The organism is Nonomuraea cypriaca (genome assembly GCF_015645445.1).
In the GTDB taxonomy this organism is placed as follows: domain Bacteria; phylum Actinomycetota; class Actinomycetes; order Streptosporangiales; family Streptosporangiaceae; genus Nonomuraea; species Nonomuraea cypriaca.
On record NZ_JADOGI010000044.1, the window covers coordinates 1 to 56948 of the forward strand.

General features: G+C 70.3%; 48 protein-coding genes (1 of these 48 running past the window's edge). 27 read left to right on the top strand and 21 right to left on the bottom strand.

What is annotated here, in order from left to right; translation table 11 throughout:
• A partial coding sequence (locus ITP53_RS16805; protein WP_328814773.1) for a bifunctional acetate--CoA ligase family protein/GNAT family N-acetyltransferase occupies positions 1–1873 on the bottom strand: 1873 nt, incomplete at its 3' end.
• A 169-nt stretch (positions 1874–2042) separates the two neighbouring features.
• Between ITP53_RS16805 and ITP53_RS16810 the strand changes: the two genes are divergently transcribed.
• Positions 2043–2936 (top strand): carbohydrate kinase family protein, encoded by an 894-nt coding sequence (locus tag ITP53_RS16810; RefSeq protein WP_195896332.1) that lies wholly within the window; start codon positions 2043–2045, stop codon positions 2934–2936.
• 99 nt (positions 2937–3035) lie between these two features.
• Here ITP53_RS16810 and ITP53_RS16815 read toward each other — a convergent pair whose 3' ends face one another.
• The gene (locus ITP53_RS16815; protein ID WP_236050880.1) at positions 3036–5174 is read right to left on the bottom strand and encodes a RecQ family ATP-dependent DNA helicase; all 2139 of its coding nucleotides are present in this window, start codon (positions 5172–5174) and stop codon (positions 3036–3038) included.
• Between the two features lie 136 nt (positions 5175–5310).
• Between ITP53_RS16815 and ITP53_RS16820 the strand changes: the two genes are divergently transcribed.
• A complete protein-coding gene (locus ITP53_RS16820) occupies positions 5311–7818 on the top strand; it encodes a DNA gyrase/topoisomerase IV subunit A (RefSeq protein ID WP_207756040.1) in 2508 nt (835 codons plus the stop codon).
• Positions 7819–8307: 489 nt separating this feature from the next.
• On the opposite strand, the gene ITP53_RS16825 is transcribed toward ITP53_RS16820, so the two are convergent.
• Positions 8308–8679, bottom strand: coding sequence for a VOC family protein (locus ITP53_RS16825; protein WP_195896376.1), 372 nt, complete (start codon positions 8677–8679; stop codon positions 8308–8310).
• Between the two features lie 54 nt (positions 8680–8733).
• Here ITP53_RS16825 and ITP53_RS16830 point away from each other — a divergent pair, with 54 nt between their 5' ends.
• Positions 8734–9297, top strand: a complete 564-nt coding sequence (locus tag ITP53_RS16830; protein ID WP_195896334.1) for a thioredoxin family protein — start codon at positions 8734–8736, stop codon at positions 9295–9297.
• A 100-nt stretch (positions 9298–9397) separates the two neighbouring features.
• On the opposite strand, the gene ITP53_RS16835 is transcribed toward ITP53_RS16830, so the two are convergent.
• A complete protein-coding gene (locus ITP53_RS16835; protein ID WP_195896335.1) occupies positions 9398–9712 on the bottom strand; it encodes a hypothetical protein in 315 nt (104 codons plus the stop codon).
• A 139-nt stretch (positions 9713–9851) separates the two neighbouring features.
• Between ITP53_RS16835 and ITP53_RS16840 the strand changes: the two genes are divergently transcribed.
• Positions 9852–10346 (top strand): beta-class carbonic anhydrase, encoded by a 495-nt coding sequence (locus ITP53_RS16840; RefSeq protein ID WP_195896336.1) that lies wholly within the window; start codon positions 9852–9854, stop codon positions 10344–10346.
• A 304-nt stretch (positions 10347–10650) separates the two neighbouring features.
• Here the strand turns inward: ITP53_RS16840 and ITP53_RS16845 are convergent, their stop codons facing one another.
• Positions 10651–12705: a DNA gyrase/topoisomerase IV subunit B gene (locus ITP53_RS16845; RefSeq protein WP_195896337.1), complete on the bottom strand. Its 2055-nt coding sequence runs from the start codon at positions 12703–12705 to the stop codon at positions 10651–10653.
• A 245-nt stretch (positions 12706–12950) separates the two neighbouring features.
• On the opposite strand from ITP53_RS16845, the gene ITP53_RS16850 reads away from it, so the two are divergent.
• Positions 12951–13181 (top strand): DUF7455 domain-containing protein, encoded by a 231-nt coding sequence (locus ITP53_RS16850; protein WP_195896338.1) that lies wholly within the window; start codon positions 12951–12953, stop codon positions 13179–13181.
• Positions 13182–13661: 480 nt separating this feature from the next.
• Here the strand turns inward: ITP53_RS16850 and ITP53_RS60285 are convergent, their stop codons facing one another.
• Positions 13662–14357 carry a GNAT family N-acetyltransferase gene (locus ITP53_RS60285; protein WP_195896339.1) on the bottom strand — a complete coding sequence of 232 codons (696 nt, stop codon included), beginning with the start codon at positions 14355–14357 and terminating at the stop codon, positions 13662–13664.
• Positions 14358–14410: 53 nt separating this feature from the next.
• On the opposite strand from ITP53_RS60285, the gene ITP53_RS16860 reads away from it, so the two are divergent.
• Complete coding sequence (locus ITP53_RS16860) at positions 14411–15157, top strand: YaaA family protein (protein ID WP_195896340.1); 747 nt, start codon at positions 14411–14413, stop codon at positions 15155–15157.
• A 207-nt stretch (positions 15158–15364) separates the two neighbouring features.
• On the opposite strand, the gene ITP53_RS16865 is transcribed toward ITP53_RS16860, so the two are convergent.
• From ITP53_RS16865 to ITP53_RS16875, 3 genes are all read right to left on the bottom strand, one after another.
• The gene (locus ITP53_RS16865) at positions 15365–17014 is read right to left on the bottom strand and encodes an RNA polymerase sigma factor (RefSeq protein ID WP_195896341.1); all 1650 of its coding nucleotides are present in this window, start codon (positions 17012–17014) and stop codon (positions 15365–15367) included.
• A gap of 242 nt (positions 17015–17256) precedes the next feature.
• On the bottom strand, positions 17257–19350 hold the full coding sequence (locus ITP53_RS16870) for a SpoIIE family protein phosphatase (RefSeq protein ID WP_195896342.1): 2094 nt from the start codon (positions 19348–19350) through the stop codon (positions 17257–17259).
• Between the two features lie 214 nt (positions 19351–19564).
• On the bottom strand, positions 19565–20134 hold the full coding sequence (locus ITP53_RS16875; protein ID WP_195896343.1) for an HhH-GPD-type base excision DNA repair protein: 570 nt from the start codon (positions 20132–20134) through the stop codon (positions 19565–19567).
• Positions 20135–20288: 154 nt separating this feature from the next.
• Between ITP53_RS16875 and ITP53_RS16880 the strand changes: the two genes are divergently transcribed.
• The 5 genes from ITP53_RS16880 to ITP53_RS16900 all read left to right on the top strand — a co-directional run bounded on the left by ITP53_RS16880 (position 20289) and on the right by ITP53_RS16900 (position 24447).
• The gene (locus ITP53_RS16880; protein ID WP_195896344.1) at positions 20289–20513 is read left to right on the top strand and encodes a hypothetical protein; all 225 of its coding nucleotides are present in this window, start codon (positions 20289–20291) and stop codon (positions 20511–20513) included.
• Between the two features lie 164 nt (positions 20514–20677).
• Entirely contained in the window at positions 20678–22168 is a 1491-nt protein-coding gene (locus ITP53_RS16885) for a hypothetical protein (RefSeq protein ID WP_207756048.1), read from the top strand.
• 79 nt (positions 22169–22247) lie between these two features.
• Entirely contained in the window at positions 22248–23003 is a 756-nt protein-coding gene (locus tag ITP53_RS16890) for a LamB/YcsF family protein (protein ID WP_195896345.1), read from the top strand.
• Positions 23000–23614 (top strand): 5-oxoprolinase subunit B family protein, encoded by a 615-nt coding sequence (locus ITP53_RS16895; protein WP_195896346.1) that lies wholly within the window; start codon positions 23000–23002, stop codon positions 23612–23614. Before ITP53_RS16890 ends, ITP53_RS16895 begins: the two co-directional genes overlap by 4 nt.
• The gene (locus ITP53_RS16900) at positions 23611–24447 is read left to right on the top strand and encodes a 5-oxoprolinase subunit C family protein (protein ID WP_195896347.1); all 837 of its coding nucleotides are present in this window, start codon (positions 23611–23613) and stop codon (positions 24445–24447) included. The genes ITP53_RS16895 and ITP53_RS16900 overlap by 4 nt, the downstream gene beginning before the upstream one ends.
• Here ITP53_RS16900 and ITP53_RS16905 read toward each other — a convergent pair.
• The gene (locus ITP53_RS16905; protein ID WP_195896348.1) at positions 24425–25252 is read right to left on the bottom strand and encodes a PhzF family phenazine biosynthesis protein; all 828 of its coding nucleotides are present in this window, start codon (positions 25250–25252) and stop codon (positions 24425–24427) included. The genes ITP53_RS16900 and ITP53_RS16905 overlap by 23 nt on opposite strands.
• A gap of 60 nt (positions 25253–25312) precedes the next feature.
• On the opposite strand from ITP53_RS16905, the gene sthA reads away from it, so the two are divergent.
• Positions 25313–26728: a Si-specific NAD(P)(+) transhydrogenase gene (sthA, locus tag ITP53_RS16910; protein WP_195896349.1), complete on the top strand. Its 1416-nt coding sequence runs from the start codon at positions 25313–25315 to the stop codon at positions 26726–26728.
• A gap of 15 nt (positions 26729–26743) precedes the next feature.
• Here sthA and ITP53_RS16915 read toward each other — a convergent pair whose 3' ends face one another.
• From ITP53_RS16915 to ITP53_RS16930, 4 genes are all read right to left on the bottom strand, one after another.
• On the bottom strand, positions 26744–28600 hold the full coding sequence (locus tag ITP53_RS16915; protein WP_195896350.1) for a ricin-type beta-trefoil lectin domain protein: 1857 nt from the start codon (positions 28598–28600) through the stop codon (positions 26744–26746).
• 139 nt (positions 28601–28739) lie between these two features.
• Positions 28740–29768 carry a LacI family DNA-binding transcriptional regulator gene (locus tag ITP53_RS16920; RefSeq protein WP_195896351.1) on the bottom strand — a complete coding sequence of 343 codons (1029 nt, stop codon included), beginning with the start codon at positions 29766–29768 and terminating at the stop codon, positions 28740–28742.
• A 211-nt stretch (positions 29769–29979) separates the two neighbouring features.
• On the bottom strand, positions 29980–30657 hold the full coding sequence (locus ITP53_RS16925; RefSeq protein ID WP_195896352.1) for a DoxX family protein: 678 nt from the start codon (positions 30655–30657) through the stop codon (positions 29980–29982).
• Positions 30658–30692: 35 nt separating this feature from the next.
• Positions 30693–32222, bottom strand: a complete 1530-nt coding sequence (locus ITP53_RS16930; protein ID WP_195896353.1) for an MFS transporter — start codon at positions 32220–32222, stop codon at positions 30693–30695.
• A gap of 254 nt (positions 32223–32476) precedes the next feature.
• On the opposite strand from ITP53_RS16930, the gene ITP53_RS16935 reads away from it, so the two are divergent.
• The 7 genes from ITP53_RS16935 (at position 32477) to ITP53_RS16965 (ending at position 43363) form a co-directional block, all read left to right on the top strand.
• A complete protein-coding gene (locus ITP53_RS16935; RefSeq protein ID WP_207756041.1) occupies positions 32477–34222 on the top strand; it encodes a tetratricopeptide repeat protein in 1746 nt (581 codons plus the stop codon).
• Positions 34223–34237: 15 nt separating this feature from the next.
• Positions 34238–35134, top strand: a complete 897-nt coding sequence (locus ITP53_RS16940) for a haloalkane dehalogenase (protein WP_195896355.1) — start codon at positions 34238–34240, stop codon at positions 35132–35134.
• A gap of 64 nt (positions 35135–35198) precedes the next feature.
• The gene (locus tag ITP53_RS16945; RefSeq protein WP_195896356.1) at positions 35199–37547 is read left to right on the top strand and encodes an AAA family ATPase; all 2349 of its coding nucleotides are present in this window, start codon (positions 35199–35201) and stop codon (positions 37545–37547) included.
• A 182-nt stretch (positions 37548–37729) separates the two neighbouring features.
• Positions 37730–38716 (top strand): ABC transporter permease, encoded by a 987-nt coding sequence (locus ITP53_RS16950; RefSeq protein ID WP_195896357.1) that lies wholly within the window; start codon positions 37730–37732, stop codon positions 38714–38716.
• The gene (locus ITP53_RS16955; RefSeq protein WP_195896358.1) at positions 38713–39621 is read left to right on the top strand and encodes an ABC transporter permease; all 909 of its coding nucleotides are present in this window, start codon (positions 38713–38715) and stop codon (positions 39619–39621) included. Before ITP53_RS16950 ends, ITP53_RS16955 begins: the two co-directional genes overlap by 4 nt.
• Positions 39618–41639, top strand: a complete 2022-nt coding sequence (locus ITP53_RS16960; protein WP_195896359.1) for a dipeptide ABC transporter ATP-binding protein — start codon at positions 39618–39620, stop codon at positions 41637–41639. The genes ITP53_RS16955 and ITP53_RS16960 overlap by 4 nt, the downstream gene beginning before the upstream one ends.
• A gap of 29 nt (positions 41640–41668) precedes the next feature.
• The gene (locus tag ITP53_RS16965; RefSeq protein ID WP_207756042.1) at positions 41669–43363 is read left to right on the top strand and encodes an ABC transporter family substrate-binding protein; all 1695 of its coding nucleotides are present in this window, start codon (positions 41669–41671) and stop codon (positions 43361–43363) included.
• 41 nt (positions 43364–43404) lie between these two features.
• Here the strand turns inward: ITP53_RS16965 and ITP53_RS16970 are convergent, their stop codons facing one another.
• Positions 43405–43656, bottom strand: coding sequence for a hypothetical protein (locus ITP53_RS16970; protein ID WP_195896360.1), 252 nt, complete (start codon positions 43654–43656; stop codon positions 43405–43407).
• Between the two features lie 87 nt (positions 43657–43743).
• Positions 43744–44838, bottom strand: a complete 1095-nt coding sequence (locus tag ITP53_RS16975) for an MFS transporter (protein ID WP_195896361.1) — start codon at positions 44836–44838, stop codon at positions 43744–43746.
• A gap of 138 nt (positions 44839–44976) precedes the next feature.
• On the opposite strand from ITP53_RS16975, the gene ITP53_RS16980 reads away from it, so the two are divergent.
• Together ITP53_RS16980 and ITP53_RS16985 are read left to right on the top strand one after the other, a co-directional pair.
• Positions 44977–45420 (top strand): carboxymuconolactone decarboxylase family protein, encoded by a 444-nt coding sequence (locus ITP53_RS16980; protein ID WP_195896362.1) that lies wholly within the window; start codon positions 44977–44979, stop codon positions 45418–45420.
• A 345-nt stretch (positions 45421–45765) separates the two neighbouring features.
• Positions 45766–45930, top strand: coding sequence for a hypothetical protein (locus ITP53_RS16985; protein ID WP_195896363.1), 165 nt, complete (start codon positions 45766–45768; stop codon positions 45928–45930).
• 17 nt (positions 45931–45947) lie between these two features.
• Here the strand turns inward: ITP53_RS16985 and ITP53_RS16990 are convergent, their stop codons facing one another.
• Positions 45948–46568, bottom strand: a complete 621-nt coding sequence (locus ITP53_RS16990) for a pyridoxamine 5'-phosphate oxidase family protein (RefSeq protein ID WP_195896364.1) — start codon at positions 46566–46568, stop codon at positions 45948–45950.
• A gap of 32 nt (positions 46569–46600) precedes the next feature.
• The gene (locus ITP53_RS16995) at positions 46601–47119 is read right to left on the bottom strand and encodes a winged helix-turn-helix transcriptional regulator (protein ID WP_195896365.1); all 519 of its coding nucleotides are present in this window, start codon (positions 47117–47119) and stop codon (positions 46601–46603) included.
• Positions 47120–47174: 55 nt separating this feature from the next.
• Here ITP53_RS16995 and ITP53_RS17000 point away from each other — a divergent pair, with 55 nt between their 5' ends.
• A complete protein-coding gene (locus tag ITP53_RS17000; protein WP_195896366.1) occupies positions 47175–48506 on the top strand; it encodes an MFS transporter in 1332 nt (443 codons plus the stop codon).
• A gap of 93 nt (positions 48507–48599) precedes the next feature.
• Here the strand turns inward: ITP53_RS17000 and ITP53_RS17005 are convergent, their stop codons facing one another.
• Both ITP53_RS17005 and ITP53_RS17010 read right to left on the bottom strand, forming a co-directional pair.
• Positions 48600–49685, bottom strand: a complete 1086-nt coding sequence (locus ITP53_RS17005) for a PrsW family intramembrane metalloprotease (protein WP_195896367.1) — start codon at positions 49683–49685, stop codon at positions 48600–48602.
• Positions 49686–49743: 58 nt separating this feature from the next.
• Positions 49744–50955, bottom strand: coding sequence for an amidohydrolase (locus tag ITP53_RS17010; protein ID WP_195896368.1), 1212 nt, complete (start codon positions 50953–50955; stop codon positions 49744–49746).
• 20 nt (positions 50956–50975) lie between these two features.
• On the opposite strand from ITP53_RS17010, the gene ITP53_RS17015 reads away from it, so the two are divergent.
• The 5 genes from ITP53_RS17015 (at position 50976) to ITP53_RS17035 (ending at position 53389) form a co-directional block, all read left to right on the top strand.
• A complete protein-coding gene (locus tag ITP53_RS17015; RefSeq protein WP_195896369.1) occupies positions 50976–51383 on the top strand; it encodes an ester cyclase in 408 nt (135 codons plus the stop codon).
• Between the two features lie 25 nt (positions 51384–51408).
• Complete coding sequence (locus ITP53_RS17020) at positions 51409–51867, top strand: PPOX class F420-dependent oxidoreductase (protein ID WP_328814767.1); 459 nt, start codon at positions 51409–51411, stop codon at positions 51865–51867.
• A gap of 31 nt (positions 51868–51898) precedes the next feature.
• A complete protein-coding gene (locus ITP53_RS17025) occupies positions 51899–52102 on the top strand; it encodes a glycosyl hydrolase family 18 protein (RefSeq protein ID WP_195896370.1) in 204 nt (67 codons plus the stop codon).
• A gap of 177 nt (positions 52103–52279) precedes the next feature.
• Positions 52280–53104 (top strand): glycerophosphodiester phosphodiesterase, encoded by an 825-nt coding sequence (locus ITP53_RS17030; RefSeq protein WP_195896371.1) that lies wholly within the window; start codon positions 52280–52282, stop codon positions 53102–53104.
• Between the two features lie 57 nt (positions 53105–53161).
• Positions 53162–53389 carry a hypothetical protein gene (locus ITP53_RS17035; RefSeq protein ID WP_195896372.1) on the top strand — a complete coding sequence of 76 codons (228 nt, stop codon included), beginning with the start codon at positions 53162–53164 and terminating at the stop codon, positions 53387–53389.
• An 81-nt stretch (positions 53390–53470) separates the two neighbouring features.
• Here the strand turns inward: ITP53_RS17035 and ITP53_RS17040 are convergent, their stop codons facing one another.
• Positions 53471–56948, bottom strand: the 3' portion of a protein-coding gene (locus tag ITP53_RS17040) for a vitamin B12-dependent ribonucleotide reductase (RefSeq protein ID WP_195896373.1). It continues 623 nt past the right edge of the window; only the last 3478 of its 4101 coding nucleotides appear in the window; its start codon lies beyond the right edge, outside the window — the gene reads right to left on this strand; its stop codon occupies positions 53471–53473.

The following is a 56948-nucleotide window of genomic DNA, read 5'->3' on the forward strand; positions in this document are numbered from 1 at the left end:
GGGCTCGCCATGTGGCGTAGCGGACGACGTGGGCCAGGGCTCGTACCGCTTCCTCGGGTGCCGCGTACGACGGGATCGAGCCGCGCGCGGGCGTCGCCGGGGCGTCCGCCGCGACCTGGAGCGACGGATGCATGCCCAGATGCCCGCAGAACGTCGTCAGCACCGGCTTGGCGATGTCCTTCGAGACGCGCAGCAACTCGGCCGCCACCTCGTCGGCGTTCCCAGGGATGGGCGGCATGTAGATCACGACCGCGGCGTCCACGTCGGGGGAGGCGAGTTCGCCGGCGAGGGCCGTACCGAACTCGGGGGCTTCTGCGGCGGGACCGAGGTTGACCGGCGGGCGAGGCTCGAGACCGGCGGAGATGCAGGCGTCGGCGGCCAGCAGGCCGAGGGCGTCGGAGTTGGTCACGAGGGCCACCCTCGGCCCCGAGGGCAGCGGCTGGTACGCCAGCAGCTGCCCCACGTCGAACAGCTGGATGAGGTCGTCGACCCTGATCAGGCCGGCCTGCTCGAACAGCGAGCTGATCGCCGAGTCCGGCAGCCTCAGCTCCTCCGCCGAGTGCCCGGTGGGAGTGCCGCCGCTCTTGACCACCACGATCGGCTTGCGCCGGGCGATGCGCCTGGCCAGCCGGGTGAACTTGCGCGGATTGCCCAGAGACTCCAGGTAGAGCAGGATCACTTCGGTCGAGTCGTCCTCGTCCCAGTACTGGAGCAGGTCGTTGCCCGAGACGTCGGCTCGGTTGCCCGCGGAGACGAACGACGAGATGCCCATCCCGCGCTGCGCCACCCGCTGCAGCAGGGCGGTGCCGAGCGCGCCCGACTGGCTGAAGAACCCGACCCGGCCCCGCCCCGGAACGGTGGCGGCCAGGGTGGCGTTGAGCCGGACGGCGGGGTCGGTGTTGGCGATGCCCAGGCAGTTGGGGCCGACCACGCGCAGGCCGTAGGAGCGGGCGAGGCGTGCCAGTTCGTCCTGCCTGGCCCGCCCCCGCGCCCCCGACTCGCCGAACCCCGACGAGACCACGACCAGCCCGTGCACGCCCTTCTCCGCGCATTCCTTGACGACGTCGACCACGCTCTCGGCGGGCACCGCCACCACGGCCAGGTCCACCTCGTCGTCGATGGCGCCCACGCTCGGGTAGGCCCGCACGCCCGCCACCGCCCGAGCCTCCCGGTGCACGGGGTAGACGGGCCCGGTGAAGTCGGCGGCGAGCAGGTTGCGCAGGACGGTCTGACCGACCCCGCCGGGCGCACGGGAGACGCCGATGACCGCGACCGAGCCCGGGGTGAGGAGCCGGGCGATGGACCTGGACTCGGCCCGGTGCTCGCGCGCCACCGTCACCTCGGCGGAGGTCTCGGTCGGCGTGAGGTCGAGCGTCATGCGTACGACGCCGTCGGCGAACTGGCTCTGGGCCGTGTAGCCGGCCTGGCGCAGCACGCCCATCATGCGCATGTTGGCGGGCAGGACGTCGGCGACGAAGTGTTCGATGCCGCGTTCGCGGGCGGTGGCGGCCAGGTGCTCCAGCAGCACGGAGGCCACTCCCCTGCCCTGGTGCGCGTCCTCCACGAGGAAGGCGACCTCGGCCTCACCGGGACCGGTGCGGTCGTAGCGGATGACGGCCACCATCTCGGTGCCGATGGTGGCGATCAGTGCGACCCGGTTGACGTAGTCGACGTTGGTGAAGCGCTCCACCTCTTTGTCGGACAGCCGGGGCCGGGGGCCGAAGAACCGGAAATAGATCGACTCGTCGGACAACCGGGAGTAGAAGGAGCGAAGGCGGTCGGCGTCGGCGGGCCTGATCGGGCGGACGTGCGCCGTCCCGCCGTCGGCCAGGACGACATCGGCCTCCCAGTGGGCCGGATAGTGTGCCTCCACAGTCACGAGCGTAAACCTGCATCCCACATGGCAAGACCGGGGGCTCCAGTTGGGCAACGCTTGTGCATCGACTGCGACCTGGTGTCCTGGGTCCGCCCCACGGGCAGCCCGGAAGCTGTTAGTTTTGCCGTGGCCAGGCTCGTTCTGAAGGCAGCAAGGTGGTGGCATCATGACGCGGGTCGTCGTGGTGGGCGATCTCATGACCGACGCGGTCGCGCGCGCCCGTTATGCGCTCGCCAGGGCGAGCGACACCCCGGCGATCGTGACCATGCATGGCGGCGGCTCGGGGGCCAACATCGCCTCGTGGCTGGCCGTCGAGGGTGCCGAGGTGGCCTACATCGGCCGCAGGGGCGCCGACATCACCGGGCGAAACCGCGACATGGAGCTGATGGGCTACGGCGTCGACGCCCGGCTCGTCATGGACCCGGAGCGGCCCACCGGCACCTGCGTGGTGCTCGTCACCCACAAGGGCGAGCGGACCATGCTGTCCGACCCGGGTGCCAACGCCGCCCTGTCCCCCGAGGACCTGCCGCGCGACCTGTTCGGGTCGGGCACGCACCTGCACCTGTCGGGCTACACGCTGATCAACGAGGGTTCGCGCGACGCCGGGCTCGCGGCGCTCGACCTGGCCCGCCGCGCCGGGATGTCGATCTCGGTCGACTGCGCCTCGTCGGCTCCGCTGGAGCGCACCGGGGCGGAGCCGTTCCTGGAGTGGACCAACGGGGTCAAGCTGCTGTTCGCCAACACCGACCAGGCCAAGGTGCTGACCGGCCGCGACGACCCGGAGGCCGCCGCCAAGGTGCTGACGGCGTGGTTCCCGCAGGTCGTGATCAAGATGAACGCCGAGGGCGCGTTGTGGTTCAGCAACGGCCGCCCCGACCCCGTACATGTGGCGGCCGACCCGGTCGACAAGATCGTGGACGGGACGGGGGCGGGCGACGCGTTCTCCGCCGGGTTCCTGCCGCCGTGGCTGGAGGGCAAGCCGCCGGCGGAGGCGCTGGCCTCGGGCTGCCGGCTGGCGGCCAAGGCGATCATGCACCTGGGCGCCCGCCCGCCGTTCTGATCTCCGCATCCCCCAGGCCAACGACCGGCCTGCTCCCTTTTCGACGATCCTTCCCGGGCGCGTACGCTCAGAAAAACGATCCCTCGCGGGCGCGTACGCTCAGGAGGTGGTGGCGAGGGCCAGCGGGAGGACCGCCGGAGCGCCCGCGTGGCGCACCAGCGCCGCCCCCAGCGTCATCGTCCACCCCGTGTCGACCCGGTCGTCCACCAGCAGGACGGGCCCGCCGCACTGAGCGATCGAGGCGCTCAGCTCCTTGGGCATGGCCAGTGTGTTCCTGATCGCCTGCACCCGCTTGGCGCTGTTGAACTGCTGTCCTGGCGTCCCCGCCCGGTAGCCCAGCTCCCCCAGGTAGGTCAGCCGCCCCACCTGCGCCAGCCGCTCCGCGAACGCGCGCACCAGCAGGGGCCGCGTCGCGGAAGGAACGTTGACCACGGCGACCGGGCGCTCGCGCCAGTCCCAGGCGGACAGGACCTGGACCACGGCCTTGAACATGTCGTCGGCCATCGGCCCGTCCGCGCCGTTGAGCAGGTCCCGCAGCCGGTTGCCCCACCCGATGTCGGTCAGCCGGCCCAGCGCCCTGCCCGGCTCCGCGCCCAGATCGGCCTTGATCCGCCCGGACAGGTCGGGCAGGCCCGTCGGCCACTGCTTGCGGGCCTCGATCTCGACTCCTGGCCGGCTCAACCGTTCGCGGGCGCTCTCGACGGCCCGCGCGCTGATCTCGGGTGAGCGGTGCCGGCCGGTGCAGTTGTCGCAGCGGCCGCACGGCGTGGCGCTGTCGTCGTCGAGGTGCCCGCGCAGGTACTGCTCACGGCACTCGGTCGTCGTCAGGTAGTCGAGCATGGCCTGCTGCTCGGCCCGGCGCTCGGCGGCGATGCGGGTGTAACGCTCGGTGTCGTACGCCCACGACTCGCCGGTCGCCTCCCAGCCGCCCTTGACGCGGCGTACGGCGCCGTCCACGTCGAGGACCTTCAGCATCATCTCCAGGCGGCTGCGGCTGAGGTCGACGGCCGTCTCCAGCGCGGGAGTGGACATGACGCCGCGCTCTTCGAGGGTGCGGAGCGTGGTGCGTACGACGGGCTCCGGCGGGAACGCCAGCGAGGCGAAATAGGCCCAGATATCGCGATCCTCGGTGCCCGGAAGCAGGATCACCTCGGCCCGCTCCACCCCGCGCCCGGCCCGGCCGACCTGCTGGTAGTAGGCCACGGGCGACTGCGGCGCCCCGACGTGCACGACGAAGCCGAGATCGGGCTTGTCGAACCCCATCCCGAGCGCGCTCGTCGCCACCAGCGCCTTGATCTTGTTGTTGAGCAGCGCGTCCTCGGCCGCCAGCCGCTCCGCCGGATCGGTCTGCCCGGAGTAGGCGGCCACCTCCAGCCCCTGCTCGCGCAGGTGGCCGGCGATCTCGTGGGCGGCGGCCACGGTGAGGGTGTAGACGATGCCGGAGCCGGGCAGCTCGTGCAACGTCTGGGCCAGCCAGGCCAGCCGCTGCTCGGCGGTGGGCAGCCGGACGACGCTGAGGTGGAGGCTCTCCCGCTCCAGCGGCCCCCGCAGGACGAGCGTGTCCGCGCCACCGGACTCGGCCGGCCCCGTACCGTCAGGGAGCAGCTCGGCGGGCAGGCGCAGCTGCTCGGCCACGTCACGGGTGACGCGCGCGTTGGCGGTGGCGGTGGTGGCCAGCACCGGGATGCCGGGCGGCAGCTGTGCGAACAGCGTCGCCAGCCTGCGGTAGTCGGGCCTGAAGTCGTGGCCCCAGTCGGAGATGCAGTGCGCCTCGTCCACCACCACGAGCCCGGCGCTCTCGGCCAGCTCGGGCAGGACGTTGTCGCGGAAGTCGGGGTTGTTCAGCCGCTCGGGGCTGACCAGCAGCACGTCCACCATGCCTTCGGCGACCTGGGCGTAGATATCGTCCCACGCCTCGGGATTGGCGGAGTTGATGGTGACGGCCGTGATCCCGGCGCGCTCGGCGGCGGCGATCTGGTTGCGCATGAGGGCCAGCAGCGGCGAGACGATGACCGTGGGCCCCTCCCCCAGCTCACGCAGCAGGGCGGTGGCCACGAAGTAGACGGCGGACTTGCCCCAGCCGGTGCGCTGCACGACGAGCACCCTGCGCCGGTCCACGACGAGTGCCTCTATCGCGGCCCACTGGTCGTCACGGAGCCTGGCGTGGTCGCCCGCCAGCGCCCGCAGGCGCTCCTCGGCCTCTTCCCTCAGCATCGCGGCATCCGGCGCTTCAATCATGTCTCTTTGTTACCAGCTTCCCCCGACACTGTGCGCGGCTCCGCGGCATAGGTCCTGCGAATACCCGGCCGTACGGGGCCCGCAGACGGAACGGAGTTCGGCGTCGAGTCGCGGGCACCCGAATACCTTCGGCACAATGTTCGACATGGCCCGACGCACGACTGCACCCCCGCCCGAGGATTTCGAGGAGCGGATCGTCGACATCGACGTCTCCTCAGAGATGCGCACGAGCTACCTCGAGTACGCCTACTCGGTGATCTACCAGCGCGCCCTGCCTGACGCTCGTGACGGCCTCAAGCCGGTGCAGCGGCGCATCCTCTACTCGATGAGCGAGATGGGCCTGCGCCCCGAGCGCGGCCACGTCAAGTCCTCGCGCGTCGTCGGCGACGTCATGGGCAAGCTGCACCCCCACGGTGACAGCGCGATCTACGACGCCCTCGTACGCCTCGCGCAGCCGTTCTCCATGCGTCTGCCGCTCGTGGACGGCCACGGCAACTTCGGCTCCCCCGACGACTCGCCCGCCGCCATGCGATACACCGAGGCCAGGCTGGCCCCGGCGGCGATGCTCATGGTCGAGTCGCTCGACGAGGACACCGTGGGCTTCAAGCCCAACTACGACGGCCAGGAGACCGAGCCCACGGTCATGCCGGCGGCGTTCCCCAACCTGCTGGTCAACGGCACGACCGGGATCGCGGTCGGCATGGCCACCAACATGGCCCCGCACAACCTCACCGAGGTCGTCGCCGCCGCCCGCCACCTGATCAAGAAGCCGGACGCGACGCTGGACGAGCTGATGAGGTTCGTGCCGGGTCCTGACCTGCCGACCGGCGGCTCGATCATCGGCCTGCAGGGCGTGCGCGACGCGTACGAGACCGGGCGTGGCACGTTCCGCATGCGGGCCAAATGCGCGGTCGAGCAGATCACGCCCCGCCGCAAGGGCATCATCGTCACCGAACTGCCCTACAGCGTCGGCCCCGAGCGCGTGGTCACCAAGATCAAGGAGCTGGTGACCAGCAAGAAGCTGCAGGGCATCGCCGATCTCAAGGACCTCACCGACCGGCACAAGGGCCTGCGGCTGGTCATCGAGATCAAGAACGGCTTCATCCCCGAGGCCGTCCTCGAGGAGCTCTACCGGCTGACGCCGATGGAGGAGACGTTCGGCATCAACAACGTCGCCCTCGTCGACGGCGAGCCCCGCACGCTCGGGCTGCGCGAGCTGCTCCAGGTCTATGTCGGCCACCGGATCGAGGTCGTGCGCCGCAGGTCCGAGTTCCGGCGCCGCAAGCGCGAGGAGCGCCTCCACCTGGTCGACGGCCTGGTCATCGCGCTGCTCAACATCGACGAGGTCATCCAGGTCATCCGCTCCTCCGACGACTCCGCAGCGGCGCGGACGCGCCTGATGGAGGTCTTCGACCTGACCGAGATCCAGTCCGCGTACATCCTGGACACCCCGCTTCGGCGGCTGACCAGGTACGACAAGCTGGAGCTCGACCGGGAGAAGGAGACGCTGACCGACGAGATCGCCAAGCTGACGGAGATCCTCTCCTCCGACACCAAGCTGCGTCAGGTGGTCTCGGGCGAGCTGGCCGACGTGGCGAAGAAGTACGGCACGCCGCGCCGCACCGTCCTGCTGGAGGCGCCGGGCGTCGCCCGTACCCCCATGGCGTCGCTCCAGGTGGCCGACGACCCGTGCCTGGCGCTGCTGTCCTCGACCGGCCTGCTGGCCCGCACCTCCGACGCCGAGCCGCTGCCGGGCGAGGGCGAGCGGTCGGCGCACGACGTGCTGATCTCGGTCGTACGCACCTCCGTACGCGGCGAGGTCGGGGTGGTGACGTCCCTCGGCCGGCTGTTCCGCGTCCAGGTCGTGGACCTGCCGACGCTGCCGCCCGCCGCCAACCCGCCGTCCCTGTCGGGTGGCCATCCGGTGTCCGAATACGTGTCGCTGGAGCCCGACGAGAAGGTGGTCGGCCTGGGCTCACTCGACCCGGACGGGCCCGGCCTTGCGCTGGGCACCGCGCAGGGCGTGGTCAAACGGGTCGTACCCGACTATCCGCCCAACCGCGACGACTTCGAAGTGATCACCCTGAAGGACGGCGACAGCGTGGTGGGCGCCGTGGAGCTGGTGTCGGAGTCGCACGACCTGGTGTTCATCTCCTCCGACGCCCAGCTCCTGCGCTTCTCCGCCGCGCTGGTGCGGCCGCAGGGACGGCCGGCGGGCGGCATGGCCGGGATCCGGCTGGAGGACGGGGCCAGGGTGATCTGGTTCGGCGTGGTCGATCCTGAACAGCCCGCGCATGTGGTGACGATCGCCGGCTCCTCCACGGCGCTGCCGGGCACGCAGGTGGGCGGCGGCAAGCTGTCCGACTACGCGGAGTTCCCAGCCAAGGGGCGGGCGACGGGCGGCGTGCGGGCTCAGCGGTTCCTGAAGGGCGAGGACGAGTTGCTCCTGGCCTGGGCCGGGCCCGCGCCTGCCAAGGCGGTGTCCGCGGTGGGCAAGCCGGTGTCGCTGCCTGAGGAGATCGGGCGCCGCGACGGGTCGGGCGTACGCCTCACCCACACCATCGGCGCCGTCGGCGGGGCCCTCGCCTCCACTCCTGAAGCCGTGGGCTCAGGCGCCGACCCCGCAACTTCCCTGGAGGACTGACCACCACTCACACGCCCGGCCGGAAGCCGGCCGGGCGTTGAGCGGTCTGGCCTGGACCGGCCGGGTCTTGGACGAACTGGCGTGGTGCTGGACCGGCCGGGCGTTGGACGGACTGGCCTGGCCTGAACCGGCCGGGGGTTGGACGGCCTGGCCTGGACCGGCTGGGGCCTGGGACTGCCGGGCGTTCGACCACCCTGGACGACCTCAAGGCGCTCATCGACCGCTTCGTCGACGCCTACAACCACCACCGCCCGCGGATCGGCTGGGCCTGGGACCGGCGAGGCCTGGACGTGTGTGATCCCCGGCGGAACCCGCACATGTGGTGGGCCGGCCCCGCGCTCGTCGGGACCAGCCCTCACTTGTCAGTTATGCCCGCGGCACCATTCATGCCCGTCGGGCCGTTATGCCGACGTTCTGCCGATTTATACCCCTCGCGCCCAGGACGGTCCCCTCGATCCTGGGCGCGAGAGCTCGCCCGGCGGCGCCGGATCAGGCGCGGCAAAGACAGAACGGGTGACCGGCCGGATCCAGGAACACCCGGAAACTGTCATCCTCGCTGGGCTGGTGTCGATGCTTGGTGGCCCCGATCTCGAGCGTCCGCTTCTCCGCCTCCTCCAGGTCCTCGACCTGGAGATCCAGGTGGAACTGCTGCGGCCGCTCGGGCTCCGGCCAGGTCGGTGGCCGGAAGTCGGTCGCGAGCTGGAACGCCAGCCGCCTGGGCGGCCCGCCATCGGTCACCACCACCCAGTCGTCCTCGACCGACGTGACGGGCCATCCGAGCAACCGCGAGTAGAACTCCGCCAGCCCCTTCGGGTCCGGGCAGTCCAGCACGACGCTCCGGAACTCCGCGATGCCACCCATCATTCACCTCTGACTCTCGTTTCGCCTGCCTGCTCGCGGACAAGAATGAATGCCATGGCTGCCAACTCGTTCATGGTCCCGCTCGGCACTCCCGCGCCCGCCTTCGACCTCACCGCGATCAACGGCGGCAGCGTCTCGCTCGGCGACCTCAAGGGCTCACCCGCCACCCTCGTGGTCTTCCTGTCCAACCACTGCCCGTACGTACGGCACATCGAGCGCGGCCTCGGGACCCTGGCCGCCGATTACGGCGCCAGGCTGTCGATCGTGGCCATCTGCAGCAACGACAGCGTGAACTACCCCGATGATGATCCCACACACCTCGCGGAACAGGCCGCCAGGGCCGGGTTCACGTTTCCGTACCTGCTGGACGAAACCCAGGACGTCGCCAAGGCGTACCGGGCGGCCTGCACACCGGACTTCTTCCTGTACGACGCGCAGCTCCGGCTCGCCTACCGCGGAGAGTTCGACGGCGCCAGGCCGGGCAACTCCGTGCCGGTCACCGGCTCGTCCCTGCGCGCGGCCATCGACGCCATACTGGAGGGCGACCCGGCACCCGAGGAACAGCACCCATCACTCGGCTGCGGCATCAAATGGAAGCCAGGCAACGAACCCACCTGACCCACCCCACAGGCCGGACATGCGGGGGCGCATCACTTCCCTCCGCCCTTCGCAGAACCCCCTGCGAAGCCCTCACCGCGCCCGGGACGGGTGACGGTGATCAGGCGGAGGTGGTGGCGGCGGACGGCAGGGCGAGCAGCAACTCGTGCGGCTCACCGCCCTGCCAGTGCCGGATCAGCCGGGTACCGCCCTCCCCCGGGTCGAAGCCCTCGCATCCCAGCGGCCCGAAGCACCCCGCGTCATCCAGCCGGAGAATGAGCGGATCATCCTCGGGGAGGCTGGCCGCGTAGGCGGCGGTGTCGAGGAGGGCCAGGGCGCACTTGGCGTTGCGGCCGTCGTCATTGGACTCCACCCGGTCGAGGCGGCGCCGGGCTTGGGCGCGGAGATACGCGGCGAGCGATTCGGACCTGGTCACGACTAACCTTCTTCGATCACGTACGTACGGTTACGACATCATCACGCAAGGTGAGTCATCTCCGTGGGACGTTTACCAAGTCCTGCCATTCGCCACCCCGAAGGCGACCAGCTTCAGGCTGTACAGGATCATTTGTGGCATGAGTGCGTTCGACGACCTATATGCCGCCAACGTGAAATTCGCCAAGAGATTCGGACACTCGGGTCTCACTGGCCGGGCAGTTCGCGGACTGGCCGTCGTGACCTGCATGGATTCCCGCATCGACCCGCTGGGGATGCTCGGTCTGAAGGCGGGCGACGCCAAGATCCTCCGCAACGCGGGCGCCCGGGTGACGGACGACGTACTGCGTACGCTGGTGCTGGCCGTCTACCTGCTGGGCGTCGAGCGGATCCTCGTGGTGCCCCACACCGACTGCGGCATGGCCAAGGCGACGGACTCCGACGTACACGCGCTCACGCTGGAACGCGGGGTGGACACCCGCAGCCTGGAGTTCCACACGGTGCCCGACCAGAACGAGGCGCTCCGTCACGACCTCATCCGCATCCGCTCCACACCATTCCTCCCGGAGGGAATCCCGATATCCGGCGCCATCTACGACGTCCACACCGGCCGCCTGACCCCCTCCCCGCACTGAGCCCACCTCACCACCCAGACGGCCATGCCCGGCCCGTTGCGGAGGCGCGCCGGGGAGGCTGGTGAGCGTCACCCTGGAGGGCCGGTCACCAACGACGGCGGGTGGAGCCTGTTCGGCTCCGCCGTAAAAGAACAAAGCAGTCACTGAACGGTGGCAGCACGAGCCGGCCGAACCCGCAGCCACCAGACGAGCGCATGGCTGGAGCGTCACCCTGGAGGGCCGGCTCCGCCGTACAGAACAAGACAGCCACGAGCGTGGCAGAACGGCTGACCGGTGTCGGGCGGGTTCGGTCTGATGTGCCCCGTCAGGCGTCGATGTGGTCGCGGTCGACTTCGGCGGCGCTGCTGACGATGAACTCGCGCCGAGGTGCCACCTCGCTGCCCATCAGCAGGTTGAAGATGCCCTCGGCCCCCTCGGCGTCCTCGATCCTGACCCGGCGCAGGATTCGGTGGCGCGGGTCCATCGTGGTCTCGGCCAACTGGTCGGCGTCCATCTCACCGAGGCCCTTGTAACGCTGCACCGGGTCCTTCCACCGCTTGCCGCGCCGCTCCAGGTCGCGCAGCACCTTCTGCAGCTCGGCGTCGGAGTAGCAGTAGATGTACTTCTCCTTGCCGCGCCCGGGGTTGGTCAACTCGATGCGGTGCAGCGGCGGCACGGCGGCGAACACGCGCCCCGCCTCCACCATCGGCCGCATGTAGCGGTGGAAGAGGGTCAGCAGCAGGCAGCGGATGTGGGCGCCGTCCACGTCGGCGTCGGCCATGAGGATGACCTTGCCGTAGCGGGCGGCCTCGATGTCGAACGAGCGCCCGGAGCCGGCCCCGACCACCTGGATGATGGCGGCGCACTCGGCGTTTTTGAGCATGTCGCTCACGGACGCCTTCTGCACGTTGAGGATCTTGCCGCGAATCGGCAGCAGCGCCTGGAACTCCGAGTCGCGGGCCAGCTTGGCCGTACCCAGCGCCGAGTCTCCCTCGACGATGAACAGCTCGCTGCGGTCGACGGCGTCGTTGCGGCAGTCGACCAGCTTGGCGGGCAGCGCGGAGTTTTCCAGCACGCTCTTGCGGCGCTGGTTGTCGCGGTGCTCGCGGGCCGCGATGCGGGCCTTGGCGGCTGCGACGATCTTCTCCAGAACGGCCCGCAGCGGCTGCTTGAACCCGCGCGGCGGGTTGGCGAACAGCTCCTTGAGCTCGCGGGAGACCACGTGGGAGACGATGCGGGTGGCCGCCGAGGTGCCGAGCACCTCCTTGGTCTGCCCCTCGAACTGCGGCTCCGGCACCCGCACCGTGACCACGCCGGTGAGCCCCTCGGAGATGTCGTCCTTGGTGACGGGGTCGTCGCCGTTCTTCAGCAGGCGGGTCTCGCGCAGCAGCTCGTTGATCGTGCGGACGAGACCGCGCTCGAAGCCGGTGAGGTGGGTGCCGCCCTTGGGGGTGGAGATCACGTTGACGAACGAGCGCACGGTCGACTCGTAACCCTTGCCCCAGCGGACCGCCACGTCCACGGTGAGCTCGCGCTGCACCTCGGTGGGCGTCATGTGGCCCTGGTCGTCGAGGACCGGCACGGTCTCGTGGAAGTGGCCCATGCCCTGCAGGCGCAGCACGTCACAGACGGGCTCGTCGCGGGCCAGGAACTCGGTGAACTCGGAGATGCCGCCGTCGAAGCGGAACTCCTCCTCGACGCGCTCCTCGTGCCTGCTGTCGGTGACGGCCAGGGTCAGCCCGGGGATCAGGAACGCGGTCTGGCGCAGCCGCACGTGGATCTCGTCGAGCGAGACCTCGGCGTCGGGCAGGAAGATCTGCTTGTCGGCCCAGAAGCGCACGCGGGTGCCGGTGACGTTTTTGGGGAGCTTGCCGCCCTCGCGCAGCCCGGACTTCTTCTTGAACTTGGCCGTCGGCCCCTCGCCGTCGAAGATGCCGGTGACGCCGCGGCGAAAGCTGATCTCCTGTCCGCGCGTCTCGACGTCGAGGCGCGCGGACAGGGCGTTGACCACGGAGGCGCCGACCCCGTGCAGACCGCCGGAGGCGCTGTAGGAGCCGCCGCCGAACTTGCCGCCCGCGTGCAGCTTGGTGTAAACGAGCTCGACGCCGGCCAGGCCGCTCTTGGGCTCGACGTCGACGGGGATGCCGCGGCCGTTGTCGCGGACCTCGACGGAGCCGTCGGGATGGAGCTCGACCTCGATCCGGTCGCAGTGACCGGCCAGCGCCTCGTCGACGCCGTTGTCCACGATCTCCCAGAGGCAGTGCATGAGCCCGCGGCTGTCGGTGGACCCGATATACATACCCGGGCGCTTGCGAACGGCCTCGAGGCCCTCAAGCACCGAGAGGTGACGAGCCGTGTAACCCGCCTCCACTAGCGTCACTCCAGCTCCCCTGGTTAGGCATCGAACAGGTGTGCGTAGCCTACCGTCCTTCCCGTAGGCGCGCGTACAAGCTTGCCATGGCCGCACGTTTGCCGTTACCAACCGGCTGATCATCATTACTTTGGGGCACATTCCGCTCTGGGCGTAGAGAGGGGGCGGTTGGGAACGTCCACGTCCGGTTAGATGTTGTCCAAGTGACTGACGCCAGATCCTCGCTTCGGCGGGGGTGACCCGAAAGGCGATACGTGACTGGAGCTCTCGCCCCCGTTAAGCCGCTGACGGCCCTCGACCGCTGCGACCGCTGCGGTGCCCAGGCCTACATTCGCGCGACCCTGCCTGTGGGTGGGGAGCTGCTGTTCTGCGCCCATCATGGGCGTCAGCACGTCGCAGCACTGCGTGAAAAGGGCGCCGACATCCTGGACGAGTCGGCTCGACTCAGCGAAACCAATTCGATTACCCCCAACGACGAGCGTTGACCTAGCGCTGGTCGTGCTGAGATAACCACATATTGTGGACGGCGGTTCTGGTAGACCCAGGACCGCCGTTTCCCATTTCCAAAGAACGCTCGCATGGACATCCCAAGGATCTCCAGACGGACACCGTCCCTCGTGACGAATGGACTCGCGACAGGCCTCCGGATCAGTTCCCCTGCCGGACAGTCGGATTCACGCCCGAGGCCGTCCATGACCCATGCGCCCGCAGGCCAGGCCCGCGGTTCGCCGCGCCAAGGGGAACTTCGCGTGATCCCCATGGACCCCGGGCGTCCGGCAATGGAATCCGGGGCCGGTGGGACAACTTTCAACCGCGACGACCATGGGTCCCAGGTCAGCCGCCAGCCGGTCAAGGATGCGCGGCGTAACGGCGCCCGGCCATGTGGCGGTCAGCGGCCGTCTTCCTGGAGGCCATGGCCACGTGCGGCGGGTGGCGCAGGCCCACTCGGCCCGCCGTAAAAAAATTCACCGGATCCGATAGTGGTACCCGCCCACCACGTCGAACCCCTCCGCGCGATACAGCGCCTGTGCGGCCGTGTTACCGGCCGTGGTGACCAGATAGCCGGTGCCGCCGCCACAGCGGCGCAGCAGGGCTCTCAGGACGTCTCTGGCCAGTCCCTGACGGCGCGCCTCCGGCCGTGTGGCCATGCAGTAGATCCCCACAGCCTCCCCCTGGGGCACCGCCCGCCCCACGGCGACCGCCACGCCGTCCCGCTCGACCGCCCCGTACCAGGCGGGCACTCCCGTGCAGATGCGTTCGGCGGCCTCGTAGCCGGTGCCGTAGCGTCCGTCCACCGCCCACCAAGTGTCCAGCCAGGCCTTCCAGGGACGTTCCTCGACCCGCACCTCGCCCGCGGGCGGCAGCGACGGCGCACCCGCCATGATCACTGTCGGGTCGGTCAGCTCGTATCCCCGGCGCGCCAGCTCCTCGTCGAGCCCGGGTACGACGCCCGCCCCCATCGAGAACACGCACCGTTCCCCGCGCTCGGCGTAGAACTTCTCGGCCACCTCGATCGCCGCGTCGAGATCGCCGGGCTCGTCCAGCGCCAGCACCGAGTTGGCCCGCTTGGTCACGCCGCCGGCGTAACGCAGCACCCAGCCGTCGTGGACGCGCTGCTCGTACGCGGGCCAGGCGGCATGGACAAGAAGGTCATAATTCACGAACGCAGCCTACTGTCCGTCCCCGCTGGCCTGGGCTTATAGGGTATGTGGTCGTGCTGATCCTGCTGCCGCCGTCCGAAGGCAAGGCGTCCAAGGGGAACGGTCCGCCCCTCGGCGAGTTGTCGTTCCCCGGGCTCGACAAGGCCCGCAAGCGAGTGACGAACGCGCTAATCCGGGCTTCCAAGCGGCGTGACGCGCCGGACGTGCTCGGGCTGACGCCGGGCCTGGCGGGTGAGGCGGCCAAGAACGTCGTGCTCAAGAGCGCCGCCACCCTGCCCGCCGCCGAGCTCTACACCGGCGTGCTCTACGACAAGCTCGGCCTCGGCAGCCTCGACGGAGACGCGCGGCGACGGGCGGAGGAGTCGGTGCTGATCTTCTCCGGGCTCTGGGGCGTGCTGCGGATCATCGACAGCATCCCGCCCTACCGGCTGTCGATGGGCGTCTCGCTGCCTCCGCTGGGCGGGCTGGCGGCGTTCTGGCGGCCGCTGGTGTCGAAGGAGCTGGATCGGCGGCCCGGTCTGGTGGTGGATCTGCGTTCGGCCACGTACGCCGGCGCGTGGCGGCCGGGCGGGCGTTCGGTGGCGGTACGCGTGTTCAGCGGCGGCAAGGTCGTCAGCCACATGGCCAAGGCCACCAGGGGCGAGATCGCCCGCACGCTGCTCCTCCATGACGCCGATCCCGCCACGCCCGGCGAGCTGGCCAAAATCCTCGCCGGCCTCGGTCACGCGGTCGACCTGACACCACCCGCACGCCCGGCACTCCCCTGGACCCTGGACGTGCACCTCACACCGCACGCCTGAACCCAGAAAAACCGGGACGCGTATCTCACACCGCACGCCTGAACCCCAAAGACACCAGAACGTACGACTCACACCACACACCCGAGCCCTCAGATAAACCGGGACGTACACCTCACACCCAATCCCAGAAACCGAGATGTGCACCTGGACCCGGACACGCCGAAGCCCCGCACAAACGATGTGCGGGGCTTCGGCGTGTCGGTCTGGTCAGTCCAGGTAATCCCTGAGGACCTGGGAACGCGACGGGTGGCGCAGCTTGGACATGGTCTTCGACTCGATCTGGCGGATGCGCTCACGGGTCACCCCGTAAACCTTGCCGATCTCGTCGAGCGTCTTCGGCTGACCGTCGGTGAGGCCGAACCGCATCGACACGACGCCCGCCTCCCGCTCCGACAACGTGTCGAGAACGGAGTGCAGCTGCTCCTGGAGCAGCGTGAAGCTGACGGCGTCGGCCGGGACGATGGCCTCGGAGTCCTCGATGAGGTCACCGAACTCACTGTCGCCCTCCTCACCCAGCGGGGTGTGGAGGGAGATGGGCTCGCGGCCGTACTTCTGGACCTCGACGACCTTCTCGGGCGTCATGTCCAGCTCTCGGGCCAGCTCCTCCGGGGTGGGCTCACGGCCCAGGTCCTGCAGCATCTGCCGCTGGACACGGGCCAGCTTGTTGATCACTTCGACCATGTGGACCGGGATGCGGATGGTCCGCGCCTGGTCGGCCATGGCACGGGTGATCGCCTGCCGGATCCACCACGTGGCGTACGTGGAGAACTTGTAGCCCTTGGTGTAGTCGAACTTCTCGACGGCCCTGATCAGACCCAGGTTGCCTTCCTGGATCAGGTCGAGGAACAGCATGCCGCGGCCGGTGTAGCGCTTGGCCAGCGAGACCACGAGCCGGAGGTTGGCCTCCAGCAGGTGGTTCTTGGCGCGGCGCCCGTCCTCGGCGATCCACTCCAGCTCGGCGCGGACGTCGACCGGCAGGCCCTCGACCTCGCCGCCGCCCAGCTGCTCCTCGGCGAACAGTCCCGCCTCGATGCGCTTGGCCAGCTCGACCTCCTGCTCGGCGTTGAGCAGGGGGACCTTGCCGATCTGCTTGAGATAGTCCTTGACCGGGTCGGCGGTGGCGCCGGCGGCGGCGACCTGCGCGACCGGGGCGTCATCGTCGTCGTCGGTGAGGATGAGGACCTCGTCCTCGGTCTTCTGCACGGCGACGATCTCGCTGGGCTTGGGCTCCTCTTCGGAGTCGTCGTCCGAATCGGACTCGGACTCGGGCTCGGCGACGATCTCCTCGTCCTCGACTTCGATGTCCTCGAGATCCTCTAGCTCCACGTCGCCGTCGAGCTCGATGTCCTCGTCGTCCGAGTCGGCCTTGGCACCCTCGGGCGCCTTCTGCTTGCTCTCGGCAGGCCCACCGTTCTTCGGCTCGGCCTTCTTGGCGGCGGCGGGGGCCGCGGCCTTCTTCGCCGCCGGAGCGGCCTTCTTGACAGGGGCCGCCTTCTTGGCGGCCGGCTCGGCTTCGGCGGTGCCCACGACCGCGGTCACGGTCTCGGGCTGCTGCTCTTTGGCGGCCGCCGCCGTCTTGGTCTTGACGGGCGCGGCGGTCTGGCGCTTTGCTGGACCTCGAGACTTCTTCTTCGGCGCAGCCGAATCCGCGGCGGTCACCACCACGGTCACGCCCTCTTTACTGAGGTTCCGCAAGAACGCGGCGGCGTGCGACATGGGGATGTCCGCCTCCTCGAAGGCCTGACGGACATCCTCAGACTCGAGGAAACCCTGCGAGCGCCCACGCTCGAGCAGTCGCTGAATGACGGGCTCGTTCAGCTCTTGTGGCTTCGAGCGAGTCGAACTTGCAGGCGACACGAACACCTCTCGAACGAACGCGTGGCGACAATGGACCCAGATGCCCGCTGGGGGGCTGTTGCCTCTCTCGGAGATCGGTGAGGCCGTGCGGACCGCGACGGACCTGCACAGCATTGTGGCATGACCCCGCACTCCATACGGCCACCTCCCGGCGGTTGACCTCCACCCTAGGCCGACCCAGACAGTAGTGCGTACGTAAGGGCGGCACTGATACCCGAAAGCAACCCTTATGACTGTTTCATTCAGTCACTCTTCGTGGCGGGCGGCACGTGAATGGCGAGCGCGGTAACGTCATCATCCTGTTCATATCCAGACAACATCCGGTCAACCAGGAAGTCCAGCAACATGTGCGGACTACTCACGACCTCAGGCGGCGCTTCGGTCACAACACTGCAAATCTCGGCGAGACCGGCATCCAGCCCGCGCTTCCTGTTCTCCACGAGTCCGTCGGAGTAGAGCACGGCGGTATGGCCGGGCGGCACCACGAACCGGAACTGCCTGCGGCTGGTCGGCCAGCCTAGCGGAGTGCCCGGCTCGGCGTCGCACAGGATCGCCGTGCCCTGCGGAGAAACCAGAACGGGTGGCGGGTGCCCGGCCAGGGCCAGCGTGCCCTCACCGGTGACCGGCTCGACGACCATGTAGGCCAGGGTGGTGACCTGCTCCTCTTCCTCCGTGGCCTCGAAGACGCGGTCGAGCCCGGTGAGCACGGCCGCGGGCGGCGGGTTGGTCAGCGCCAGCGCCCGCATGGCGTTGCGGATGCGGCCCATGCCCGCCGCGGCCTTGACGCCCTTGCCCATGACGTCGCCGACGACGGCCGCGACACGCCCGTCCTGCAGCACGAACGCGTCGTACCAGTCGCCGCCGACCTGGACGTGGCGGCTGCCCGAGCGGAAGCGCTGGGCCAGCACCAGGCCCTTGACCACGGGCAGGCGGTCGGGCAGCAGGCTGCGCTGCAACGTCTCGGCCGTGCGGTGCTCGCGCTCGAACAGGGTGGCCCGCTCGACCGCCAGCGCGCACTGGCCGGCCAGCGCCTCCAGGAAGACGCCGTCCTCCTGGGAGATCTTCTGCGGCCGGGTGAAGGAGAATCGCAGCGCGCCGAGCGCCCGGCCGGCCGCGAGCAGCGGCAACCCGACCCAGGCCCGCTCGTCGCTGCTGGCGAGGTAGTTGGCCAGGACCTCCTCGTCGCCGCCCGCCTCGAGCAGCTGCGCCTTCAGGCTGTCGGTCGACTCGGCGAACACCGGCCTGCGGCTGTTGACGGCCATGGTCATCACGCTGGAGTGGGACAGCGGGATCTCCTCGCCCGCCGCGCCGGAGGCCTCCGGGATGCCCTCGCCGTTGATCAGCTTGAGCGCCGCCCGGTCGGTGTCGAGCAGCGCGACCGCCGAACGGTCCGCGGCCAGGGCGGTGCGGCCCACGTCGATGATGACCTGCACCACCTGCTCGACCGTCAGGGCCTCGGCGAGCATGGCGGTGGCGCCCTGCAGCCTGGCGGTGCGCAGGGCGGCGGCGCCGAGCTGGTCGGTCAGCCTGCCGCGCATCTCCTCGGCCTCGCGCTGCGGGGTCACGTCGGTGTTGGCGCCCACCCACTCGACGACCCGGCCGTGCCTGATGATCGGCACGGCCCGCACCTCGAAGTGGCGGTAGCCGCTGGCGCGGGTGCGTACGCGGTAGTTCCACTCGAACATGGTGCGCCCGCGCAGCGCCTCCTTCCAGGCCTCCTCGGTCTGCTGGCGCTCCTCCGGGTGCACCACCTCCAGCCACCCGTTGGCGAGGTATTCCTCCAGCCCCTGGCCGGTGATGGCGCGCCACTGCGGCGCGTCCTCGACCACGGCGCCGGTGGGCGAGGTGATCCAGACGAGCTGCGACTGCGCCTCGACCAGCGAGCGGTAGCGCTCCTCGCTGCGCCGCAGCGCCTCCTCGGTCTGGCGGCTCTCGGTCACGTCGAGTCCGATCAGCGCGATCGCGCGCAGTTCGCCCGCCTCGTCGTGGACCGGCGAGAACGACAGCGACCAGTGCCTGGTGTCGCCCTCCGCGGACCGCACGCGTACGCGGCCCTCGGTGACGGGCGCGTCGGTCTCGATCACGGCCTGCACGGCGTGCGTGATGATCTGGCTGAGGTCGGCGGCCAGCGCCTCGACCGGCGGCCTGCCGATCATGCGCTCGGCGGGCACGTTGACGACATCGCTGAACACGTCGTTGACCCGCTGAACGCGGCCATCGCCGTCGAAGAACGCGAAGGCGAACTCGGCCTCCGACAGCATGCCCTTGAAGAGGGCGGAGTCTGAGATGTCCACATCCGACTCCCGGGGACGGGGAACGGAGGTCTCGGCGCTCATGGTCGGCACCTCCGTCGCGTGCCAGGGTCTCCCACGCGGCACATCTCCATAACTGTGTATCGGCGTAGCGCAGCTCCGGGCGACCGGATTCTGCAGTACATCATCGGCGATGGGCAGGTGCGGACGGAAGCCCCCACCGCCCGGTCGCTTCTAAGGTCAACGCATCCTGTCAAAGTCGCTCCACGTCGCGCAGCAAGATCAGGTTATAGCGCAGCTATTGGGCCTCGGGCGCGCGCTTGGCCTCCTGCTTGGCGGCGCGTACGCGGACCAGGCTCTCGGCGTCGACCACGTCGGCGACCGATCGGTGTGACCCCTCCTCACCGTAGAGTCCCGCTGCCTCACGCCAGCCTGATGGCTGGACCCCCAGCTGCTTGCCCAGCAATGCCAAAAAAATCTGGGCCTTCTGCTTCCCGTATCCCGGAAGGGCCATGAGTCGTTTCAACAACGCTTTGCCGTCACCGGCGTCCGCCCAGATCTTCTCAGGCCGGCCGTCGTAGTGCTCGACGAGGTAGGCGGCGAGTTGCTGGATCCTGGCCGCCATGGACTTGGGGTAGCGGTGCACGGCCGGCTTCTCGGCCAGCAGCGCGGCGAACGCCTCGGGCTCGAAGGAGGCGATCTCCGCGGCGGTGAGGTCGTGCCCGAGCCGCTGGGAGATGGTGTATGGCCCCGTGAACGCCCATTCCATGGGGATCTGCTGGTCGAGCAGCATGCCGACGAGCAGGGCGAGCGGGCTGCGGCCGAGGAGCTCGTCTGCCTCGTCCCGCTGGGCGAGCTGGATGCGCATGGAGACAGCTTCGCACGAATGAGCACCTCGTGAAGTGAACACAGGCGTCGTGGAGGCTTGACACCTGCCCGAGAAAAGGTGAAATGAGAGCGCAAGTCGCCCAGCAGACATTCCTGGGGGTTTGCCCCTAGGTCTCCAGAGGAATCTCACTTCTATGCTCGCTCTGGCTACACGGTTCCTGCGGGAGCCGGTCAGTCTCAGGCTGGCCGAAGAGTTCCTGACCGTACCCGTGGACACGATCGACCGCTGTGTCGCGGACGTGTGCGCGTGCGCGCAGCACCTCGGCGTCTCGGCGACCCCGGAGGTCGTCGAACGCATCGCCCGCGAGCACCTGCTCGCGATCGTGAACTCGGCGCCCCCGCCCCGGGGCGACCGATAGCGCCACTCGGATGAGCGCCTCCGGCACGACCTGCCCGATAACATCGGGGTCACCAGGCCGAGTTCTCCGCACCGTTTGCGCCTGGAATACGAGAGAGTGAGGGCGTGCGCCGACACCGACGAGATCCCCGGGAGAGCACCCCGCCAGACGACGTGTTCAAGGAGATGGTGCAGGCGGCTCGAGAGCTGCTCGCCGTACGCACTCCTCTCGACGCGGAGCTGATGGTCTCCGACATGATCGGTGCCTGGTGGGGCAGGCGGGTCAGGGGCGGCGACGTGGAGCAGGTGCTCGGTGAGGGGCTGGTCGACTACGCCGCCAAGGCCGGCACGCCCGCCTCGCTGACCTTGCTGATCTGCCTGGCCTATCTCGGCACCGCCCGTCAGGGCGCCAAGGCGGAGGGCGCCGCGCTGGCGATGATGGAGTCAGGCGTGGCCAGGCCGGGCTGGGCCGACCACGTGGGCGCGGTGAAGCCGGCCGGCTGCTACGTCTCCCGCGACGCGTACGGCGACCAGGACACGGTGATCTGCACGTTCGCCTACCGGTGGAAGGACGGCGCGCTGCCGATGGACCGGCACGCGCTCGTCATGGTCGTCGACTACAACATGAGCGGCATGGCCCGCGACGCCTGGGTGTCCTCGCAGGTCGACAAGCTGCTGGAGCAGGCCAGGGCCGAGGCCGCGGGCAACCCGATGCTGCTGTTCGAGGAGATCCAGCCCGAGCAGGCCAGGGCGCTGCTGGAGTCGGCGATGAAGGCCACCGGTGAGCCGAAGACGCCGCCCCCGGTGAGCGACAGCTACAGCGCCTACCACGCCTTCGCCCGCGCCAGGCTGAAGGCGCTGCCGCCCGGGCGCAAGCGGCCCGCGCCGCTGCACATCGAGGCGCCCTACAGCAGGGAGCGGCGGGCCATGCTGGCGGCGGAGTTCCTCGCCTCGGACGCGGCCGAGCACCTGTCGGACCCCTCGGCGGCCTCGCGGTGCGCCGACCACATCATCGACTACGGCTGCGAGCAGGACTTCAACCGGCCGATGCGGGTCAGCCCGACCAAGTGCGAGACGTTCCTGCTCGACTGGCTGCCGCGCAAGGTGATGCTGAGCGGGGCCGAGCAGGAGGCGATGCCGCACGTGCTGGCGGCGTGGGTGCGCTTCGCCGCGCACCGCACCGGGCTGCCGGAGCAGGGGCTCAAGGCCACGCTCGACGCGGTGTGGGAGGCGATCGGCAAGTTCCCCGAGGCGTACCGGGATCCGACGTCGTTCGGGCTTGACGGGCCGCTGCTGGCGCGGCTGCTGCCGGACGGCGACCTGTCGGCGCTGGCGCGGCGGGTCTTCGCGTTCCCGTTCCTGCAGGGCACGCACGCCGGCATCGAGCTCGACCACCTCAACCCGGCCGACGAGGGCGACCGGCGTACGTTACTCCAGATCGACCACGGCGGCACGATCGACCAGGAGCACCTGGCCTGGCACGAGGAGATCGCCACCCGGTTGTGGGACGGCGACCCGCCACAGCTCTGGGAGGCCGCGCAGCGGCTGCTCGACCTCGGGCACGACCGCCACGACGTGCTGCACGTGCTGATCGAGATCGCCGAGCGGATCGGCGGCGACCCCGACGAGCTGGCGGCGGCCCTCGACGACATCGCGGACATCCCGGACGAGATCTGAAGTCCCTGTTCCATGGCGATGTACGTGACTCGGACACTCCTCGTCGCGCCGAGGTAGCCGGTAGCGCCATGATGGTGCCATGGTGATCGACCTGAACGCGGACCTGGGTGAGGGTTTCGGCATCTGGCGCCTCGGCGACGACCTGGCGCTGCTCGACATCGTCACGAGTGCCAACGTGGCCTGCGGCTTCCACGCCGGCGATCCGGTGACGATCAGGCGCACCTGCGCGGCGGCCGTCGACCGCGGCGTGGCGATCGGGGCGCAGGTATCCTACCGGGACCTGGCGCACTTCGGGCGCAGGGAGATGGACATGGAGCCGGAGGAGCTGTGCGCCGAGGTGCTCTACCAGCTCGCGGCCGTCGACGGCATCGCCAGGGCCATGGGCGGCCGGGCCTCCTACGTCAAGCCGCACGGCGCGCTGTACAACCGGATCTGCCGCGACGAGGTCCAGGCGGCGGCGGTGATCGACGCGGTGGCCGACTACGACCCCTCGCTGCCGGTGCTCACGCTGCCCGGGTCGGTGGTACACGCGGTGGCGGCGGCCGAGGGCGTGCCGACGGTGAGCGAGGCGTTCGCCGACCGCGCCTACACGCCCGCGGGGATGCTGGTCTCGCGCAGGGAGCCAGGCGCGGTCATCCACGACGCCGCCGCGGTGTCGGCCAGGGCGCGCCGGATGGCCGTGGAAGGCTCTGTGACGGCCTCTGACGGTAGTTCCGTACCTGTCTCCGCCCGGTCCATCTGCGTCCACGGCGACACGCCTGACGCCGTCAGGCTGGCGCGCGGGGTGCGGGACGAGTTGCTGGCGGCCGGAGTGGTCCTGCAGGCGTTCGCGTGATCCGGACGGCCGGGGAGCACGGGCTGCTGGTGGAGACCGGCTCGCTGGAGCTGTCGCACCGGCTGGACGCGGCGCTGCGGGCCGAGCGGCCCGAGGGGGTCGTGGAGATCGTGCCAGGACCGGAAACCGTGCTCGTGGTGGCGCCGGGGGCGGATCAGGCCCGGCTGCGCGCGCGGCTGGCTGAGGTGACCGCGCGGGAGCGGGACCGGGGCGGGGCAGGGACCGCCGAGGGGCCCGTGGTGACGATCCCCGTGGTCTACGACGGCGCGGACCTCGATTCGGCGGCGGCGCTGGCGGGGATCTCCGTGGCCGAGGTGATCTCCCGGCACACCGGGCGTGAGCTGGTGGTGGGGTGGCTGGGATTCGCGCCGGGGTTCGCGTATCTCACCGGGCTCGATCCCATGCTGGAGCTGCCCAGGCTGGACACGCCGCGGACCTCGGTGCCCGCCGGTTCTGTGGCGGTCGCGGGGCCGTACTCCGCGGTCTATCCGACGGCGTCGCCGGGCGGGTGGCGGTTGCTCGGGCGCACGTCCGTGCGGGTGTGGGACGTGGCGGCCGACCCGCCGTCGCTGTTCAGGCCGGGGATGCGCGTGCGGTTCGAAGCCTCATGATCGAGGTGCTGGCGCCGGGCCCGTACGCGACCGTCCAGGACCTCGGCCGGCCGGGGCTCGCGCACCTGGGGGTGCCGCGTTCGGGAGCGGCCGACGTGGAGAGCATGAAGCTGGCCAACAGGCTCGTGGGCAACGCCGAGGGGCTGGCGGCGATCGAGGTGACGTTCGGCCTGGCCAGGCTGCTGTTCCTGGACGCGGCGTGGATCGCGCTCGCGGGCGCGCCCGTGGCGGCGGTGGCCGGGATGGGGGCGCCGTTCTGGGTGCCCGCGGGCACGGAGCTGCGCCTGGGCGCGCCCTCCCACGGGTTGCGCACCTATCTGGCGGTACGCGGCGGGATCGCGGTGGAGCCGGTGCTCGGGAGCCGGTCCACCGACTCGTTGTCCGGGCTGGGTCCCGAGCCGCTGCGGGCCGGCACGCTGCTGCCCGTGGGGCCGCCGGAAGGCGTCATCTCGGCGGACTTCGCGCCGCTGCCCGAGCCGCGGCCGGCCGTGTTGCGGGTGCTGCCGGGGCCGCGCGACGACTGGTTCGTCCCCGGGGCGCTGGCCGGGCTGTGCGCGGGGCCGTACACCGTGAGTCAGGACAGCAACCGCGTGGGGGTGCGCCTGCACGGGCCCGAGGTGGGGCGGGCCAGGGAGGGCGAGCTGCCGAGCGAGGGCATGGTGACCGGGGCGATCCAGGTGCCGCCTAGCGGGCAGCCGATCGTGTTCCTCGCCGACCATCCGCCGACGGGGGGCTATCCGGTCATCGGCGTCGTACGCGCCGCGGACCTGCCGGTCACCGCCCAGCTCAGGCCGGGGGACGAAGTACGCTTCACAGTTCGGCCCGGCCGCTGACACAGGTGACGACGGAGCCGCCCACCCACACGCCGCCGTCCTCCTCGGTCACGCGCACCCGGCCCGAGCGGCCGAGCACGGTGCCCTGGCTCGCGACGTACGGTGCCTTGGCCCGGCCCGTGCGCAGCAGCCACTGGGCCAGGGAGGCGTTGAGGCTGCCCGTCACGGGGTCCTCGACGGTGGTGCCGTGCACGGGCGTGAACGCCCGCACCTCGAACGCGCAGGGCGACCCCTCCGGGTACGGCCCCGCCACGCCCACGTCGTGCGGCACCGGCCCCGGCCGCAGGGCGAGTACCGCCTCGGCGTCCGCCAGCAGCACCGCGACCCAGCCGGGACCGTTGTCGGCCCACTCGGCGTCCACGATCTCATCCCGCCCGATTCCCAGGGACTCGGCGATCCGCTCGACGAGCGGCTCCTCCACCGGCCCCGACCGCAGTAGCGGCGGCGCCTCGAATGCCGGTCCTTCGCCGGTCTCGCGCACCCGTACCAGCCCGGCCGCGCACTGCTGGACGACCTCACCGGCCGTGCGCGGCACTCCCCCGGCCTCCAGCCAGGCGTGGCAGCTGCCCAGCGTCGGGTGCCCGGCGAAGGGCAACTCGACGGTGGGGGTGAAGATCCGTACCCGGTAGTCGGCGGCGGGGTCGTCAGGTGGCAGCAGGAAAGTGGTCTCCGCCAGGTTCGTCCACGCGGCGAACCGCTGCATCTCCTCAGTCGTCAGGCCGGCGCCGTCAAGCACCACGGCGAGCGCGTTGCCGCCGTAGGGGGTGGAGGTAAATACATCAACCTGGACAAATGGGCGCGACATACGGCTCAGTCTCTCAGAGGGGGCTTTTCCCGTTAACATGCGGCCTTCAGACTGAGCCGTGTGGCGGATTTCGATTTAGTGGTCCTGGGTTCCGGACCAGGTGGACAGAAGGCCGCGATCGCGGCGGCCAAACTCGGCCGGCGCGTGGCGGTGGTCGAGAAGCGGCACATGATGGGCGGTGTCTGCATCAACACGGGAACGATCCCGTCCAAGACCCTCCGCGAGGCCGTCCTCTACCTCACCGGCCTCAACCAGAGAGAACTGTACGGCGCCAGCTACCGGGTCAAGGACGACATCACGGTGACGGACCTGGGGATGCGGACCCAGCACGTGATCGGCCGGGAGATCCAGGTGATCCGCAGCCAGCTCTCACGCAACCACGTATCGGTGCTGCAGGGCACCGGCAGGTTCCTGGACCCGCACACGATCGGTATCACCGACGAGGAGGCCATGACCGAGGAGACGAAGGTCACCGCGGACAAGATCGTCATAGCCACGGGCACGTCACCCGCCCGGCCGGCCAGCGTGGAGTTCGACGGCAAGACGGTCATCGACTCCGACGCGATCCTGCACCTCGACCGGGTGCCCGAGACGCTGGTCGTCGTGGGCGCCGGGGTGATCGGCATCGAGTACGCCTCCATGTTCGCCGCGCTCGGCACCAAGGTCACGGTGGTGGAGCGGCGCGACCGCATGCTGGAGTTCTGCGACCTGGAGATCGTCGAGGCGCTGAAGTACCACCTGCGCGACCTGGCGGTGACCTTCAGGTTCGGGGAGAGCGTCGCAGGGGTCGAGCGCCGCCCGCGCGGCGCGCTGACGCTGCTGGAGAGCGGCAAGAAGATCCCGGCCGACTGCGTCATGTACTCGGCGGGCCGGCAGGGCAAGACCGCCGAGCTGTGCCTGGACGCCGCCGGCCTGACCGCCGACGACCGGGGCAGGATCTCGGTCGACTCCAACTACGCCACGACCGTCCCGCACATCTACGCGGTCGGCGACGTGATCGGCTTCCCCGCGCTGGCGGCCACGTCGATGGAGCAGGGCCGGCTGGCCGCCCAGCACGCGTTCGGCGAGCCGGCGGGCGGCATGCACGAGTTGTCGCCCATCGGGATCTACACCATTCCCGAGATCAGCTTCGTCGGGAAGTCGGAGGACGAGCTGACCCGGGACAAGGTGCCGTTCGAGGTGGGCATCTCGCGCTACCGCGAGCTGGCCAGAGGGCAGATCATCGGCGACTCGTACGGGATGCTGAAGCTGCTGGTGTCCTCGCTCGACCGGCGGCTGCTCGGCGTGCACGTGTTCGGGACGGGGGCCACGGAGCTGCTGCACATCGGGCAGACGCTGATGGGCTGCGGCGGCACGGTCGACTACCTGGTCAACGCCGTGTTCAACTACCCGACGCTGTCGGAGTCGTACAAGGTGGCGGCGCTGGACGCCATGAACAAGATGCGGACGGTCGCCCGGCTCGCCTCGGACAGGTGAGCCGGACGGCCTTCGTCAGGACAGCGTCCACTTCTGGTTGGCGGCACCCGTGCAGGTCCAGATCTGCAGGCGGGTGCCGTCGGCACTGGTGTTGCCTGTGACGTCGGCGCACTTGTCAGCGGCGGGGTTGACCAGGTCCCTGCCCGCCGTGTGGGTCCACTGCTGGTTGGCGGCGCCCGTACACGACCAGAGTTGCAGCCTGCTGCCGTCGGCGGTGCCGTGGTCGGCGACGTCGAGGCACTTGCCGAGCGCGCGCAGCGTGCCGTCGCCTGGCCGGGTCCACCGCTGCGCGGCGCTGCCGTTGCAGGTGTGGAGCTGCACGGCCGTGCCGTCCGCGCTGCTGCCTCCGGCCACGTCGACGCACTTGCCCGCCAGGCCGGTGATCGTGCCGCCAGAGGCGCCCGACGGCGTGCCCGACCAGGTGAACGTGGCGGTGGTGCGAGCGGGCAGCGTGTAGACGAACGACTGGCCGCCCCAGTCGACCCTGATCGACTGCGCCGACGTGCCGCCGTTGTGGGCGATCAGCGCCTTGGAGCCGTCGGGGTTGCGCCAGGCGACGTTCTGGACCGTGCCGTTCGCGGTCGAGTCGATCCGGTACGCCCCCGGCTTGACGAACTTGGTGAGGTGGCCGGTCGTGTAGTACTCGATCGTGTAGTCCACCTGGCCCGCGCGGGCGCCGCCCTCCTGGACGGTGATCAGGCCGGTGCAGGTGCCGCAGCCGCCGTTGTGCGGGCCCATGTTCTGGTTCAGCGCGAGACTCCACTTGACCAGGCTGCTGCTCCAGTTGCGGGCGTAGGTGACGATGTCGGCCATGTCCTCGTTGTGCTGGTTGCCGATCCAGGTGCCGCCCGAGTGCTCGGTGCTGAACTGCGGCACCGACGGATACTGGCCGTGCACCTGCGTGCCGACCGCCGGGTCACCGTAGTAGCCGTGCCAGGCGATGCCGCCGAACAACGGGTCGTTCCTGATCGCGGCGTCCGCCAGGATCGGGCTGCCGATCTGGCCGTAGTCGCCGTAGTTCCAGTCGTGTACGAGCACCTTCGTGGTGATGCCGGCCGCACGGAACGCCGGGAAGACGAAGTTCTTGGTCAGCTCGATCAGGCCGGAGGCGTTCCAGGACATGCCCGGGTAGTTCATGGCGGTCGGGTTGGACGCCTGGCAGCAGTTGGGCTCGTTCTGGAGCGAGACGTAGTTCACCGGGACTCCGGCGGCCTGGTAGCTCTGGATGTACTTGACCAGGTACTGGGCGTACGTGCCGTAGTGCTCCCACTTCAGCCAGCCCATCTGGTCCATCCGGCCGTTGTCCTTCATCCAGCCGGGGGCGCTCCACGGGACGCCCTTGACCCGCAGCGCCGGGTTGAGCTGCTTGGCCTGGGCGGTCAGGAGCCGCACATTGGTGTCGTAGCCGTTGGCGCCGAAGTCGTTCAGGTCGCAGCAGGTGTCGTCGAGCGAGACCATGCCGGGGCGGGACAGGTCGGAGGCGCCGATCGGGTTGCGTACGAACGACAGCCCGATCCCCTCGGACGGCGAGAACAGCTTGCGCATCGCGGCGTCCCGGGTGGCCGCGCTGACCGGCCCGCCGCGCAGCAGGTACGCGGTCGTGTCGGTGATCGACGCGCCCCCGCCCTCGAACTGCTGGTATCTGGTGCCCTCGTTGACGGTGATCGTGTGGGCGGCGCCGCCGCCCGCGGGGCCGAAGGCGATCGGCGCCTGCTGCGCGAGGCCGCGCGTGACGGTACGGCCGCCGGAGTCGGACGTGGTGGTGAGCCAGACGTTCACGGGCTCGCCGGCGGCGAGGGCCGGGACCGGCACGGCCAGTCCTAAGACGGCCGCGGTGGCGAGCGTGAGCGCCCGCCGGAGGGTTCTGGACACGGCTGGGGCCTTTCTGGCAGGGGGTGATGCCTATGTAACAAATGAAACAAATGTGAAACAGGCTTCGCACTCAGCAGAACAACATGAGCCACCACTGTCGTCAAGTCAGCGGTCAGATGTAACAGATGAAACAGCGGGCTCAGCGCGGCACGGGCCCGGTGGAGGCGCGGACGATCAGCTCGGTGCCCAGCGAGACGTGCAGCGCCTCCAGAGTGTGCCTGCTGAGCAGCCGCATCAGCAGCGTGACCGCCATCCGCCCCATTTCCTCCAGCGGCTGGCGCACCGTGGTGAGGGCCGGCGAGGTGGCCCGGCTGACGTCGATGTCGTCGAAGCCCGCCACCGACAGGTCGCCGGGGACGCTCAGCCCCCGCTCGGCCGCCGCCCACAGCGCCCCTACCGCCATCTTGTCGTTGAACGCCACCAGCGCCGTCGGCCGCTCGGGCAGGTCGAGCAGCTCGCCGGCCGCGCGGTGGCCCTGCTCGGTGCTCGGCTCCGGAACGTTGCGCAGCAGCTCCGGGGTGGGCAGCACGCCGGCGTCGGCCAGCGAGGCGGTGTATCCGGCCAGTCTGGCCTCACTGGGCAGCCATTTCACCGGGCCGCCGATGATCCCGACGCGGCGGTGGCCCAGCCCGGTCACGTGGGCCATCAGCTTGCGACCGCCGGCGAAGTGAGCGGCCGACACGGCGGCGACGTCCTTCGGTGGCGGGGTCCTCGGGTCGATCACCACGAAGGGGAAGCCGCGGTCGCGCAGGCGTACGAGCTCCTCGCCCGGCTCCGGGGGCAGGATCAGGATCGCGCCCGCGACCCCGGGCAGACCGGGCAGGCCCGGCAGCACGGGCGCGCCCTGGGCGGCCTCGCCGGCGCCAAGGATCATCTGCCTGCCGTGCAGCTCGATCGTCTCCCCCACCGACGAGACGATGAGCCCGAAGTAGTCGCTCAGGACGTACGGGCAGCGCACGTAGACCGCGCCGGCCGCCGTCTCCCGCTCCGCGCGCGGCCTGGGCGCCTGGTCGCCGAGCCGGCCGACGGCGCGCAGCACCAGCTCGCGGGTCCGCGGGGCGACGTTGGCCTGGCCGTTGAGCACGCGCGAGACGGTGGCGATCGACAGGCCGGTCTCGGCCGCGACGTCACGCACCGTCGCGCGCGCCCGGCCGGCTCCTGCCGTCATCCACGCCCCCTGACCCCGCTTCGCCGTCAGGATATTCAGCGGGCGCGGCCGATCTCCACCCCGCGGTTCCCGGCTCGGCCCTCGGGGCCGTCACCGCCGCCGGACCGGTTCCTGGGAAGCCGGACCGGTTCCTGGGAGGAGGTGCCGCGGAACCGGCATCCGGTGGGCGTCTCTCAGGGCACGCCGGCGAGGCGTCCGCCGCGGGAGCGGGTCAGCCGGACGCGGGGCGGCGGCCGCGGGCCGGTGGTTTCTTACGGCCGGCCACCAGCGTGTCGCCCGGCGTGGGCGACGGCGTGGTGTCCTCGGCGCCCTTGGGGTCGCCGCTCTGTGGCCGCGGGCGCGGATGGGGAGCCGTGTCCTCGGTCCCCGACACCGCCGGTTTGTCCTTGGCGTCGGAGTCCTTGGTGTCGGAACTGTCCGGTTTTTCGGGCTCGCGGAAGGAGGCGATCACCCGGTCCGCCTCGCTGTCGGCGGCGAACTCGTCCGCCGCCTCGGACTCCCTGCGCCGGATCACGACCATGTGATCCACGGAGACCCGCCCGGCGCCGACGACGGCGAGAAGGAGGGAGGCGGCGCCCAGGAGGATCAGCTCGTTCATGCTGATCGGATTGAGCGGCGGCGCCACCACGAAGACGGCCAGGGCCTCGGCGAACAGGATCAGGCCGGTGGTCGACACCGCCAGCCCGGCGATCAGCAGCGCGCCGCCGATGAGCTCGGCGAGCATGGTGACCGTCGCCCAGGCGCCGGGCGCGGGGGCGCCCTGCTCGAGAAACCTCGCCCCGGTGATCTTCAGGCCGTCCTCGAGCTTGGCCCAGCCGTTGGCGAAGAAGATGCCGCCCACGCCTACGCGGGCGACTAAAGCAGCAAGATCACGAAGGGCCTGTTTCACGGTTATTGTCTGCCCTAAGCGGGACATAGCACACCTCAATCACGGCTGAGCAGCATGGCGACCACAACGGCCGTCAAACTGAGCAGGACGACACTGACGACCACGGTCGTGTGCAGGGCGTTGACGAAGGCCCACCGGGCGGCGTCGAGCAGCGCCCCGCCCGCGCTGCCGCCGACCTGGTCCGCGACGTGCGCGGCCGAGGCGAGCGACTGCCTGGCCTGGTCCATGCCTCCGTCGGAGACCCCGGGCACCGGGGGCAGACCTGGCGCGTACACGATCGTGGTGACCGTGCCGAGCACGGCCACGCCCAGGCCGGCGCCCAGTTCGTACGCCGTCTCCTCGATCGCCGCGGCGCCGCCCGCCTGGGACTCCGACGCGGAGGACATGATCGTGTCGGAGGCGGCGAGCAGCGCCACCTGCACCCCGAACCCGATGCCGACGAAGCAGATCGCCAGCATCACGGGATGGCCCTCGACGCCCCAGCCCAGCGTGGGGGTCAGGGCGAGCGCGACGAGGCCGAGCCCGCCGCTCATCGTGGCCCGCATGCCGATCCGCGACAGGATGTGGGCCGCGGCGAGCCCGCCGAGCACGGCCGACACCACCAGCGGCAGCATCCGGATCGCGGCGCGCAGCGGGCTGTCACCGAGCACGAGTTGAAGGTATTGGGCGAGCATGAGCTGCAGCCCCACCAGCGCGAAAACGCCGAGCAACACGCCCGCGACGCCGGTGGTGAAGTCGCGCCTGCGGAACAGCCCGACCTCCAGCAACGGCGTTCGCAGCCGCGTCTGCCGCCGGACGAACACGACAAGAAGCCCGAGACCGCCCAGGAACACCAGCAGGGACGCCCACAGCGGCATGAGACTGCCTGAACCCGCCTCCTTCAGCCCGAAGGCCAGCGCGAGGATGCCGGCCACCGACAACACCGCGCTGACGGCGTCCCAGGAGCCCCGTTGGCGCTCGCGCGACTCGGGCAGCAGGCGTACGGCGGCGGGCAGCAGCACGAGCAGGATCGGCACGTTGATGAGGAAGACGGCGCCCCACCAGACGCCGACGAGGATCCCGCCGATGAGCGGCCCCACGGCCGCGCCGGCGGCGGCGACCGCGCTCCAGACGCCCAGGGCGATGGCGCGCTCTCGCCGGTCGGTGAACACCTGGCGGATGAGCGAGAGCGTGGCCGGCATGATCATCGCGCCGCCGACGCCGAGCAACGCCCTGGCCAGGACCAGGGTCAGCGGGGTCGGGGCGAACGCGGCCGCCGCCGAGGCCACGCCGAACAGCACGAACCCGTACAGGACCAGCCGCTTGCGGCCGTACCTGTCGCCGAGCGTGCCGAACATGATCAGCAGCGGCGCCACCACGAGCGAGTAGATGTCGATGATCCACAGCAGCTGCACCGCGGAAGGTTCGAGGGCGGCGGTGAGCGCGGGCACCGCGATGTGCAGGACCGTGGCGTCGACGGTGATCAGCAGCAGGCTCGCGCAGAGCAGGACGAGGATGGACCAGCGGCGGTCGTGGCACTCCCGGTCGGCAGTCCGTACGGGGGGTGCGGCCTGTGTGACGGTCATGGGTCTCCTCGCAGGCCGATCCGTGTCACAGGGCCCGCTCGTGCTGTTGGTCGACAGACCTCGGAGCCGCGCACTCGGCTGCTCTTTCCGGCCGAGCTCCTTGACCTGGCTCCTCGGCTCCCGGCTTGCGTGGCAGCTTAGGCCATGTCAGGCACTTGTCATAGCGGTATCGGATGATCCGCCGTCCGCCGTACCTCTCTAGAGAGATACAGCCATATGTCGGGATCTATCCAAGATTCGTTCGGCAGTCGATCATGGGTTCCGTGGGGACCGATCCAAACACCAGAAATGACCACATTCCGGATAGGTCCTCACGTGAATGGTGTGAAGAGGCCCTGAACAGGCTGAACGCCGGCCGCCCCGAGTCCGCGCTCGACGCCGCGCGCCGGGCGGCCGACCTGGATCCCACCGCGGAATGGGCGCACCGGCTCATCAGCCTCGCCCACGAGCGGCTGGGCCGGGACGCCGACGCGGCGCGGCCTGCGGAACGGGCGGTGGAGCTGGCGCGCGGCTCCTGGGCGGCCCGCCTGCGCCTGGCCGCGATCCTGCGCCGCCTGCCCGGACGCTGGCGGGAGGCGGCGGCGCAGGCCGAGCTGGCCGGGAAATTCGCGCCGGAGGAGGCCGATCCCCAGGTCATGCTGGGCGACCTCGCCCTGTCGAGCGGGGACCACGCCCGTGCCGGTCAGGCGTACCGTGCCGCGCTCGCCATCGACCCCGGGCACCCGCAGGCCCACGTGAACCTGGGCCTGTCCCTGCTGCACTGGGATCACCCCCGCCCGCACCACGACCCGGCCTGGCCTGTGGACCCGCGCGAGACGGGCCGGGCCAGGCGCGCCCTGGAGGTCTGGTCCCGGCAGGTCCGCCTGCTGGTCGCCGTGGCCACGGTCGCCGTCGCCGTGTGCGCGCTCCTCTTCGACTGGGGCGCGCAGGCCAGGCTCGGCGGCTTCGCCGTACTGGTCCTGCTGGTGCCGCTCACGGTGAGGCAGGCGCGGCGGGTCGGCGTCTGGCCGTACGTGCCCGCGATGCTCAGCAGGGATCCCTGGCTGGGGGCGGCCGTCGTGTCGGCGGCGCTGGCGGTGGCCGCGTTCGCCGCCTGGCTGCTGCTGAGCGCGGTGCCCGCCGTGCCCGCCGCGTTCGACCCGGTATGGGCGGGGCTGGCGGGCATCGTGGTGCTGGGCTGGCCCGCGCTGGCGGCGGTGCGCGCGCTGGCGGAGGCGTGGCGCGGCCGTCCGCTCCGGGCGCTGGCCGAGACGGCGCGGGCCGGGCCGGGCTCGGCCGAGCGCACCGCCAGGCGGAACACCGGCGTCACGCTCTGGATCCTGCTCGGCAGGACCTGGTCGGTACTGGTGCCGCTGGCGGGCGTGGCGCTCGCGGTGGAGCCCAGGGCCGCCGTGGCCGCGGTGGCGGTGCCGTACCCGATGCTGCGCGGTTACCTGCGCGCCCGCCACCGTGACCGGTGGCTGTTCACCGCGACCTGCCTGGTCGTGCTGGCCGCCGCGGCCTGCGCGGCGGGCGGGCTGCTGGGGTCGGCGTGGGGCTGGCGGATCGGACTCGGCGCGCTCGGCGCGGCGACGGTCGTGTTCGTGGCGTGCGCGGCGCGCGCCTGGTGGCGGGGCGCGCCGGGGCCGTGGCGGTCCTCCCTGATCATGTGCGACCTGCCCATGGGCGCCGCGCCGTCCGTCGCGATGACCCCCGAGGTACGCCAGGCCTTCTCGTACGCCCGCAGCGTCGTCCTGTCCTACGGCGGCCCGCTCGGGCCCAGGGTCGTGGGCGCGGCGGCGTCCGTCACCTCGTCCGGCGAACTGCGGCTGATCGCGGGGACGGAGGCGTGGGAGGCGATCGAGGCCGACCCGAGGGTGGCGGTGTTCGCGGCGGACCCGCTGCAGCGCCGGTTCTGGGTGGAGGTGCGCGGCATCGCCCAGGCCGACTCGGACATCCTGCGCGTCACACCCAAGGAACTACTCGTGGGCGAATTCCCGGGCCGGCATCAGCGCCGCTAGCTAGAATCTTGTTCTATGCGTACTCTCCGCACTCCCGAGGAGCGCTTCGCGAACCTGCCCGGCTTCCCCTACGAGCCACGCTACGCCGAGGTGCCCGGCGGGCTTCGCATGGCGTACGTCGAGGCGGGCCCCGAAGGCGGTGAGCCGGTCGTGCTGCTGCACGGCGAGCCGACCTGGTCGTTCCTCTACCGGCACGTCATGCCCGAGCTGGCCGCGGCCGGGCTGCGCGCGATCGCCGTCGACCTGGTGGGGTTCGGCCGCTCGGACAAGCCGGCCGACGTCGCCGACCACACCTACGCCAGGCACGTGGAGTGGACCCGCGCCCTGTTGCTCGACGCGCTCGGCCTGCGCGGCATCACCATCGTCGGCCAGGACTGGGGCGGGCTCATCGGGCTGCGGATCGCGGCCGAGCACCCCGGGAGCGTCGCCAGGATCGTGGCGGCCAACACGGGGTTGCCCTCGGGTGACATTCCCATGCCTGACGTGTGGCACCGGTTCAAGGACACGGTGGCCAAGGCGCCGGTGCTCGACATCGCCCGGCTGGTCCAGTCGGGCTGCACGAGCGCGCTGCCGGAGGAGGTACGGGCCGCGTACGACGCGCCGTTCCCGGACGAGTCGTACAAGGCGGGTCCCCGCGCCATGCCCGGGCTCGTGCCGATCACGCCTGACGACCCCGCCGCGCCCGCCAACCGCGCTGCCTGGCGGATTCTCACGACGCTCGACCGGCCGTTCCTGGTGGCGTTCTCCGACCGTGATCCGATCACCGGCGGCATGGCGCCCATTCTCCGCAAATCGATCTCGGGCGCCTCTGGCCTGGCACATCCCGTGATCAAGGGCGCCGGGCACTTCCTCCAGGAGGACGCCGGGGCGGAGCTGGGGCGTCAGATCGCCGTTTTCGTGACCTCCACCTAGCGTGTCAGGCCCGCCCAATAGTCGGTCCGGTGCGGTATAACCGGGGGCGGACCGGGGAGGCGTGATGCGTGAGTCCGGCAGTGCCCAGACCGCGGGGCGGGCCACGGCGCGGGATCTGTTCGAGAAGGTGCGAGAGCGTTATTTCCGCATTCCCCCCGCCGCGCGCCGGGTGATCTACGTGGTCGTGCTCGTCGCCGTCATGGCGATCGGCGCGGCGCTCGGCTGGGATCTGCTCAAGACCTTCCCCCTCGTGGTCCTGCTGCTCGCGTTCGTGGCGCTGACCATGCGCTTCCCCCGCGCCGCCGCCACCGCCCTGGTGGTCGCCGGCTGGGTCGTCCTGGCCGTGCCGGTGTTCGGGACGCTGTTCCCGCCCGGGGCCTTCTCCCTGCACCTCATGGTCGCGCTGGCCCTGCCCGTCGCCGCCGCCGCGCACCTCATCCGCTGGGTGACGCCGTGGATGACCACCCTCATGGCGCTCGTCCCGGCCGGCGTGCTCGGCGCCGCCGTCTCCCCGATCTCCGACGTCGGCGCGCTCTGGACCGCCTACGCCGCCGCCTGCGCCGTGCTCGTCCACCGGCTCCTGCAGGCCCGCCGGGCCAAGGCGGCCGGCGCCGCGGTCGAGGAGCAGGTCCGGGTGAGGGTCCGCGAGGGCAGGCCGGAGCAGCCGCACGACAGGAGCGCCGCGCCGCCGCAGATCTCCGTCGAGGAGGCGCTCAGCGAGCTGGAGAGCATGGTCGGCCTGGCGCCGGTCAAGGAGCAGGTGCGCTCGATCGCCGCCTCCATCGAGGCGTCCAGGCTGCGGGCCGAGGCCGGCTACACCACCGACCGGCCGACCAGGCACTTCGTCTTCGTCGGCCCGCCCGGCACCGGCAAGACCAGCGTGGCGCGCGCGCTCGCCAAGATCTTCTACGCCTTTGGCCTGCTGCAGACCCCCTACGTCGTCGAGGCGCAGCGGGCCGACCTGGTGGGCGAGTTCCTGGGCGCGACCGCGATCAAGACCAACGAGCTGGTCGACAGGGCGCTAGGCGGGGTGCTGTTCATCGACGAGGCGTACGGCCTGGTCAACTCCTCCGACGGGCAGCCCGACAGGTTCGGCGCCGAGGCCGTGCAGACGCTGCTCAAACGGGCCGAGGACGACCGCGAGCGGGTCATCATCATCCTGGCCGGCTACGAGCAGGAGATGAGCGCGTTCTTGTCCAGCAACCCCGGCCTGGCCAGCAGGTTCGCCACCCGGGTGCGCTTCCCCGGCTACTCCCCCGCCGAGCTGGTCGAGGTCACCGAGCTGCTCCAGAAGCGCCGGGGCGACACGATGGACGACGAGACCGGGCGGGCGCTGCTCGGCCTGTTCGAGGACGTCCACCGGCGTGGCCTGGTCGACGAGCTGGGCAACGCCAGGTTCGCGCGCAGCCTGGCCGAGGCCGCCGCGCAGGCCCGCGACGTACGCGTGGTGGGCGCCGGCGGCACGCCGACCACGCAGGACCTGGTGACCACCACGACGCCCGACGTCACCAAGGCGTTCGACGAGCTGACCGCGCGCTTCCGCGGCTACGTGGCCACGCCCACCCTGGAGGAGGCGCTGGCCGACCTCGACGCGATGGCGGGCCTCGCGCCGGTCAAGCGGCAGGTGCACGCGATCGCCGCCCAGCTCCAGGTGGCGCGGATGCGGCAGGAGCGCGGGCTGCCCACGCCGCCGCAGATGCGGCACTTCGTGTTCGCCGGCCCGCCCGGCACCGGCAAGACCACGGTCGCCCGGGTCGTGGCCCGCATCTTCGCCGCGCTCGGCCTGCTGTCCAGACCCGACGTGGTCGAGGCCCATCGGGCCGACCTGGTCGGCCAGCACCTCGGCGCCACCGCGATCAAGACCAACGAGCTGGTCGACAGGGCGCTGGGCGGGGTGCTGTTCATCGACGAGGCCTACAGCCTGGTCAACCCCGGCTACCAGGGCGGCGACGCGTTCGGCTCGGAGGCCGTGCAGACCCTGCTCAAGCGCGCCGAGGACGACCGTGACCGGCTGGTCGTCGTGCTGGCCGGCTACCAGCGCGAGATGGACGCGTTCCTCGCCACCAACCCGGGCCTGGCCAGCCGGTTCAACCAGCGGGTCGCCTTCCCCAGCTACTCACCGCGCGAGCTGTCGGAGATCGCGGTGCTGCTGGCGGAGAAGTCCGGCGACACCTTCGACGAGGAGGCGCTGCGCGACCTCGACGAGGTGTTCGACTGGGTGTGCGAGGAGCGGCTGATCGACGGGCTCGGCAACGGCCGTTTCGCCAGGTCGCTGTTCGAGCGGGCCGCCATGCGCCGCGACGTGCGGCTGGCCGCCCACGCCGCGCGTGGCGGCGCGGCCACCTCGGCCGACCTCACCACGATCACGAGCGAGGACGTCCGCACCGCGGTGGATGAGATTTCCGGACGTTAACCATCTTTGAAGGTTGCGTGCGGCGCGACGCTCACATGGTGTAGCACTATGACTACGGTGAGCCGCGCTCAGCGGTCCACCGCCCGGTGGCGGAGTCCGCACCCGCCGTGGACGGCTTGGGGTGGTCCACGGGCGCGTCGCGGGGCTCACGCCTGCATGCCGTGCGCGTCGGAAGGGGAGCGATGGCGGGGTTCCTGGCCCGCAGGCTGCTCAACTACGCCGTGCTCGTCGTGGTGGCCGCCAGCCTCGCCTACCTGCTGGCGGCCACGGCACTCGACCCGCGCTCCAACTACGCCGACCGCACCCCCAAGCCGCCGCCCGCCGTGGTCGACGCCCAGCTCACCGAGCTCAACCTCAACGACAAGACGCCGCTGCTGCAGCGCTACGCCACCTGGGCGGGCGGCGTGCTGCACGGCGACTTCGGCAAGGCCGTCGCGGGCTCGCCGGTCAACGACGATCTCAAGCGCCGCATGGGCGTCACGTTCCGGCTGGTCGTGCTCGGGCTGGTGTGCGGGAGCCTGCTCGGGGTCCTCGTGGGCGCCCTCGCGGCGGTCCGCCAGTACGGCTGGTTCGACCGGCTCTCGACCGGCGTGTCCTTCGTGGTGCTCGCCGTCCCCGTGGTCGTGCTGGCCAACATGCTCATCCTGGTGGCGATCTGGGCCAACGACCGCGTGTTCGGCCACCAGGTGTTCCTGGTCAGCGGCGAGTACAGCGACGGGCACGACGCCGGGTTCTGGGGGCACGTGATCGACCGGCTGCAGCACCTGATCCTGCCCACGGTCTCGTTGTCCGTCGGGCTCATCGCGGTCTTCAGCCGCTACCAGCGCAACATGATGCTCGACGTGCTCGGGGCCGACTTCGTACGCACGGCCAGGGCCAAGGGGCTGAGCAGGCGCAGGGCGCTCACCAGGCACGCGCTGCGGACGGCGCTGATCCCCGTGGTGACCTACTTCGCGTTCATGTTCGGCGCGCTGCTGACCGGGGCGACGTTCACGGAGAAGATCTTCGGCTGGCACGGCCTGGGCGAGCAGCTGATCAACTCCATCTTCACCAACGACGTCAACACCGTCGCGGCCATCTCCCTGCTCGCGGCGGTCTCCGTGCTGTGCGCCTCGCTGGCCGCCGACCTGCTGCACGCCGCGCTCGACCCGAGGGTACGCGCCCGATGACGCTTTCCGACGAGGAGCTGGCGGAGGAGCTGACCGAAGGCGTCACGAGCAGGGCGCCGTCGCGGACGCGGGTGGTCGCCGGGCGCTTCTTCGGCTCGGTGCAGGGGTGGATCGGGTTCGTGACGCTGGTGCTGATGTTCCTGCTGGCGTTCGCCGGACCCTACTTCAGCAAGTGGAGCTACACCGACAAGGACTTCATGGCCTTCCTGCAGCCGCCGTCGGCCGCCCACTGGTTCGGAACGCTCCAGACCGGCGCCGACGTCTACGCGGTGACGCTGCGCGGGATGCAGAAGTCGCTGATCGTGGGGCTGCTGGCGGCGCTGGTGTCGACGGCGCTGGCGGCCGTGGTCGGGGCGTTCGCCGGCTACTTCCTCGGCTGGACCGATCGGGGGTTGAGCTGGCTGACCGATCTGCTGCTCGTGTTGCCCGGGTTCCTGATCCTGGCGATCATGTCGCCGCTGTTCGGGGCGGGTCAGTGGCCGCTGTTCGTGATCATGCTGGCACTGTTCCTGTGGATGGTCACCTCGAAGATCGTGAGGGGGATGGCGATCTCGCTGAAGGAGCGCGAGTTCATCCAGGCGGCCCGCTACATGGGGGTGCCGCCGGTGCGGATCATCTTCCGCCACGTGATCCCCAACCTGTCGTCGCTGCTCATCGTGGACGCCACGCTCAACGTCAGCTCCGCGATCCTCACCGAGACCTCGCTGTCGTACTTCGGGTTCGGGATCCAGCCGCCCGACGTGTCGTTCGGGACGCTCATCGCCGACGGTTCCAGGACCGCGTTGTACGCGCCGTGGACGTTCTGGTTCGTGGCGGGGCTGCTGGTGGTCACCGTGCTCGCGGTCAACCTCATCGGCGACGCGCTGCGTGACGCGTTCGACCCGTCGGCGAAGAGGGCGCGATGAGCGCGGTTCTGGAGGTCGGCGACCTCAGCGTGTCGTTCGGCGAGGTGGCCGCCGTACGCGGTGTCAGCTACGCCGTACGCCCGGGCGAGGTCCTCGGCATCGTCGGCGAGTCCGGCTCAGGCAAGTCCGTCACCTCGGCCGCCGTGATGGGGCTGCTGCCGCCGGGGGCGCGCGTCACCGGGTCCGTACGCCTGCGGGGCAGGGAGCTGATCGGAGCCCCTGAGCGGGAGCTGACGTCCTTCCGCGGCAAGAGCATGTCCATGGTGTTCCAGGACCCGCTGTCCGCGCTGACCCCCGTCTACCGCGTGGGCGACCAGATCGCCGAGGCCGTACGCGTCCACCAGCGGGTCAGCAAGGAGACGGCCATGGTCAAGGCCGTCGAACTGCTTGAGCTCGTCGGCATCCCGCATCCCGCCGAGCGGGCGCTGGCCTTCCCGCACGAGTTCTCCGGCGGGATGCGGCAGCGCGTGGTGATCGCGATGGCCATCGCCAACGACCCCGATGTGATCATCTGCGACGAGCCGACCACGGCGCTCGACGTCACCATCCAGGCACAGGTGCTTGAGGTGCTGAAGAGGGCCCAGCAGAAGACCGGCGCCGCGATCGTCCTGATCACGCATGATCTCGGGGTGGTGGCCGGCTTCGCCGACCGCGTCCTGGTGATGTACGCCGGCCGCCCCGTCGAGGTGGGCGACGTGGACGACATCTTCTACCGGCCGCGCATGCCGTACACCGTGGGCCTGCTCGGGTCCGTCCCACGGGTGGACAGGGGCGGGCGGCGGGCGCTGACGCCGATCGAGGGCAACCCGCCGTCGCCGGCGGCGCTGCCGCCCGGGTGCCCGTTCGCGCCGCGCTGCCCGCTGCGGATCGACGCGTGCGACGAGCGGGAGCCGCCGCTGTTCGACGTCGGAGCCGGGCACCGGGCGGCCTGCATCCGCTGGGAGGAGGTGCGCCCGTACACCCGCGGCCGGCACGCCGCGCCCGCGGGCCCTCCCGCGCGCCGGGCACGCGAGGAGCGGACGGTCCTGGAGGTCCACGATCTGGTCAAGGAATATCCGCTGCTGAAAGGCGCGGTGTTCAAGCGCAGGGTCGGCACGGTGCACGCGGTGGCCGGGGTCGACTTCGACATCCGGCAGGGCGAGACGCTGGGGCTGGTCGGCGAGTCCGGCAGCGGCAAGACGACGACGCTGACGCAGATCCTGGAGCTGGCCGCGCCGCAGGAGGGCAGGATCGTCGTGCTGGGGCGCGACACGGCGCGGCTCTCCGGCGGGGAGCGCACGCGGATCAGGCGCGACATGCAGGTCGTCTTCCAGGATCCGCTGGCCTCACTCGACCCCCGCATGACCGTCTACGACATCCTGGCCGAGCCGCTGCGTACGCACGGGGAGCGCCGGCCGGGGCGGCGGGTCGGCGAGTTGCTCGCCCTGGTCGGACTGGATCCGCCGCACGCGGCCCGCTACCCGCAGGACTTCTCCGGCGGCCAGCGGCAGCGCATCGGCATCGCCAGGGCGCTCGCGCTGGAGCCCCGGCTGCTGGTGCTGGACGAGCCGGTCTCCGCGCTCGACGTGTCGATCCAGGCCGGTGTGATCAACCTGCTGGGTTCGCTGAAGGCCCGGCTCGGACTGTCGTATCTGTTCGTGGCGCACGACCTGGCCGTGGTGCGCCACATCGCCGACCGCGTCGCCGTCATGTATCTCGGCAGGATCGCCGAGATCGGCCAGGTGGACGCCGTCTACGACGCCCCGGCGCACCCGTACACGCAGGCTCTGCTGTCGGCGATCCCGCTGCCCGACCCGGTACGCGAGCGCTCGCGGGAGCGGATCCTGCTCGAAGGCGACCTGCCCAGCCCGGCCCACCCGCCGTCGGGCTGCCGGTTCCGCACCAGGTGCCCGAAGTTCCGCGCCGAGCTCACCGACCAGGAGCGCACGGCCTGCGTGACCGTCGAGCCCGAGGTGCGGTCGCTGGGCGAGGACCAGGGAGCCGCCTGTCATTACGCAGAGAGGCGCGAAGTCATATAGATGTCGCTCAATCAGGAGGAATTGCCTCGATGAAAGCATCACGCCTTGTCATGGCCGTCGCCGTGGCCGGCTCGCTGTGCCTGACGGGCTGCGGGGGCGGCCCGCAGGGCGGCCCGGGGAGCCCGGGCGCCACCGGGGACGAGCGGACGATCAGGGCCTTCGACATCAACCCGCAGCCGCGTGACAAGGTCAAGGACGGCGGGACGCTGCGCTGGGGCATCAACGAGTTCCCCGCCCAGTGGAACCGTAACCACGTCGACGGCAACCTGGCCATGGCCGCCGTGATCAGCAACGCGCTGCTCCCCGGGCCGTTCTGGTCCAACGAGAAGGCGGAGATCTCGGTGGACCGAGACTACGTGCTCGCCGCCTCGGTCACGGCGCAGCGGCCCAAGCAGGTGGTGACGTACACACTGAATCCGAAGGCGAGGTGGTCCGACGGCAAGCCCATCACGTGGGCGGACTACCAGGCGCAGTGGCAGGCGCTCAACGGCAAGGACTCCGACTATCACATCGTCTCGTCCACCGGCTACCAGGACATCGAGAAGGTGGCGCGGGGCAAGGACGACCACGAGGTGGTGGTGACGTTCGCGCGGCCGTTCGGGGACTGGCAGGCGCTCTTCGCGCCGCTGCTGCCCGCCTCCACGAACGGGTCGCCCCAGGCGTTCAACACCGCCTGGCTGAACAAGATCCCGGTGACGGCCGGGCCGTTCAAGTTCGGCGGGTTCGACCAGACCGCCAAGACGATCACGCTTTTGCGCGACGACGGCTGGTGGGGCAACCGGGCCAAGCTCGACCGGATCATCTACCGGTCCTCGGAGCAGGACTCGCTGATCGGCGCGTTCAGCAACGGCGAGCTCGACATCATCGACGTCGGGCCGTCGGCTCCCGACTACGCGCGCGCCAAGGCGACGTCGGGCGCCCACGTACGCCAGGCGGCCGGCCCCGACTTCCGGCACTTCACCTTCAACGGGTCGAGCGAGCTGCTCAAGGACCAGAACGTACGGCAGGCCGTCCAGCTCGGCATCGACCGCCAGGTCATCGCGCGCTCCGACCTCCAGGGTCTGGACTGGCCGATCGCGCTGCTGAACAACCACTTCTTCATGAACACGCAGGAGGGTTACCAGGACAACGCCGGGAGTCTCGGCGTGCACGACCCCGGCAGGGCGCGGCAACTGCTGGACGCGGCCGGGTGGAAGCTGAGCGGCGCGGTCAGGCAGAAGGACGGCAAGACGCTCGAGCTGCGGTTCGTGGTGCCGTCCGGGGTCCAGCTCAGCAAGTCGGAGGGGGAGCTGGCGCAGAGCATGCTCGCGCAGATCGGGGTGAAGCTCACGATCCAGGCGGTGCCCAGCGACGACTTCTTCAGCAAGTACGTCATTCCCGGCAATTTCGACATAACGCCCTTCGCCTACATCGGGACGCCTTTTCCGGTTTCCAGTAGCTATGGGATCTATGCGAACTCGCCTGACGGGCGAACCTGGAACGCCAACTTCGGGCGTACCGGATCGGCGGCCATCGACCAGGCCATGAGCAGGGCCGCCCAGACGCTGAACCCGGCGCGGGCCGGTACACAGGCGAACAAGGCCGACAGGCTGCTCTGGCAGCAGGTCAACGTGCTCCCGCTCTACCAGCGCCCGCAGAACGTCGCGACCCGTGAGACGCTGGCCAACGTGGGAGCGCGCGGCTTCTACAACCTCCGCTACGAGGACATCGGATTCACGGGCTGACCCGTCGCCGGCGTCTGGCCGTCACTCGCTGCCTAGACGGACTAGGCGGATGTGTCTGCCATGACGCGGTCGACGATTCCCCTGGTGCCCTCCTCACGAGCGCAGTGGGCGCAGCAGTACCAGTGGTCGCCCGACTGGACCCCGTGCCCGATGACCTTGGTGCCGCAGTGCTCGCACATCGGCGCCATCGCCTCGATCGCGCACTGGAAGCAGTCGAACGTGTGCACCGCTCCCTGCGCGTGCACCTCGAACGCCATGTCGTAGTCGTTGCCGCAGGATTCGCAGACAGCCATGGTGATCCCCTTCGAAGTCCATTCCGCCCGGGGGATACCCGGTTCCGTGGTCTCCTTTCCCCAACGGCACCCCATATTCGCCCCGGGTCACGATCGGCGCAGCAGGAACCGGGCCACCAGTGGCAGCCCCAGGAACCCGAGGGCGGCCAGCGCGGCGGGCAGGCCGAGCCACCCGCTCAGCCACGCCACCAGGAGCGGGCTGACGACGAACCCCGTGTACGAGATCGTCGACACCCCCCACACCAGCGTCCCGCTCGGATCGTCGGCGGCCGACCGGCTGAGCAGGGCGGGCACCAGCGGGCCGAGCGCCAGCCCCGTCACCGCGAACCCGGCCATGGACGCCGGCACGCTGCCGCCCAGCCCGGCCAGCGCGATACCCGCGCCCCCGCCCACGCCGCCGACCAGGTACAACGCCCTGAGGGGCACCAGGGGCAGCGCCTGCATGATGAGCCGGCCGGCCGTGAGCGCCGCCATGTAGACCGACGGCGCGGCGCTCGACACGAGGGGCGTGGCGTCCCGATGCTCCTCGAGAAGCAGCACCGACCACTGCTCCACCGAGTTCTCGATGACGAGTACGCAGGCCGCGAGCGTCCCGAGCACGACGGCCGCGCCCCACAACCCGTGCCTGTCGTGCCCCGAGGCGGCGACCGGGGCACCGCGTCCCACGGGCAGGGCGATCAGCGGCAATGCCGCGGCGATCACGATCAGGGCCACCACCAGCAGCACGACGCCGACGCCGAGGCCGAGCGAGCGTGCCAGCCCGGTGGCCGGGGCGGCCACGATGACCGCGACGGGGAAGGCGGCGTGTACCGCCTGGAAGAGCCTGCGGCCGCTCTCGCGCTCGACGCGGCCCGTGGCGAGGTTCAGGACGACGTCCAGCGCTCCGCTGGCGGCGCCGACCACCAGCAGCGCCAGGGCGAGCTGCCACGGCGTGGCGACCAGGCCGATCCCGGCGACGGCGAGCGCGAACGCGACCGTGCTCACCGTCAGGGCGAGCCGCTCCCGTCCCCGCGCCAGCCGTCCCGCCAGGGCCATCGCGGGCAGCGCCCCGACCGGTACGGCGCTCAGCGCCAGCCCCAGATCGCCAGCCGAGATCCCCAGCTCCAGCTTGATGGCGGGCAGGAGGGCCGACCAGGAGCCCCAGAACACGGCCCAGGCCGCGCAAACCGCGATGAGCGGCATCCATATCCCCCTTGCGGTAAAGCTTCCTTGATATCCCGGGCAGTGACGGGTCCGTTTTCGTCCCTGATGTACGGCGGCTGTCACATCGGGGCGGGCTGTCGTGTCTTTGTAGTGGAAGGACGAGTTACGGAGATTGACATGACCCAGCGGATCAACATCGCCAAGCAGGTGCCCCAGGCGTACCACCACCTCCTGCAGGTGGAGGAGCTGCTGCGCGAGAGCGAGCTGCCGCGGAGCACGATCGACCTGGTCAAGCTGCGCGCCAGCCAGATCAACGGTTGCGGCTACTGCGTCGACATGCACAGCCGGGACCTGAAGAAAGAGGGCGAGAGCGACGAGCGCCTGTGGTCGGTGGCGGCCTGGCGCGAGGCCACGGTCTACACCCCGGCCGAGCGGGCCGCGCTGGCCCTGACGGAGGAGGCGACCCGGCTGGCCGATCGCGAGGCCGTGCCGGACGCGGTGTGGCAGCAGGCGAGCGAGCACTACAGCGAGCGGCGGCTCGCGCTGCTCGTCGTGGCGATCGCCATGATCAACGCGTGGAACCGGATCGGCGTGACCGCCCGGCTGACCCCGGGGACCTGACGCCGGCCGGGGAAGACCGGCTCACTCCGTGGAAATGCATTGAGCGAGCCGGTCTCCCCGGATTAGGTTGTCGCGCATGGCGGGCGACGAGCGCCCGTCAAGCCGCCCTCGAGATCGGCGGCGCACTGTGGCAGGAGGAGAGAGCGGACACGGTTCGGAAGGGGAGACCATGAAACGCGTCAGAGTCACGAAGTCGACACCCAAGCAGCGTCCCCGGCCGGTCATCGAGCTGGACCTGCGGTCGCCCGCGGGCCGCAAGCTTCCCTATTGATTTACTTCTTACACCGAACTTACGTGTGTTTCTGTAGATAACATCGGTAACAGAAATATCACGGGGGGCTCACGATGAAGAGGCTTGTGGCAGTGCCGCCGCACGTCGCCAGGCACAAGATCCGCGACATCCGATCGGCGGACCATCCCAAGCCGCCGGCCGATCCCAAGGTGATCGATCTGCGGGCCTACACGGGCAAGAACGTGATCCTCTTCCCCGGCCCCACCTCGGCCGCCTGATCGACCGGCGGCCGGGCTCAGCCGTAGAGCTTCTTGGCGTAGGACTCGCCGTAGTAGCTCTCGAGCTCTTCCAGGCTCTCTTCGACCTTCTGCACGTCCTTGACCAGCCTCGCGTGCGAGGGCAGGCCGTCCTCGCCCCAGCTCTCCGGCTTCCACAGCGCGGAGCGCAGGAACGACTTGGCGCAGTGGAAGAAGATCTGCTCGATCTCCACGACGAGCGCGAGGTGCGGGCGGTGGCCCTTGACGATCATCTCGTCGAAGAACGGGGCCTCGCGGACGAGCCGGGCCCGGCCGTTGACGCGCAGGGTCTCGTTGCGGCCGGGGACGAGAAAGATCAACCCCACATGCGGATTTTTCAGGATATTGAGGAATCCGTCCGCCCGACGGTTTCCCGGACGGTCGGGGATGGCGATCCTGGTGTCGTCGATGACGTGGACGAACCCGGCCGGGTCGCCCTTGGGCGAGACGTCGCAGCTCCCCCGATCGTCGGAGGTCGCGATAAGGCAGAACGGCGAGGCCGCCAGCCAGTCGCGGTCACGCTCGTGCAGGCGTACGCGTTCCTTGGTCGCCGCCCTCGGCATGACTTCGCCGAGTAAATCGCGCAACTCCGCCTCGGACCCGATCTCCGCCCAGCTCATGTGATCTCCCTTCGAGGGTTTCCGCTATTTTCTCAGGGGATCGGATCCAGCATCCGGCGGGGTGACCGCAGGGCGAGACTGACCTGGTCCTCCCGTGTTTCCGAGAGCCCGGGACCCGGGCGCACCTCGGCCTCCTCGATCGGGACGGTCCTCCCGCAGGTGGCGCAGAGCGTGGTCGCGTCGATCCTGGCGCCGCAGGTCACGTGGTGGAACAGGCGCCGGGGGCCGGTCTTCGTCAGGTGGCGCTCACCCCACTGTGAGATGGCGAGCACGGGCAGCCAGAGCTCGCGGCCCGTGGCGGTCAGGACGTACTCGTCGCGCGGTGGCGCGTCCTGGTAGCGGCGCCGGTCGAGGATTCCGGCGTCGACCAGCGTGGACAGCCGCTGCGACAGGACCGCCCTGGGGATGTCGAGATGGGCCAGGAAGTCGCCGTAGCGGCGTACGCCGTACATCGCGTCACGGACCACGAGCAGCGTCCACCGCTCGCCGATCAACTCCAGGGCCCTGGCCAGGGAGCAGTCCTGGCCGTCGTAGTTCTTGCCGAGTGCCATGGGCCCAGGATAGTTCATTCATTGAACCGTGATAACGTCCGGCAGCATGAGTTCAATGACCGAACTGACTTGGGGGCGGAAGACGCTCGCTGTGGCGTCGGCGGCGCCGCTGCTCGTGCTGACGAACTACACGGTGCCGATGGTGACGGTGCCGCAGACCGTGCGGGCACTCGGGGCCGGGCCGACCGGTCCGGTGTGGATCCTGGGGTCGATCGCGCTGGGATTGTCCGCGTTGCTGCTGGTCTCGGGGGGACTGGCCGACGACTACGGGCGCAGGCGGGTGCTGGTGGCGGGCACGGGCGTGCTCGCCGTCGCCGGCGTGGTGGCCGCGGTGAGCACGACGCTGCCCGTCTTCGTGCTGGCCAGGATCGTGCAGGGCGCGGCGAGCGCGGCCATGCTGGCGTCGAGTCTGGGCATCGTCGGGCACGCCTACCCGACCGGCGCGGAACGGGTTCGGGCCGCGGGCCGGTACGGCGCCATGATGGGGCTCGGCACCGCCGTCGGGCCGCTGGCGAGCGGGTTGACGGCCACGGTGATGGGCTGGCGGGCGATGTACTGGCTGATCGCGGCCTGCGCGCTGGCGCTGGCCGTGGTGTCGGCCCGGATGCTGGAGGAGTCGCGTTCGGCGACGCCGCGCAGGCTGGACGTGCCGGGGGTGCTGCTGCTCAGCCTGGGCGTGGCCGCGCTGGTCGTGGGTGTGACCCAGGGGCGAGTGGGGTGGTCGCGGCCGATCGTCCTGGTCGCGTTCGCCGCGGCGGTGGTCTTGCTGGTCGCGTTCGTCGCGGTGGAGCGGCGGCGATCGGCGCCGCTGCTCGACCTGGAGCTGTTCCGGCGGCCGGTGTTCCTCGTGGCGACGGGCGGTGCGCTGGTCGTGGGGGCCGCGGTGGTGGGGCTGCTGGGCTACCTGCCGACGGTGTTGCAGGCCGCGCACGGGCTTACTCCGCTGGTCACGGCGCTGCTGCTCGGCGTCTGGTCGGGGGTGTCGTTCGTGTCGTCGCTGCTCACCCGGTACGTACGGCTCCGGGCGGCCGGGCGGCTGGCCCTCGGCATGGGACTGAGCGCGGCCGGGTTCACCGGGTTGCTGGGCGTGGGGGTCGAACTGCCGCTTGCGCTGGTCGTCGCCGGGCTGGCGGTGAGCGGGGCCGGGTCAGGGCTGATCAACTCCTCGATCACGCATCTGGCGATCGAGAGCGTGCCCGCGCACCGGGTGAGCATGGGGTCGGGGGCCAACAACACCGCCAGGTACGTCGGCTCCTCCCTGGGCGCGGCCGGGGTGGCGGCGGTCATCGGCGGGTTCGGGCTCGGCCAGGGGACCGTGGTCGCGGTGGCCGCCTGCATCGGGCTGACGGGCGTCACCGCGATCGCCGCCCTGGCTGTGCGTTCCTGACCCCGGTCCTGATCCGCTCCCCGACTGTTCCGGCCGGCCTGTCCTGTTCCCCGGCTGTTCTGGCCGAGGAGGAGCCGGGGAGCGGGCCCGGCTTTACCAGCGGCGGGCCTGCGCCATCGCCCCCAGGAACGCGTCGCGTTCCAGGGCGAACCTGGCGGGGTCCATGCCCTGCCGCTCGGCCCTCAGATGCAGCATGGTCAGCTCGGTCGCCGCCTGCTGGTAGTCGCTCATGGCCCGGCCGAGCCCCGCTCCCCTGGCCTGCTTGCGGGCCGCCTTGCGCGCGGGCAACGTGCTGAGCATCCTGACGTCGGCCGCGGTCACGAGTCCGGTCTGCTCGTATCCGGGCAGGTAGAAGGCCATCCGCGAGACGAGGCCGCGGCGCTCGGCCACGGTCACGACGATGAGCAGGACGAGCGCCGCCATGATGACGAGGTACGCCACGCCGAGCCAGGCCAGCGAGCCCGTGGTGGCGGCGCCGTTCCAGAGGCCGTGCAGGAAGACCGCGGCCAGGTAACCGATCGGGATCGCGGCGAACCTGGCCGTGGTGCGGCGGGTGAGCGCGTACGCGACGCCGAGTCCGATCATGGAGGTGTAGACGGGGTGGCCGAGCGGGTCGATCAGCCCTCTCAGGACGAAGAGCTGGACCGCGCCGCCCGGGCCGTCCTCGCCGAACGCGAGCAGGTAGTAGCCGACGTTCTCCACGGCGGCGAAGCCGAGGCCGGCCATGGAGGCGTACACGATGCCGTCGGTCAGACCGTCGATCTCGCGTCTCCTGCGCAGAAGCAGCAGCAGCGCCGACCCCTTGAGCGCCTCCTCGATCACCGGGGCCAGGAAGACGGCGCCTATGGCGTCGACGACCTGGGTGCCGTACCCGGCTCTGAGGAACAGCGTCTGGCCCAGGACGGTCAGCGCGATGGCCAGCACGACCGCCACCCCGGCGCCCCACGCGAACGCGAACGCCAGGTGCAGCTTGGGCTCGGGCTCCAGCCTGTCGAGGGAGAGCACCGCGGCGAGCAGCACGGGCAGCGGCGCGACGGCCAGCAGCGCCGACAGCCCGAATCCGATCGGGCCGCCGGACGCCAGCATGACCGCCAGGACGGCGAGGGCGAGGATCCCCGAGACGACCAGGCCGATCAGGAGGGCCTTGCTGGGCCGCTGAGCGAGCGACGGAGTTGTCATGGGGGCGCCTCTCTTCCCGCTGGTCCGGCCACTATGGCCCCCGCGCCTCTACAGGCGCTTAACGGTTGGTTGATTCCCGGTAGTACGGATCCGCCACGACGGGCTCGCCTTCCGTGTACGAATACACCTCCTGGCCGGAGATGAACACCCGCAGCGCCCGGCTCATGACGTCCAGCGGGTCGCCGTCCCAGATGACCACGTCACCGTCGAGCCCCGGCCGCAGGGAGCCGACGCGGTCGTCGATCCCCATGATGGCGGCCGGGTCGTGCGTGATCGACCGCAGCGCCGTGGCCGGGTCCAGCCCTTCCTTGACCGCCAGCGTGGCCTGGTGGACCAGGAAGTGGATCGGCACGACGGGGTGGTCGGTGGTGATGGCCAGCCGGACGCCCGCCCGCGCCAGGATGCCCGGGTTGCGCAGCGAGCGCTGCCGCAGCTCCACCTTGGACCGGCTGGTGAAGAGCGGGCCGATGATGACGGGCACGTCCTTGGCCGCCAGCGTGTCGGCCAGCAGGTGTCCTTCGGTGCCGTGGTTGATCACCACGCGGTAGCCGAACTCGTCGGCCAGCCGCAGCGCGGTGGCGATGTCGTCGGCCCGGTGCGTGTGCTGGCACCAGGGCAGCTCGCCGTCCAGCACGCGGGCCAGGATCTCCAGCGTGCCGTCCCGGTCGAACGGCTTGTCCTCGGCCGCGGCGGCGGCCCGCCGCGCCTTGTAGTCCTGCGCCTTCATGAACGCGTCGCGGATCACCGCGGCCACGCCCTGCCGGGTGGAGGGCAGCTTCTTCTGGTCGCCGTAGACGCGCTTGGGGTTCTCGCCGAGCGCGCTCTTGACGCTCACCGGCTCCTTGATCAGCATCTCGTCCACTGACCTGCCCCAGCACTTGACCGCGACGGTCTGGCCGCCGATGGGGTTGCCGGAGCCTGGCTTGATCACCGCAGAGGTGACCCCACCGGACAGCGCGTCGGCGAAGGCCAGGTCAGCGGGGTTGATGGCGTCGAGCGCGCGCAGGCGGGCGCCGTTCGGATCCGTCATCTCGTTGGTGTCCTGACCGGCCCACCCTTCGGCCTCCTCGTAGACGCCGAGGTGGCCGTGAGCTTCCACGAAACCGGGCAACACCCAGCCGCCGCGGGCGTCGACGACGGGGGTGCCCTCGGGCACGCGTACGTCCGCGCCGACTTCGACGATCTTTCCGTTCTGGATGAGCACGGTGCCGCCGTCGATGGGATCGCCAACAACTGGTACGACATATCCGCTGGTAATAGCAAGATTCACGACTGGTAACCTATCGTTACATGGGTAGTGCGATCGCGCCTCGGTACGAACGCTGGCTGCTGGACATGTGGAACGGCGACTTCGAGCTCGCCCGCGACCTCGTCACCCCAGGCTTCGTCGGCCACTGGCCGGGCATGGACGTACACGGCCCCGACGGGCTGATCGAGGCACTGAAGCAGGGGCACCAGCCGTTCGACGACGTCACCGTCACGCTGGACGTGGGGCCGATCGTTGACGGTGACCGGGTGGCGGCCAGGTGGACGTTCGGCGGCGTCTACCGGGGCGGCATCCCCGGCGCGAGTGCGGCCGCGGGGACCAGGATCGCCTTCAGCGGGCACGACATCCTGCGGGCCGAAAGCGGCAAATTCGCCGAATACTGGGTGATCTCCGACGCCCAGACATTCAACCGGCAACTAGGGATAGGCTGACACCTTCCACGGGGAGGGGGGACAGGTGTCACTGGAGCAGGCTCCCGGCCCTCGCTCGCTGAGCGACGGGGAGCTCTCTCAGCTCCTGGCCGGGCAGCGGTTCGGCGCGCTGGCGACGAGCAAGAGCAGCGGCCACCCCCATCTGTCCACCGTGCTCTATTCCTGGGACCCCGGCCGGCGGGTGGTGCGCATCTCCACGATCGCCGACCGGCTCAAGGTGCGCCAGCTGCACCAGGACCCGCGCTGCGCGCTCTACGTGGCCAGCGGCGACTTCTGGTCCTACGCCGTGGCCGAGGGCGAGGCGGAGCTGTCGCCGGTGAGCGCCGAACCGGGTGACGAGGTAGGCAAGGAACTGCTGGACATGAGCCAGGGCGTCGCCGACGCCGACGCCTTCCTGCGGCAGATGGTGGCGGACCGGCGGCTGGTGATCAGGCTCCGGGTGTCACGGCTCTACGGGACCGCCTTGTCCGCGCTGTCCGGATAGCGCGGTCAGCAGCACCACCCTTGCAAGTTCTGTGGCACCGGCTTACCATCCGCGGGCGGTGGCCACGTACTGTCACACGGGTGACGGCGGGCAGTGGTGGTCGTTCGACGACGCCTGGTCGATCGGCAGGAAGACGGCCTGGTTGCGGAGCAAGGGCCTGCTCGGCGCGATGATCTGGGAGATGTCCGGCGACGCGGGCGTACTCACCAACGCCCTGGACACGGGCCTGCGGTGACCACCGGCGCGCGGGGTCCCTCCCCACCCCGCGCGCTCCCGCAGCTTTCGCCCTGCGCGCCGGGGCGTGTCGAATGCTCATCGGGCGGGCACCTGCGGGCTACCCTGCACTCAACCGCCGGTCACAAGATCCTGTCATCGTCGGGACGCAGCCTTCTCCCCCCACCCGAGGAGATCCATGTTCCGGCGACTCGTCGTCGTCCTCTCGACCGCCCTCACCCTCATGGCGGGACCGGTCACCGCGGCCACCGCCGCGACCCCCGTCAACGTCGCCCACCGGGGCGCGTCCGCGTACGCCCCCGAGAACACCGTCGCCGCCTTCGAACTCGCCGGCGCCCAGCGCGCCGACATGTTCGAGCTCGACGTCCAGGAGACCAAGGATCACGAGCTGATCCTCATGCACGACACGACCCTGTCCCGTACCACCGACGCCGAACAGGTCTTCCCCGACCTGGCCCCGTGGAACGTCCGCGACCTCACGCTCGCTCAGATCCGCAAGCTGGACGCCGGCTCGTGGTTCTCCTCCGAGTACGCCGGCGAGCCGGTGCCCACCTTCGGCGAGGCGCTGCGCGCGATGACAGGATCGCGCATGGGCCTGCTGCTGGAGATCAAGTCGCCGGAGCTGTATCCGGGCATAGAGGGCCGCATCGCCACGGAGCTGCGCCGGCATCCCGGCTGGCTCGCGCCGGGGCGCCTCACGGTGCAGTCGTTCGACTGGGACTCGATGCGCACGTTCGACGGACTGGTGTCGAGGGTGCCGATCGGGCTGCTCGGCACGCCGTCGACGACCGAGTTGCCGGAATTGGCGTCGTTCGCCGACCAGATCAACCCGCCGTACGGCACCCTCACACAGGCTTACGTGACCAGCGTGCATCGCCTCGGCATGGACGTCCTCACCTGGACGGTCGACGACCCGGACAGCATGCGCCGCATGCTCTCCTACGGCGTCGACGGCATCATCACCAACAAACCAGACATCCTCCACGACCTTCTCCGCTCCTGACGCCTGGTGAAACACCCCTGCGATCTGAGGCGGCCGCGGCGTGGTTAGCGTGGTGTGATGCGTGCTGTCTGGCTTGAAAAGATCGGCGGCCCCTGGTCGGTCATCAAGGTGGCCGATCCGGTGCCGCGTCCGGTTGGTGTGGTCGTGGACGTGGTGGCCGTACGCGTACCCGCCTACACGAGGCAGGTGCTGAACGGAGAGCTCGGCTACGACCTGCCGGCCCTGTTGGTGCCGGGGCCCTCGCCCTTCCCATGGTCTGCACGCGAAGAGTGCCCCTTGCCCTGAAAGCACGTTGACCTGGGCAAGGAGGCACTCTTCGCGGTCTAGCCGATCAGCTCGCTCATTCTCGTGCCAACCGGCGCGATGTCAGCTGCAGCCGCTGGTGGAGCCGCAGCCCTCGCAGACGTAGCAGCTTCCGGCCGGGCGCATCTTGGTGCCGCAGGTCATGCAGAGCGGCGCGTCGGCCGTGAAGCGCTGGTGGCTCTCCAGCGTCAACTCCTTGACGTCCGGGGCCGCCGACGCCTTCGGCCGCTCCTCGATCGGCGCCGACTGGGCCAGCGCCTCGCGGTCGACCGACTCCTGCAGCGCCGCCGGGTCCTCACCGCGCTGCTGCGCGGCCCGCTCGGCCGCCGAGAAGATGCCCAGGGCCGCCCGCTCGTCGTAGGGCAGGTGGTCGAGGGCCAGGCGGCGGAAGATGTAGTCCATCACCGAGGTGGCCATCCGGATGTCCGGATCGTCCGTCATCCCCGCGGGCTCGAACCGCATGTTGACGAACTTGCTCATGTACGTCTCCAGCGGCACGCCGTACTGGAGGCCGATGGAGATCGCGACGGAGAACGCGTCCATGACGCCCGCCAGCGTCGAGCCCTGCTTGGACATCTTGAGGAAGACCTCGCCGAGCCCGTCGTCCGGGTAGGACGAAGCGGTCATGTAGCCCTTGGCGCCGCCCACCGTGAACCGGGTGGTCATGCTCGGCCGCTGGTTGGGCATGCGCCGCCGGGTCGGCCGGTTGACCTCGATGACCTTGACCTCGGGCTCCTTGAGCTCCTTGGGCTCGTCCTTCTTGGCGCCGTTGCCGGCCGACAGCGGCTGGCCGACCTTGCAGTTGTCGCGGTACACGGCCAGTGCCTTCAGCCCGAGCTGCCAGCCCTCCATGTAGACCTGCTCGATGTCGTCGATCGTGGCCGACTCGGGCAGGTTGACCGTCTTGGAGATGGCCCCGGACAGGAACGGCTGGGTGGCCGCCATCATGCGTACGTGCCCCATCGGCGCGATCGCCCGCTCGCCCATCGCGCAGTCGAACACCTCGTAGTGCTCCTGGCGCAGGCCGGGGGCGCCGACGACGTGGCTGTGCTCGGCGATGTACTCGACGATGGCCTCGACCTGCTCCTGCTGGTAGCCGAGCTGCCTGAGCGCCCTGGGGATCGTCTGGTTGACGATCTGCATGGACCCGCCGCCGACGAGCTTCTTGAACTTGGCCAGCGCCAGGTCCGGCTCGATGCCGGTCGTGTCGCAGTCCATCATCAGGCCGATGGTGTTGTGGCTGACCAGGCCGTTCGCAACATAGGTGACGTTGTCCGGCACCGAAAGATCGTAGGTCGGCTGCACTCCGCCGTCCTCGTTGACCATGACCTCCTCGAACGCGTATCCGAGCGCGTGCGCCAGGCGCGTGTTCCAGGTCTCCTCGAGCAGCAGCCTCGCCGTCATCCTGGCGACACCACCGGTCTTGCGGACCGCCTGCATGATCGAGTCGCGCAGCCGGTGCCCGCGCGGTACGAGCTCCTCCCAGATCTCGCGCGGCAGGTAGACATAGTCCTTCTTGGCCGACCGCTCCGGCTCCGCGAACGCCAGCGCCTTGGCCTTGCGCTCGCTGATGAACCCGACGATCTCGTCGTAGTTGAGCGCGTGGTCGAGGTTACGCATGCGTACCTGATAAATGTCGCCTCCGAAACCACTGACCGTCGTCCTGGTGGTGGTGACGAGGCCAAGGGACAGCAGGAGCGTACGGATCTCGCCGGCGAAGGACTTCGAGGCCGTGCTGATGCTGGGGACACCCGCAGTGACGCTGCCGTCCGCCTCGAACAGGCCACGGAGGAACGCCGCGTAGACGACCACATCATTGGTCTCAAGGATCGCCGAGGGGATCCGGGGAGTCCAGCCCTTACCGGAATGGTCGACCCCCGGCAGTTCCTTGGCGAGGCCCGAGGCCTCCCACCAGCGAGCCAGCCGTACCGACTGAAGAACGACCTCCTGGTAACCCTGCTGCTGGGTGACCCTGGGCTCCAGGCCGAAGAGGCTCTTGGAGAGGATTCGCAGTCGTTCCACGACGTCGAGGTCGGTGTCCGCGACGCACATCCTGATGCCCTTGCTGTGCAGGCTGCCGTCGCCCATGAAGTAGCCGACCAACTCGGCAAGCTCTTCTGAAATGGCACCGGGCACCCGGACATTTCTGTCGCCCGTGTAGTAGGCCTGGTCGAGGACCGGGAGCGGAACCTCGCGCGGCTCGCCAACCAGGGTCGACAGCTGCATGGGCACCACATCGCCCTCACGCAGGTCGGCCATGCGCTTCCAAACCCACTCGCCGGTCGTCTGCTCGACCGCCTTGACCCGATGGGTAAGCGTGCCCTGAATCTGGTATCCGCCCTCGGTCGTGATGAGCCGGGTCGGCTCCTCGCCGTTGACGAAGAACTTGCTCGCCCGGCGGGGACCCTCATCCGTCGACACCTTCAGGTCCAGGTCCTGCCAGCGGTCACCGTACACGTCGGCGATCTCCGACAGCCGGACGAGACCGCGGTCGGTGGTGATCAGGGTGTCGCCGGTGAGGCAACCGGTCGGCGCCAGCAACGACGCCTGGGCGTTTCTGTAGCCGTTCTTCTCGCCGAGCTTGAGGCACTCCGACCACTGGCGCGACGCCTCGGCGTGGATCTTGGCGTCCATGGAGCCGATCGTGCGCAGGTCGTCGTTCGCCGCCGTGTGCTTGCGCATGACGCGCTTGTGCGGCTCCGCGTTCCTCGCATATCCGTCGTACGGCCCCACGACCCCGGCCAACTCGGCGCTGCGCCGGTAGGACACACCGGTCATCAGCGAGGTGATCGCGCCCGCCACCGCCCGGCCACCGTCGGAGTCGTAGGCGTGGCCGGTCGCCATCAGCAGCGCGCCCAGGTTGGCGTAACCGATGCCGAGCTGACGGTAGGCGCGCGTGGTCTCGCCGATCTTCTCCGTCGGGAAGTCGGCGAACGTGATCGAGATGTCCATCGCAGTGATGATCAGCTCGGTCAGCTTGACGAAGTCGGCCACGTTGAAGGAGTTGTCGTCCTTCAGGAACTTCAGCAGGTTGATGCTGGCCAGGTTGCACGACGAATTGTCCAAATGGACGTATTCACTACATGGGTTACTCGCAGTGATCCGGCCGGTTTCCGGGGTGGTGTGCCAGTCGTTGATCGTGTCGTCGTACTGCAGGCCGGGGTCGGCGCACTCCCAGGCGGCCTTGGCCATCTTGCGGAACAGGTCCTTGGCGTCGACCGTCTCGATGACCTCGCCGGTCAGCCGCGCACGCAGGCCGAAGTCGGCGCCCTTCTCCACCGCGCGCATGAACTCGTCGGAGACGCGCACGGAGTTGTTGGCGTTCTGGTACTGGACGCTGACGATGTCCTTGCCGCCCAGGTCCATGTCGAACCCGGCGTCACGCAGCGCGCGGACCTTGTCCTCTTCGCGCGCCTTGGTCTCGATGAACTCCTCGATGTCGGGGTGGTCGACGTCGAGCACGACCATCTTCGCCGCCCTGCGGGTCGCCCCACCGGACTTGATGGTCCCCGCGCTCGCGTCCGCGCCCCGCATGAAGCTC

Excerpts from the sequence above, each read along its gene's own strand:
- ITP53_RS16810 (WP_195896332.1), top strand. The coding sequence starts at position 2,043 with ATGACGCGGGTCGTCGTGGTGGGCGATCTCATGACCGACGCGGTCGCG.
- ITP53_RS16815 (WP_236050880.1), bottom strand. The coding sequence starts at position 5,174 with ATGATTGAAGCGCCGGATGCCGCGATGCTGAGGGAAGAGGCCGAGGAG.
- ITP53_RS16820 (WP_207756040.1), top strand. The coding sequence starts at position 5,311 with ATGTTCGACATGGCCCGACGCACGACTGCACCCCCGCCCGAGGATTTC.
- ITP53_RS16825 (WP_195896376.1), bottom strand. The coding sequence starts at position 8,679 with ATGGGTGGCATCGCGGAGTTCCGGAGCGTCGTGCTGGACTGCCCGGAC.
- ITP53_RS16830 (WP_195896334.1), top strand. The coding sequence starts at position 8,734 with ATGGCTGCCAACTCGTTCATGGTCCCGCTCGGCACTCCCGCGCCCGCC.
- ITP53_RS16840 (WP_195896336.1), top strand. The coding sequence starts at position 9,852 with ATGAGTGCGTTCGACGACCTATATGCCGCCAACGTGAAATTCGCCAAG.
- ITP53_RS16870 (WP_195896342.1), bottom strand. The coding sequence starts at position 19,350 with ATGAGCGCCGAGACCTCCGTTCCCCGTCCCCGGGAGTCGGATGTGGAC.
- ITP53_RS16875 (WP_195896343.1), bottom strand. The coding sequence starts at position 20,134 with ATGCGCATCCAGCTCGCCCAGCGGGACGAGGCAGACGAGCTCCTCGGC.
- ITP53_RS16880 (WP_195896344.1), top strand. The coding sequence starts at position 20,289 with ATGCTCGCTCTGGCTACACGGTTCCTGCGGGAGCCGGTCAGTCTCAGG.
- ITP53_RS16885 (WP_207756048.1), top strand. The coding sequence starts at position 20,678 with ATGGTGCAGGCGGCTCGAGAGCTGCTCGCCGTACGCACTCCTCTCGAC.
- ITP53_RS16890 (WP_195896345.1), top strand. The coding sequence starts at position 22,248 with ATGGTGATCGACCTGAACGCGGACCTGGGTGAGGGTTTCGGCATCTGG.
- ITP53_RS16900 (WP_195896347.1), top strand. The coding sequence starts at position 23,611 with ATGATCGAGGTGCTGGCGCCGGGCCCGTACGCGACCGTCCAGGACCTC.
- ITP53_RS16905 (WP_195896348.1), bottom strand. The coding sequence starts at position 25,252 with ATGTCGCGCCCATTTGTCCAGGTTGATGTATTTACCTCCACCCCCTAC.
- ITP53_RS16920 (WP_195896351.1), bottom strand. The coding sequence starts at position 29,768 with ATGACGGCAGGAGCCGGCCGGGCGCGCGCGACGGTGCGTGACGTCGCG.
- ITP53_RS16930 (WP_195896353.1), bottom strand. The coding sequence starts at position 32,222 with ATGACCGTCACACAGGCCGCACCCCCCGTACGGACTGCCGACCGGGAG.
- ITP53_RS16935 (WP_207756041.1), top strand. The coding sequence starts at position 32,477 with ATGGGTTCCGTGGGGACCGATCCAAACACCAGAAATGACCACATTCCG.
- ITP53_RS16940 (WP_195896355.1), top strand. The coding sequence starts at position 34,238 with ATGCGTACTCTCCGCACTCCCGAGGAGCGCTTCGCGAACCTGCCCGGC.
- ITP53_RS16945 (WP_195896356.1), top strand. The coding sequence starts at position 35,199 with ATGCGTGAGTCCGGCAGTGCCCAGACCGCGGGGCGGGCCACGGCGCGG.
- ITP53_RS16950 (WP_195896357.1), top strand. The coding sequence starts at position 37,730 with ATGGCGGGGTTCCTGGCCCGCAGGCTGCTCAACTACGCCGTGCTCGTC.
- ITP53_RS16955 (WP_195896358.1), top strand. The coding sequence starts at position 38,713 with ATGACGCTTTCCGACGAGGAGCTGGCGGAGGAGCTGACCGAAGGCGTC.
- ITP53_RS16960 (WP_195896359.1), top strand. The coding sequence starts at position 39,618 with ATGAGCGCGGTTCTGGAGGTCGGCGACCTCAGCGTGTCGTTCGGCGAG.
- ITP53_RS16965 (WP_207756042.1), top strand. The coding sequence starts at position 41,669 with ATGAAAGCATCACGCCTTGTCATGGCCGTCGCCGTGGCCGGCTCGCTG.
- ITP53_RS16970 (WP_195896360.1), bottom strand. The coding sequence starts at position 43,656 with ATGGCTGTCTGCGAATCCTGCGGCAACGACTACGACATGGCGTTCGAG.
- ITP53_RS16975 (WP_195896361.1), bottom strand. The coding sequence starts at position 44,838 with ATGCCGCTCATCGCGGTTTGCGCGGCCTGGGCCGTGTTCTGGGGCTCC.
- ITP53_RS16980 (WP_195896362.1), top strand. The coding sequence starts at position 44,977 with ATGACCCAGCGGATCAACATCGCCAAGCAGGTGCCCCAGGCGTACCAC.
- ITP53_RS16985 (WP_195896363.1), top strand. The coding sequence starts at position 45,766 with ATGAAGAGGCTTGTGGCAGTGCCGCCGCACGTCGCCAGGCACAAGATC.
- ITP53_RS16990 (WP_195896364.1), bottom strand. The coding sequence starts at position 46,568 with ATGAGCTGGGCGGAGATCGGGTCCGAGGCGGAGTTGCGCGATTTACTC.
- ITP53_RS16995 (WP_195896365.1), bottom strand. The coding sequence starts at position 47,119 with ATGGCACTCGGCAAGAACTACGACGGCCAGGACTGCTCCCTGGCCAGG.
- ITP53_RS17000 (WP_195896366.1), top strand. The coding sequence starts at position 47,175 with ATGACCGAACTGACTTGGGGGCGGAAGACGCTCGCTGTGGCGTCGGCG.
- ITP53_RS17005 (WP_195896367.1), bottom strand. The coding sequence starts at position 49,685 with ATGACAACTCCGTCGCTCGCTCAGCGGCCCAGCAAGGCCCTCCTGATC.
- ITP53_RS17015 (WP_195896369.1), top strand. The coding sequence starts at position 50,976 with ATGGGTAGTGCGATCGCGCCTCGGTACGAACGCTGGCTGCTGGACATG.
- ITP53_RS17030 (WP_195896371.1), top strand. The coding sequence starts at position 52,280 with ATGTTCCGGCGACTCGTCGTCGTCCTCTCGACCGCCCTCACCCTCATG.
- ITP53_RS17035 (WP_195896372.1), top strand. The coding sequence starts at position 53,162 with ATGCGTGCTGTCTGGCTTGAAAAGATCGGCGGCCCCTGGTCGGTCATC.